Here is a 57,671-nt window from a genome sequence, read left to right on the forward strand (position 1 = left end):
AAAGATCAATGGTCATGACAGATCCAATTGCAGATTTTCTAACTCGTATCCGTAACGCAAACATGGTTAAACATGAGTCTTTAGAAGTTCCTGCATCAAAAATTAAACGTGACATCGCTGAAATCTTGAAACGTGAAGGTTTCGTTCGTGATGTTGAATATATCGAAGATGACAAACAAGGCGTGATCCGTGTTTTCCTAAAATTTGGTAAAAACGGCGAACGTGTTATCACAAACTTAAAACGTATCTCTAAACCAGGTTTGCGTGCTTATGTCAAAGCTGACGAAGTACCAAAAGTATTGAACGGTTTAGGTATCGCAATCATTTCGACTTCTGAAGGTGTTGTCACTGATAAAGAAGCTCGTGAAAAAAATATTGGCGGCGAAGTTATCGCTTACGTATGGTAATCAAGTAGAATCTACAAGGAGGTGTCTTTAAGTGAGCCGTATTGGAAATAAAGTCGTTGTGATCCCTGAAGGAGTAACTGTTACTCAAGATGGAAACAACGTTACAGTTAAAGGACCAAAAGGTGAATTAACACGTACTTTCTCTTCAGATATCACAATGAATATCGAAGGAAACGAAGTGACATTCACTCGTCCGAACGACAGTAAAGAAATGAAAACAATTCATGGAACAACTCGTGCCAACTTCAACAACATGGTTGTAGGTGTCAGCGAAGGATTCCAAAAAGCGTTAGAATTGATCGGGGTTGGGTACCGTGCACAATTACAAGGATCAAAACTTGTATTGAACGTTGGTTACTCACATCCAGTCGAAATCACACCACCAGCTGGAGTAACTGTTGAAGTACCAGCAAATACACAAGTAATTGTTAAAGGTGCGAACAAAGAAGAAGTTGGCGAATTAGCTGCGAACATTCGTGGAACTCGTCCTCCAGAACCTTATAAAGGTAAAGGTATTCGTTATGTTGGCGAATATGTACGCCGTAAAGAAGGTAAAACTGGTAAATAATAGTTTTGAAAATTGCATAGAAGCCAGCAGCAGGAAAAAAATATTTTGCAGAAGTTTTTCTTCGATCAAAAGAAATTTTGCTTGTGCCGCAGCTTCTATTTTTCGGGACTTTCAATTTATTGCTTGATCAAGCAATACAATAAAATTAAAGAGGTGACAATTGTGATTACAAAACCAGATAAGAACAAAACACGTCAAAAGAGACATCGTCGTGTACGTAACAATATCTCTGGTACTGCTGAGCGCCCACGCTTGAACGTTTTTCGTTCTAACAAAAACATCTACGCTCAAATTATTGATGACGTAGCGGGTGTAACGCTAGCAAGTGCCTCTACCTTGGATAAAGAAATTTCAGGTGGAACAAAAACAGAAGCAGCACAAGCTGTCGGTAAATTGGTTGCTGAACGCGCAACTGAAAAAGGCATTAAAGTAGTAGTCTTTGACCGTGGTGGATACCTTTACCATGGCCGTGTGCAAGCTTTAGCTGAAGCTGCTCGCGAAAATGGACTAGAATTTTAGAAGAAGGAGGAATACCATTCATGGTTTATATCGATCCAAAACATTTGGAATTAGAAGACCGCGTTGTTGCAATTAACCGTGTAACAAAAGTTGTTAAAGGTGGACGTCGTCTACGTTTTGCTGCTTTAGTTGTTGTCGGTGACAAAAACGGACACGTAGGATTTGGTACAGGTAAAGCACAAGAAGTACCTGAAGCAATCCGTAAAGCAATTGAAGATGCGAAGAAAAACTTAGTTGAAGTACCTATGGTTGGTTCAACAATCCCACACGAAGTAATCGGTGCTTTTAGTGGTGGTAGAATCCTAATGAAACCTGCTGTTGAAGGTTCTGGGGTTGCTGCTGGTGGACCAGTTCGTGCCGTATTAGAATTAGCTGGGGTAGCAGATATCACTTCTAAATCTTTAGGCTCAAATACACCAATCAACGTTGTTCGTGCAACTGTTGAAGGTTTGAAACAATTGAAACGTGCTGAAGAAGTTGCAGAACTTCGTGGCAAATCTGTTGAAGAATTAATCGGATAAGGAGGACAAACATAATGGCTGAATTAAAAGTTACTTTAAAACGCAGTATTATCGGACGTCCTCAAAACCAACGCGATACAGTCAAAGCGTTAGGTCTTACTAAGATTAACAGTTCAGTGGTTAAGCCTGCTAACGATGCTATCAAAGGCATGATCAATACTGTTTCTCATTTAGTGGACGTTGAAGAAGTCTAATTAAACTTAAATAATCTAAGAAATTAAGAACTAGAATATTAAGGAGGTGCCAAACCTATGAAACTTCATGAATTGAAACCTGCAGAAGGTTCACGCCAAGTACGCAATCGTGTTGGACGTGGTACTTCTTCTGGTAACGGAAAAACTGCTGGACGCGGTCAAAAAGGACAAAAAGCTCGTTCAGGCGGTGGTGTACGTCTAGGATTTGAAGGTGGACAAACGCCATTATTCCGTCGTTTACCAAAACGTGGATTCACAAACGTGAACCGTAAAGACTACGCAGTTGTTAACCTTGATGTCTTGAATCGCTTTGAAGACGGTGCTGAAGTAACACCAGTTGCTTTAGTAGAAGCTGGAATCGTGAAAAACGAAAAAGCTGGAATCAAAGTATTAGCTAACGGTGAATTAACTAAAAAATTAACTGTGAAGGCCGCAAAATTCTCTAAAGCAGCTGAAGAAGCAATCGTTGCTGCTGGTGGATCAATCGAGGTGATCTAATGCTTAAACTATTAAAAGATGCTTTTAAAGTAAAAGATATTAGATCAAAAATCCTATTCACAGTGTTTGTTCTATTTGTATTTCGTCTAGGCGCACATATTACTGTGCCTGGCGTAGATGCTAGTTCATTGCAAAATCTTTCTTCTTTGCCATTTTTCAATATGTTGAACTTAGTCAGTGGTAGTGCGATGCAAAACTTCTCTATCTTCTCAATGGGGGTTTCACCTTACATTACAGCGTCTATCGTCATCCAATTGCTACAAATGGATATCGTTCCACGTTTCGTGGAATGGTCAAAACAAGGGGAAGTTGGTCGTAAAAAGTTAAATCAAGCAACACGATACCTGACATTAGTATTGGCATTTATCCAATCAGTCGGTATCACTGCTGGGTTTAACCAATATGCCCAATTAGGTTTTGTCAATAACCCTAATGTGTCAACATATGTAACGATCGGTCTGATCTTGACTGCCGGTACAATGTTTGTCACTTGGTTAGGAGAACAAATCACCGAAAAAGGTATTGGTAATGGTGTGTCAATGATCATCTTTGCAGGGATCATTTCTAGACTACCTGAAAGTGTCAAAGAAATTTATGAAGATTACTTTATAAACATTGATCCTTCAGATATCTGGAAATCTGCAATTTTCGTTGCCATCTTACTTGTTGCGATTTTATTGATCGTAACGTTTGTCACATTTTTCCAACAAGCTGAACGCAAGATCCCGATCCAATATACGAAACGCGTAGCAGGCGCTCCAACAAGTAGTTATCTACCGTTGAAAGTGAATGCGGCTGGGGTTATCCCGGTTATCTTCGCCAGCTCGTTTATTGCTACTCCTAATGCGGTATTACAAGCATTGAGTGGTCGGTTTGGATCTGAAAATTGGTATAAGATAATGATGGAGATCTTTAACTATAACACGGCGCCAGGTGCGACGATTTATACGATACTGATCGTTGCATTTACGTTCTTCTATGCTTTTGTTCAAGTGAACCCTGAGAAATTAGCGGAAAACTTACAAAAACAAGGAAGTTATATACCAAGCGTACGCCCTGGTAAGGGGACTGAAGAGTATGTCTCAAGCTTATTGATGCGTTTAAGTACAGTCGGTGCAATTTTCCTTGGTTTGGTGGCTTTATTACCGATCATTGCTCAAATGGTCTGGAATTTGCCTCAATCTATCGGGTTAGGTGGTACCAGCTTACTGATCGTTATCGGTGTTGCTTTAGAAACTGCGAAACAGTTAGAAGGCTTAATGCTGAAACGTAAATATGTTGGATTTATTGAGTAAGAGTAAGAAAGCGTGTTGAGGTTTTTCCTCAACACACGTTCTCACATTTATTAGGAGGGTAAACAATGAACCTCATTTTAATGGGGCTACCAGGCGCGGGTAAAGGAACACAAGCAGAAAAAATCATTGATGCTTATCATATTCCGCATATCTCAACAGGAGACATGTTTCGTGCAGCAATGAAAAATGAAACAGCTCTTGGCTTGGAAGCAAAGTCTTATATTGATAAAGGTGCATTAGTTCCTGATGAAGTAACAAATGGAATCGTGAAAGAGCGTTTAGCTGAACCAGATACGGAGAAAGGCTTCTTATTAGATGGCTTTCCACGTACGATTGAGCAAGCAGAAGCTCTGGACGCAATGCTGAAAGATTTAAATAAAAAAATTGATGCTGTCATCGATATCCATGTTGGTGAAGAAGTATTGGTTGAGCGTTTAGCTGGCCGATTCATCTGCCGTAACTGTGGAGCAACTTACCATAAAATTTTCAACCCTACAAAAGTTGAAGACACATGTGATCGTTGTGGTGGGCATGAATTCTATCAAAGAGAAGATGATAAACCTGAGACGGTTAAAAATCGTCTGGCTATCAACATCAAAAATAGTGAACCAATCTTGGCTTATTATAAAGAACAAGGTTTGCTACACACTATCGATGGTGATCGTGAAATCGATGCTGTATTTACTGATGTACAAAAAATCATTGAAAAATAGCACGATTGCCCGTAGCCGACTTGCATTAAGCAGTTACTCTTGTCAAGTTCAATAAATTATGATAGAATATGTCAGTCCGACTTCTAGAGAAATCCTCTAGATGATCCATTTTGAGAATTTTGAGGTGGGAACTGCAGTTTCCGCCATTTTATCGTGTGAAAATGCGAAACAAGTACAAGGAGGTACTGTGCGTGGCAAAAGAAGATATGATTGAAGTCGAAGGTACAGTCGTCGAAACTTTGCCGAATGCAATGTTTAAAGTTGAACTAGAAAACGGACACCAAGTTCTTGCTACTGTTTCAGGTAAAATTCGTATGCATTACATCCGTATCTTACCTGGTGACAAAGTGACGGTTGAATTGTCTCCGTACGATTTAAACCGTGGCCGTATTACTTATCGCTTTAAATAATTGTACTCCGTAAAACTACAGGAGGTATTATCATGAAAGTAAGACCATCAGTAAAACCAATGTGCGAACATTGTAAAGTAATTCGTCGTAAAGGACGCGTTATGGTGATTTGCCCAGCAAATCCAAAACATAAACAACGTCAAGGATAATTGGAGGTGCAATAAATATGGCTCGTATTGCAGGAGTAGATATTCCTCGTGATAAACGTGTAGTAGTTTCACTTACTTATATCTATGGTATTGGTAACACTACTGCTAAAAAAATCTTAGCTGATGCTGGTGTATCTGAAGATGTTCGCGTTCGTGAATTAACGAATGAACAAACAGATGCTATCCGTGCGGAAGTAGATAAATTAAAAGTTGAAGGTGATCTTCGTCGTGAAGTGAACTTAAACATCAAACGCTTGATGGAAATCGGTTCATACCGAGGCATCCGTCATCGCCGTGGTTTGCCTGTTCGTGGACAAAACACGAAAAACAATGCACGTACTCGTAAAGGCCCAGCTCGCGCTATCGCTGGCAAGAAAAAATAATTCTTAAGTGAAGGAGGTTAAAACTTCATGGCAGCAAAAAAAGTGAATCGTAAACGCCGTGTGAAAAAGAATATAGAAGCAGGTATTGCACATATCCATTCTACATTCAACAACACTATCATCATGATCACTGATACTCACGGAAATGCATTAGCGTGGTCGTCAGCTGGTTCATTAGGCTTCAAAGGAAGCAAAAAATCAACTCCTTTTGCCGCTCAAATGGCAGCAGAAACAGCTACAAAAGCAGCAATGGAACACGGATTAAAGACTGTTGAAGTAACAGTTAAAGGACCTGGTTCTGGACGTGAAGCAGCAATTCGTTCATTACAAGCTACAGGTTTAGAAGTGACTGCAATTCGTGACGTGACTCCAGTTCCTCATAATGGTGCCCGCCCTCCAAAACGCCGTCGTGTTTAATGAGTGCCGCTCATTTTGAGTTCTATTAGTAACGTCATTGAACAAGACACTTTTCGTTTTGAAAGGGGTAAAGATAAGAATGATTGAGTTCGAAAAACCAAGAATCGCAAAAATTGATGAAGAAAAAGATTATGGCAAGTTCATCGTTGAACCTCTTGAAAGAGGCTATGGGACTACTTTAGGGAATTCCCTACGTCGTATTTTATTATCTTCTTTGCCAGGTGCTGCCATCACTAATATTCAAATCGATGGTGTACTGCATGAATTCTCTACCATTAAAGGTGTACGAGAAGACGTCACTCAAATCATCTTGAACATTAAAGGTTTAGCACTGAAAATGTATGGCCAAGAAGAAAAAACCCTTGAAATCGATATTACCGGACCTGCTACAGTAACTGCTGGCGATATTATCGTTGATAGTGAGGTAGAAATTCTTAACAAAGATATGTACATCTGTAGTGTCTCAGAAGGTGCTACGTTCCATGCTCGCTTAACAGTGAAACCAGGACGTGGTTATGTTCAAGCAGATGAAAACAAAAAAGAAGATATGCCGATCGGCGTACTTCCAGTCGATTCAATCTACACACCAGTTCGTCGTGTAAACTACCAAGTAGAAAACACTCGTGTTGGACACCGTGAAGATTTTGATAAATTGACGATGGAGATTTGGACAGATGGTTCAATCGAACCATTGGAAGCAATGAGTTTATCTGCAAAAATCATGACTGAACATTTAGATATTTTTGTTAACCTGACTGATGAAGCAAAAAATGCTGAAATCATGGTCGAAAAGGAAGAAACACAAAAAGAAAAAATGTTGGAAATGACAATTGAAGAATTAGACTTATCTGTTCGCTCTTACAATTGTTTAAAACGTGCAGGAATCAATACTGTACAAGAACTTACGAATAAATCTGAGCCAGAAATGATCAAAGTCCGTAACTTAGGACGTAAATCATTAGAAGAAGTGAAAGCAAAATTACACGACTTAGGTTTAGGTTTACGTAAAGAAGATTAAAACCTTTTACGAAGGAGGGAAACCAACGTGAGTTATCGTAAACTAGGACGCACATCTAGCCAACGTAAAGCGATGTTGCGTGATTTAACAACTGACTTATTAATTAACGAACGTATTGTGACTACTGAAGCTCGTGCGAAAGAAGTTCGCTCAACTACAGAAAAAATGATCACTTTAGGCAAACGTGGAGACTTGCATGCACGTCGTCAAGCTGCGGCTTTTGTACGTAATGAAGTTGCTAGCGTACGTGAAGAAAATGAGGATATCGTCATTGAATCAGCTTTGCAAAAACTATTCAACGATATTGCACCTCGTTATGCTGAACGTCAAGGTGGCTACACTCGTATCTTGAAGACAGAACCAAGACGCGGTGATGGTGCACCAATGGTTGTCTTAGAACTTGTCTAAAATCACACTAATAACATCACTTTATAGATGATTCTTTTAGAGTGTTATGATGTTGGAAGTTAACTCTTCCGAGTCTAGCTCAGCGCTACTCCTCAAGTCGGATCGATTTGAGGAGTATGCACTCATCATAAAGTGTTTTTTTGTACCTTCAATTAACTGTCTTGACATCTATTCGAAGGTACAAAAAAACACTTTAATTAAAACGGAAACAATTGAAAAATCAGGTATTTTTTGATAGTGTTAGTAGGAACTTTAGGATGGAGAAGGAGTAATTATGGAGCCAATTATTGAATTAGGAAAGATTAATTACAAATACCAACCAGATGACCCCCGTTTTGCGTTAAAAGATATTTCATTTACGATCAATCAAGGTGAATGGATCGCAATTATCGGGCACAATGGTTCAGGTAAATCAACACTCGCAAAGACGATCAACGGTCTGCTTTTGCCAGAATCAGGCACGGTAAAGGTAGGAAAGCAGTTACTAAATGAAGAAAACATCTGGGCTATACGTCGAATGGTCGGCATGGTTTTCCAAAATCCTGACAACCAGTTTGTCGGATCAACAGTGGAAGATGATGTTGCTTTTGGTCTTGAGAATCAGGGTATCCCACGTGAAGAAATGGTGGTTCGTGTAAAGGATGCACTTGAAAAAGTCCGTATGAGTGACTTTGCAAAAAGAGAACCTGCACGATTGTCTGGTGGACAAAAACAACGAGTTGCTATTGCAGGGGTTGTTGCGTTACGGCCAGATATCATCATTTTAGATGAAGCGACTAGCATGTTAGACCCCGAAGGACGAGAAGAAGTTATTTCGACGATCAAAAAGATCAAAGAAGAAAGCAACTTGACGGTCATATCTATCACACATGATATCGATGAAGCAGCGAATGCCAATCGGATATTTGTCATGAAACAAGGTGAGCTAGTTAATGAAGGGACACCAGAAGAAATTTTTTCTGCTGGTCCTGAACTGATCAATCTTGGGTTGGATCTTCCTTTTCCTGAAAAATTAAAGAGTGCATTAAAACAACGAGGTTTTGTCGTTCCAGAAGAGTACATGACTGAAGAAGGGATGGTGGACTGGTTATGGACATCCGTTTTGAAAAAGTAGATTTTACGTATCAGCCCAATACGCCATTTGAACAAAGAGCGCTATTTGATATTGATATGACGATTGAAGAAAATAGCTATACAGCTCTGGTCGGTCATACAGGTAGTGGTAAATCGACCCTACTTCAACATCTAAATGCATTGGTCAAGCCTACGAGTGGAATCGTACATATTGGCGATCGACAAATCAAACCTGATACGAACAATAAAAATTTAAAACCGATCCGTAAAAAAGTCGGGATCGTTTTTCAATTTCCTGAAGCACAATTATTTGAAGAAACAGTCGCTCGAGATATTGCATTTGGTCCTAAAAATTTTGGAGTCAGTGACGAAGATGCGCTTCAGTTAGCAAAAGAGATGCTTGGGCATGTTGGTTTAGATGAGACTTACTTAGAACGTTCGCCATTTGAATTGTCTGGTGGACAAATGCGACGAGTGGCTATTGCTGGGGTCTTAGCAATGAAACCAGAAGTACTCGTTTTAGATGAGCCAACAGCGGGACTTGACCCGCAGGGAAGAAAAGAAATGATGGATATGTTCTGGCGTCTGCATAAAGAGCAGAATATTACGATCGTACTAGTTACCCACTTGATGGACGATGTGGCGAACTACGCCGATTATGTCTATGTACTTGAAAAAGGGAAAATTGTCGAAAGTGGACGACCCCATCAAGTTTTTCAAAATCTTACCTGGTTGAAAGACAAGCAATTAGGTGTTCCTACTGCTACCGAGTTTGCAGAAAAATTAAACAATCGCGAGAAGCTATTTTCCGAGTTGCCGATCACTGCTGAAGAGTTGGCAGATAAGATTGTTGAATTAGCAGGAGGAAATGCACATGATGAATAAATTGATTTTTGGTCGGTATATGCCAGGGAATTCCTTGATTCACCGATTAGATCCTCGTGCAAAATTATTAGCCAGCTTCTATTTTATCGGTATCATTTTTTTAGCAAATAATTGGCAGACTTACGCACTATTAGCTGTTTTCACATTGCTTGCTGTTTTTCTTTCGAAAGTCGATATCAAATTCTTCATTCGTGGTATTCGACCGTTGATCTGGTTGATCTTATTCACCGTAGCTTTACAAGTCTTATTTACAAGCGGTGGCGCGACTTATTGGAGTTGGGGGATCTTTAACATCACTGAATTTGGTGTGATGAACGGACTTTTCATTTTTTGCCGTTTCGTATTGATCATCTTTATGTCGACATTATTGACATTGACCACGCCTCCTTTAGAATTGTCTGATGCAATTGAATATCTGTTAAGACCACTAAAAGCTGTGCGTTTTCCAGTACACGAAATCTCCTTGATGTTGTCGATCGCCTTACGTTTTGTTCCTACTTTGATGGATGAAACAGAAAAAATCATGAATGCGCAACGCGCACGTGGCGTCGATTTTGGAGAAGGTAGCTTAGTTCAAAAAATGAAAGCTGTCATTCCCTTGTTGATCCCGTTATTTGTAAGCAGTTTTAATCGTGCAGAAGATTTGGCGACAGCTATGGAAGCAAGAGGCTATCAAGGTGGTGAAGGACGAACGAAATATCGTATCCTTCATTGGCACAACCGTGACACGTTCGTCATTCTTGCATTTGTATTATTGACGATCGCGTTGATTTTTTTAAGAAGCTGATTTAGTAGAAAAGGTGAATGTATGACACGCTACAAAGCAATTATTGCATATGATGGAACGAACTTTAATGGATTTCAAAAACAGCCAAATGGTCGTACCGTACAAGAAGAAATAGAAAAAACATTAACAAAGATGGCGAATGGTAAAGAAATCACTGTTTTTGGGTCTGGTCGTACAGATGCAGGAGTACATGCAATGGGGCAAGTGATCCATTTTGATTACCCCGAAGAGCGTCCGTTAGAACGCATGCGTTTTGCTTTAGATACGCAGTCACCAGAAGATATTGCAGTGAAAGAAGTAGCAATTGTTTCAGAAGATTTCCATGCTCGTTATCTTGTAAAAGAAAAAACGTATCAATTTCGAGTGGATATAGGCAAACCGCGTAGTCCATTTCTACGCCATTATGCCAGTTATTTTCCTTATCCAATAGATGTGGAAAAGATCCAACGAGCGCTTCCTGATTTATTAGGAACACATGATTTCACTTCTTTTTGTGCTTCTGGTAGCTCTATCGAAGACAAAGTTCGAACGATCTATGAAGCGAAAATGGAAGTGAATGAAACCGGCGATGAGCTTTTGTTTACTTTCCGCGGCAATGGTTTTCTTTACAAAATGATCCGTATCTTAGTTGGAACATTGCTTAAAATTGGGAATGGACGTTTGGCAGAGGATAGTATTCCTGAAATCATAGCGAAAAAAGATCGTAATGCTGCTGGACCGACTGCTCATCCAGAAGGGCTATATCTTTACGAAGTCAAATATGAATGAAAAAACTCCTTTAGTATCTGATGATGATCAGACGACTAAAGGAGTTTTTTTATTTTCTTCTACGATGTGAGGTCCTTTGCGGAGCTGGTTGTTCGATTTCAGTAACTCGTTTAAATGAACTATTACGCTTTAGATACCAGACGTAGAGAATGAACAGGGCAAGACAGAGAACGAATAAGATGGCACCGATCATAAATCCCTGAGGTAAATAACTAAACGTGACAGTGTGCTTACCTGCTGGAACTTTGATCATCAAGAAGGCATCTTTAAAGTTTTCTACCTCTACTGACTTGCCATCAACTTTGGCTTTCCAACCTGCATCATAAGGAATCGTTGTGACAAGCATCTTATCTTCAGGAGTATTGACTGTTCCTGTAGCGGTACGTCCTGTAGTGTCCATCTCAACACCGTTGTCCTTGATCTGGTTCATGGCAGCTTGATAAGCTACAACATCTAAGCCGATGACTTTGGGTGCCATAAAACTAACTTCTTTTGTGCCATAAAAACTAGCAGTAAAGGTGACTGTCGTTTCTTGCGGATAATAACCAAGATCGTAATATTGCCCAGAGATATTGATTTGGGTCTTGCGTGACATCCCATTGACTGTAATGGTAGCAGTTGAACTTTCTAATTGTGCATAATTCGTTGGGAAAAGGCTCAAGTAAGCTTGTGTATTTGCTGGTACTTTCACTTCCCAAGTTAAGACTTTTGGCTGATTTTCAGCTGTTTCGCCATAAGTCACACCTGTTGATGTATTGCTGACTGTGACATTTTGCTGGCTTTTTAATGTTGGTGTATAGAATGTATAATACTGTTCGTTCAAACCAGACAGTTGGTTGATTAAATTTGTTTGACTAGTCAAATTATCTGTCAGTGGCTGTTCTACATCATTGATCGACAAAGGAGCAGTAAAGGCTAAAGGTAAAGCATTGATATTTTTATAGAGCGTGTAATCACCGCTTTGATCTTCTCGAATAAAGCCGTATTTACTAAAGCTGCTGTCGTTTTTCGCGATATTGTATTTGATTCCTGTAAAACCATCCATCAACAAAGTATTATTCGCATAGCGAATGTTCAAATTCGTTCCGCGAGAACGAAACCCTAATGTATCCAGATAAGAAGAAGAGTTTCGGTTTCTGATAGAAGAAAACAAACTAATCCCGCTATAACCATAATTGATCGAATCATTCGGTGAGACGGGGTCAAGGTTTTCTAAACGATAAAATGTATCTGATTCTTTTTTTGTTTTGTCAACTAATGCTTTCAATGAGGGCGCAGGATCAGTATACAAACTTCGCGATGCGTAATTCCAATCATCTAAAATACCATGGATCATGCTGTTCGTATTGACACTTGCTTCTGCAGTCATGAGCAACAATAACAATAGACTGAGGTATTTAACTGACTGTTTGTGATGGTGGAAAAAACCGATCGTCAAAGCATAGAGCCCTAAGAAAACAACAGTCAAAACAAAGGAAGTCGTTGTGACATAAGAATAACTATCTGCTGGTTTCAGTCCCCAAGCAGTGGTGAAGACCGCTGCAAGAAGAATGATGATCCCGACTAGTAATCCCTGATCTTCTTTCGTCAGTACTTCCCAAGCTTTGGCAGCTAGTAAAATAACTAAGAAAGAAAACAGATACGCATAACGGAATAAGAACATGTTCGGTGCGTGCATCCCATGCCAGAATAGATTCAAAGGAACGATATAAAAACTAGCAATCAACAGTGCAAACAAACTACCAAATAAAAGTTTGTTTTTGACAGTGATTTTTCGGCTGATAAAATAAAACAGGCACAGTACTAATGGAAACAATCCGGCGTAAATAAAAGGAATCGAACCATATTTGGTTGTATCATAAACGCCCACCATATTTTTCATGATCAGATCCAAGTAGGAAGTGGCCTCTGTTTTGAACGTCGTGATCTGAGTCAGTGCTTCTCCATTAGAGCGCAGATCAAGGATAGCCGGCAAAATAATGATCATTGAAGCACCACCAGCTAGTAAAGAGGTAATGCCGTAAGAAAGAATCGTTTTTTTATATACCGACCAATTACTTAGAAGTCTAACAACAAAGTAAAGGAAGGAAAAGACACCGATCATGAATCCCATATAAAAACTCGATAGAAAGAGTAAGAGATAGCTGACAAATAGGACGATCGGTTTTTTTAAATCCATTACTCGATGAATCCCTAGAATGATCAAGGGAAGGTAAATAAAGGCATCTAACCACATGATGATTTCTGAGTGTGCAGTGATGAAAGAAATCGATGCATAGCTAACACTTAGCGCAACATGGCCCCAACGAGGTATCTTGTATGTTCTTGCAAGAAACCAAAAAGATAATCCTGCACAGCCGACTTTTAAGATCGTAAGAAAATAAAGGGCATCAGGCATCATCTGATTAGGGAACAACACCACAAGTGGTGTGAAGATCCCGCCTAGATAGTACGAGATCAAAGAAAGGTAATTCAAACCGAGAGAGGCATTCCATGTATAGAAAATACTTTGCTTTCCAAGTAACATATTCCGAAAGCTTGCATGAAAGTTAGAAAATTGTGAAAAGGCATCACTCGCAAGAATGCTGCGGTCACTTCCAGGATAGATACCGATACTTAGATAAACAAGTGTGAGTATCAGTAAAGGAATCAGGAAGCTAGCTAATGCGTAGCGACCATTCTCTTTAAGAAAAAGTTTTAATTTTGTTTTCATATTCAAACCACCAATTTCTATGATAATGAAGATACTTCTAGTTTATCACATTCATCTTTTTCTCCACCTTAAAAGACTTTACATTTCATAAAAAAATAAAAAAACAAAATAAATAATACAAAATCGTCAAATATTATAGGAAACATAACGAAATAATTGAATTTATCTAGACGAAATCCTAGCTAAATAAACTATCAATAGAAGATTATACCTACGTTTCATAAACAGTTGAGCAATCATAAAAAGACAAATACCCGATACTTTTAAGTGGTATGAAAAAATACCTAAAGCAAGAACTCAATGAAGAGTCTACTTTAGGTATTTTTACTTGTTATATGTAAATAAAAACCGTTCAACAATGAACGGTTCAAACTTTATTCAATTAAACGCGTTCAACTTTTCCTGATTTCAAAGCACGAGTTGACACCCAAACTTTTTTAGGTGTTCCGTCGATCATTACGCGAACTTTTTGTAAGTTAGGTTTAACAGTACGTTTTGTTGAGTTCATAGCGTGTGAACGGTTGTTTCCACTTTTTGTCTTGCGACCTGTAAAGTAACAAACTTTTGCCATGTAAATTTCCTCCTTTGCCTTGATTTGGAGCAATAGAATAATTCAGCTCATACCAGACTAACATATCATATAGAATAGTAATTTGCAAGCACATTTTCACTGATAGAATTGACATTTGTCAAGAATAATTGTAAATTATACAAGGTTATTTCTAAAAAATTCGTGGGTTTTTGAGTACTTTAGGGTAACTACCTTTTATTTCAGGTTGCGCTATGATAAAATATGATAGAAGAAAAATGGGAGTATTTTACCCGTTAAGGAGGCTCATTCATGGCTGTAAAAATTCAAACGTCAGCTGGAACCATTGAAATTACCAATGATGTGATTGCAACAGTTGTTGGTGGCGCCGCGACAGATGTGTTCGGTGTTGTAGGAATGGCCAGCAAAAATCAAATCAAAGATAATATCACTGAGATTTTACGTAAAGAAAATTATGCTAGAGGTGTAGTCGTTCGTCAAGAAGATAACGGTATCGCGGTGGACGTTTATACGATTATTAGCTATGGTACAAAAATTTCGGAAGTTTCACGTAATGTTCAAGAAAAAGTAAAATACAACTTGGAGGCATTATTAGGTGTAACAGCCAATTCTGTTAATGTCTTTGTCCAAGGTGTTCGTGTACTGCCAGACTAGGCAGGAGGCTTGCTGATTCATTCAGCAGTCGATCTGAAGGAGGATTATCTAGGTGAGTTTAACAGAAATCAGTGCAAGCCAATTCCAGGAAATGGTTCAGGCGGGCGCGAATCGTCTGCAAATAAATGCAGAATATGTCAATTCGTTAAATGTATTTCCAGTTCCTGATGGAGATACTGGTACAAATATGAATTTATCCATGACTAGCGGAGCAAAAGCAGTAGTTGACTCTACTTCTGAAAAAGTAGGAGATCTAGCAACGATGCTATCTAAAGGATTATTGATGGGAGCTCGAGGAAATTCAGGCGTTATCTTGTCTCAATTATTTCGCGGTTTTTCCAAACAAATTCCAGATGTAACAGTATTAAATGCTACCGATCTAGCGGCGGCTTTTACACATGGTGTTGAAACAGCTTATAAAGCGGTCATGAAACCAGTGGAAGGAACGATCCTGACAGTAGCGAGAGAAGCTGCTAAAGCTGGCGAAAAGAAAGCGAAATCAACCGATGATGTAATAGAAGTGATGACTGCCGTTGTCAAAGGCGGAAAACGTGCTTTAGCTAAAACACCTGACTTATTGCCAGTATTAAAAGAAGTAGGTGTAGTCGATAGTGGTGGACAAGGGCTACTGTTTGTCTATGAAGGTTTTTTGAGCGCTTTGAACGGTGAATTCCAAGCAGATGAAGTCTATGAACCATCTCCAGCAGAAATGGATGACATGGTCAATGCGGAACATCATCGTAGTGTCCAAGGACAATTAGCTACAGAAGATATCCACTATGGCTACTGTACAGAAATCATGGTGAAAATCGGCGAAGGACCAACCGTTGATAGCCAATTTGATTATGAAGAGTTCCGCAATTACTTAGACGGATTAGGCGATTCATTATTAGTAGTCAATGATGAAGAAATCATCAAAGTACATGTTCACACAGAAAATCCAGGTGAAGTATTGAACTATGGACAAAAATTTGGTTCATTAGTGAAAATAAAAGTGGATAATATGCGTTTGCAACATGAAACGATTTTAGAGCATGACGAAGATGTCAATGCGTTTGCACAACAAAAACCGACACGTACACCTTATGGTATCGTAGCAATCGCTGCTGGCGAAGGGATCCAAGAGTTATTTAAAAGCTTAGGTGCAAATTACGTGATCAGTGGTGGTCAAACAATGAATCCAAGTACAGAGGACATTGTCAAAGCCATTCAAGAGGTCAATGCAGACAAAGTTATCGTGTTGCCAAACAACAAAAATATTTTCATGGCTGCTGACCAAGCAGCTGAAGTTGCTGAAATCCCAGTAGCAGTCGTGCCATCAAAGACGATCTCTCAAGGATTGACAGCGATGCTATCATTCAATGATCAACTATCATTAGATGAAAATAAACAAACAATGACAGAAATGCTTTCAAGTGTAGTGAGCGGTCAAGTGACACATGCTATTCGTGACACAACGATTGATGGCGTAAAAATCACTGAAGGTGACTTTTTAGGAATGATCGATGGAAAAATCGTGATCTCTAATCCAGATATCGTGGAAACTTCATTAGATACTCTAGAAAAAATGATCACTGAAGACACAGAAATCGTAACGATCTTAGCTGGTGAAGGCGGCTCAGTTGAGCAAGCAGAAGCTTTGACAGCTAAGTTAGTCGAACGTTATCCAGATTTGGAATTCGAGATCCATCAAGGAGACCAACCTGTTTATCCATATCTATTCTCAGCAGAATAAGAACGTAGCAAAGAATGATCGAATTAGTAAGGGCTGTGCCAGAGAAATGGTACAGCCCTCTTTCTAAGGAATGGCTGAAACAGAATAAGACAGCCAGTTGGGAAATGACGAAGAGGAGGAAATGACCATGCGATCTTTGAATGATCCAGTTACGGTGTTGGCTGGTGTGGGAGAGAAAAGAGCCGTGAGTCTTGCCAGTTTAGGCATACATACGATTGAAGATTTACTGACCTATTATCCTTTTCGCTATGAAGATATCCAAGAAAGAAATTTAAATGAGATCCAAGACCAAGAGAAAGTAACCTTAAAAGGACTTGTGGTTTCTCCACCTGTCATGAGCCGATTTGGATACAAAAAAAGTCGATTACAGTTTCGAATGATGCAAGATCATGCAGTGTTCAATGTTTCTTTTTTCAATCAACCTTATTTAAAAGATAAAATCATTTTATCAGAAGAAATCGCCGTCTATGGAAAATGGGATGCAAAACGAAAAGCGTTAAATGGAATGAAAATCTTGGGTTCTCAAACATTAGATGATTTTTCTCCTATCTATCATGTCAATAAATCGATACGCCAAACGACCTTAGTTGATCTGATAAAAAAAGGATTTGAAGAATACGGACAATTACTTGAAGAAAATCTGCCGATCTACTTAGTCGAGAAGTATCGTTTATTGGATCGACCAACAGCTGTTCGAAGTATGCATTTTCCCAAAAATCATGAAGAAAATCATCAGGCGAAGCGACGAATCGTTTTTGAGGAATTCTTTTTGTTCCAAATGCGACTTCAAGGACTAAAAAAAGCCGAAAAAGCAGAAAAAAATGGACTGGAGATCTTATACGATATCCAACGATTAAAAGAGTTTACCAAGAAATTGCCCTTTGAATTAACGAATGCACAAAAACGCGTAACGAATGAAATTTGTCGTGACCTGAGAAGCCCGCAGCATATGCAACGTCTTTTACAAGGGGATGTAGGAAGTGGGAAAACGATTGTAGCTGCTATTGCTTTGTATGCTACGATCACAGCGGGATTCCAAGGCGCATTGATGGTACCCACTGAAATTTTGGCACAACAGCATATGGAAAGTTTACAGCAATTGTTTGATCCAACAGAAGTAAAGCTTGCTCTTTTAACTGGTTCAACGAAAGCCAAAGAACGAAAGGAACTAATGGAACAGCTAGAAACCGGAGAAATAGACATTATAATAGGTACACATGCGTTGATCCAAGAAGGCGTGGAGTTTCAAAATCTGGGGTTAGTGATCACAGACGAGCAGCATCGCTTTGGAGTCAATCAACGAAAAGTGCTTCGGGAGAAAGGTTGGCGGCCAGATGTGTTGTTTATGACTGCAACGCCGATTCCTCGTACGTTAGCAATTACCGCGTATGGAGAGATGGATGTTTCGATCATCGATGAGCTGCCAGCCGGGCGGATCCCCATAGAAACACGTTGGGTGAGAACGCCGCAATTAGACAGTGTATTGGATTGGACACATAAAGAATTAGCTAAGGGACATCAGATGTATGTGATTTGTCCATTGATCGAAGAATCCGAAGCACTGGATGTGAAAAATGCGGTAGAAATCTATGAGAAATTAAGTGAGCTGTTTGCACCTCAGTATGAAGTGGGATTATTACATGGTAAAATGAAGAATCAAGAAAAAGATGCGATCATGGAAACCTTTAAAGAAAATAAGATGCAAATCTTAGTTTCGACGACCGTTATCGAAGTCGGAGTAAATGTTCCAAATGCCACAGTCATGCTGATCATGGATGCGGATCGTTTTGGACTAGCACAGTTGCATCAATTGCGTGGCCGAGTTGGTCGCGGTAGTGATGCTTCCTATTGTGTGTTAGTCGCTAATCCTAAGAATGAATTGGGCGTTGAACGGATGAAAATCATGACAGAAACAAATAATGGCTTTGTATTAAGTGAAAAAGACTTAGAATTACGTGGTCCTGGAGAAGTCTTTGGCTTTCGCCAATCAGGGCTGCCTCAATTTGCGATTGCCGATCTTGTGGCTGATGGCAATGTGTTGGAAGTCGCCCGTGAAGAAGCGCAGAATGTTTGGCAAATTAAAAATTGGCAGGTACTACCAGAATATCGGCCTTTGGTAGATAGTCTAGAGGTAGAAAATCAAGATAATCATTATTTTGATTAGCAGACTATGCTATACTTTATAGTGATGATAAAAAAGGAGTGGAAATAATGAGAATCGCCGTAGATGCAATGGGTGGCGACCACGCACCACAAGCAATTGTGGAAGGTGTGGCTTTAGCACAACAAGATTTCCCAGATGTGGAATTTATCCTTTATGGTAAGGAAGCAGAAATCAAAAAATATTTGACAAATGAAAAAAATATCACGATCGTGCATACAGACGAAAAAATAAGCAGTGATGATGAACCAGTTAAAGCGATCCGTCGTAAAAAGACCGCTTCGATGGTTTTAGCGGCGCAAGCAGTGAAAAACGGAGAGGCAGACGCTATTTTCTCAGCCGGAAATACAGGAGCATTATTAGCTGCAGGATTATTTATCGTTGGCAGGATCAAAAACATCGAACGTCCTGGATTAATGTCCACATTGCCTGTTATTGGCAAACCTGATGCTGGTTTTGATATGTTGGATTTAGGTGCAAATGCTGAAAACAAAGCGGAGCATCTTCTACAATATGGTATACTTGGTTCGTTTTATGCACGAAAAGTTCGTGGTATTGGTCGCCCTCGGGTTGCACTATTGAACAACGGAACAGAAGAAACCAAAGGAAGCGAACTTACGAAAAAGGCTTTTGAATTACTACACAATGAAACGAGTTTGAATTTCATTGGTAATGTAGAAGCAAGAGAATTGCTAAATGGTGTTGCTGACGTGGTCGTCACTGATGGATTCACTGGGAACGCTGTGTTGAAATCAATCGAAGGTACTGCAATGAATATGATGGATCTTTTGAAATCAGCCATTTTAAATGAAGGTTTTAAAGGGAAAATGGGGGCTGTACTACTAAAAAACGGCCTGCGTTCATTAAAATCTGAAATGGATTACTCTAAACATGGCGGAGCTGTGCTCTTTGGACTGAAAGCGCCAGTGATCAAAACTCATGGTGCAACGGGTCCAGATGCGGTAAGATATACGATCCGCCAAATCCATACGATGCTTGAAACAAATGTAGTCGGCCAATTGGTTGAACAATTTGAAAAAAGCGCAGAGTGACTTTTTTTATCCGAATGAGAAAAAGTCGGTGGAAAAAAAGGTGGACATTCTTAAAAAATGCCAGTAGAATTAGCGTTGGCGAAAGAAAGTCGACAATTTCGATAATTGTTGGAGGTGAAAACATTGGCACGTGAAGAAATATTTAACAAAGTAGCGAAAATTATTTCAAATCATTTTGAAATTGATACAGATAAAGTAACTGATGAATTAAATATCAAAGATGACCTAAAAGCTGACTCAATTAGCATCATGGAATTTGTTTTGGAGCTTGAAGACGAGTTTGGAACAGAGATCTCTGATGAAGACGCAGAACAAATTGAAACAGTTGGCGGCGCGGTAGATTATATCAGCAGTCATCTTAACTAATTTTCGATAGAGAGAAGTGAGTAAAGACTATTTTTGGTCTTTACTCACTTTTTTTTAATCTTTTCTGAAAATGAAAAGGGTTTTAAATAGATTTTTCTGACAATTCTGGCAACACTTCGAAATAATCTTGCATTATAAAACGATTTTCTATATAATTATTAATAATCTATTACACGAAGCTTAAAATAATGCTTGTTATAAAACGTTTTACTCTGTGTAATATTATTTTTTATTAATAAAACTTCCGTCGTGGGAGCAGAGAGGGGTATTCGATTGTCAGATAATCAACTATTAGATGTTCAAAACCTACATACAGGCTTCCGTCTTAAAGATGAATATTACGATGCAGTAGATGACGTTTCTTTTACGTTAGATAAAAACGAGATCTTAGCAATCGTGGGCGAATCTGGGTGCGGGAAAAGTACATTAGCTACTACTATCATGGGGTTACTTGATCCAAACAATACAAAGATCACAGGTGAAATTTTATATAATGATTTAAACTTGATCGAATTAAACGAAACTTTATATAACAAGATTCGTGGAAATGATATTGGCATGATTTTCCAGGATCCATTATCTGCATTAAACCCTTTGATGAAAATTGAAGACCAAATAAAAGAAGGTTTGTCTTACCATACAAAAATGAACGCAGAACAAAGACAAGCACGTGCTTTAGAATTATTAGAACAAGTTGGTATCCCTAACCCTGAACGAGTAGGACGACAATATCCTCATGAATTATCAGGTGGGATGAGACAACGTGTGATCATCGCCATTGCTATTGCCTGCAAGCCACCGATCATCATCGCTGATGAACCAACTACTGCTTTAGATGTAACGATCCAAGCACAGATCCTTGATTTATTAAAAGATTTACAAGAAGAAACAAAAGCAGGAATCATCCTCATCACGCACGATTTAGGTGTCGTTGCTGAAATGGCGGATCGTGTAGCCGTTATGTATGGCGGTCAGTTCGTCGAAGTAGCGAGTGTGAAGGAATTGTTTGAAAATCCACAACATCCATATACACGTTCTTTATTGAACTCTATTCCTCAAGAAGGAAATCATGATGCGGAACTACATGTGATTGAAGGGGTTGTTCCATCTTTAAAAAACATGCCGCGTGAAGGTTGCCGTTTTGCTCCTCGGATTCCTTGGATCCCTGCGAGTGATCATGAAGAAAATCCAATTCTTCATGAAATTGCTCCGAATCATTTGGTTCGTTGCTCATGCTACAAACATTTCCACTTTAGAGACGAAAAAGGAGAGGTGTAGATGTCAGAATTAATCACAATCAACGATTTGAAAGTTCACTATCCGATTCGTAGTGGTTTCTTTAATCGAGTAACGGATCATGTTTACGCAGTAGATGGCGTAGATTTTATCATTGAAAAAGGAAAAACTTATGGGTTGGTCGGTGAATCTGGCTCAGGAAAATCGACAACCGGAAAAGCGGTTGTTGGGTTGGAAAAAGTTACATCTGGTCAGATCATTTACGAAGGCAAAGATGTGACTCAGCGAAGCAACCGAAAAAAAATCGGCTATAACAAAGATGTCCAAATGATCTTCCAAGATTCGATGTCCAGTTTAAATCCTAAAAAACGAGTATTAGATATCATTGCTGAACCTATTCGTAATTTCGAACGCCTGAGCGATCAGGAAGAAAAGAAAAAAGTAAAAGGATTGCTAGATATCGTAGGAATGCCTGAAGATGCATTGTACAAATACCCTCATGAATTTTCGGGTGGTCAACGTCAACGTCTCGGTGTTGCTCGAGCAGTAGCAACGAATCCAAAATTAATTGTAGCAGATGAACCAGTATCTGCCTTAGATTTATCTGTACAAGCGCAAGTACTAAACTTCATGAAGCGAATCCAACAAGAATTTGGCCTCAGCTATTTATTTATTTCTCATGACCTAGGAGTCGTAAAGCATATGTGTGACAACATTGCTATTATGTATAAAGGACGCTTTGTTGAGATTGGTACTCGTGAAGATATCTATAATGACCCACGTCACATCTACACCAAACGTTTGCTTTCGGCTATTCCTCAGATTGATGTGGAAAATCGAGAACTTCATAAAGAGAATCGTCGGAAAGTGGAAAAAGAGTATATTCAAAACCAAAATGAGTATTACGATCAGACGGGACGAGTATACGATTTACGTACGATTACAGCAACGCATGAAGTAGCGTTGAAAGACGGAGGTGCTAGTTAATGTGGAAAACGATTCTAAGACGTGTGCTACTGATGATCCCGCAAGTGATCATACTTAGTGTATTGATCTTCATGTTGGCAAAAGCGATGCCGGGAGATCCATTTACCGGATTGATCAATCCAAACCAAGATCCAGCTGTTATTGAACGAATGAGACAAGCCGCAGGGTTGAATGATCCGTGGTATGAGCAATATTTCCGTTGGATAGGCAACGCACTGCATGGAGATTTGGGACAAAGTTTCTTATATAAACGTACAGTTGCTGATTTGATCGGTGAACGAATCATCAATACACTCTATCTATCAGTTTTGACAGTTATTATTACGTATTTGATTGCTGTACCGTTAGGAATGTTAGCAGGTAGATATCAAAATTCGATTTTAGATAAAGTTGTCGTGATTTATAACTTCTTCAGTTTTGCTGTACCATTGTTCATTTTTGGTCTGATCATGCTGTTTATTTTTGGTTATCGCTTAGGCTGGTTTCCAACGAGCGGTTCACAGACCTTGGGCTTACAGGGTGGATTTATTACGCAGCTGTTTGACCGAATGAAATATATCATTTTACCATCGATTACCCAAGCCTTCTTAGCAACAGCTGTCACGATCCAGTATTTAAGAAGTGAAGTCATTGATTCTAAGTCTCTGGATTTTGTACGGACAGCCCGTTCAAAAGGTGTACCAACGAAAAAAGTATTTAGTCGTCACATTTTCCGTAACGCGGCATTGCCGATGGCTTCGCAGATGGGATATGAAATCACTTCCTTGATTGCAGGGTCAGTAGTTATTGAAAAAATCTTTGGTTACCCTGGGGTCGGGAAATTGTTTATCGATGCGATTGGTCAACGAGACTATACGGTTATTACATCCTTAGTATTGATTTTAGGAATTGCAACGTTGATCGGAACCTTGCTATCAGATATCATCATGAGCATTGTCGATCCACGTATTCGTATCCAATAAAATCAATCTGAAAGGAGCAAAAGCAAATGAGCGATAAAAAGAAAGAAGTTACGCAAGAAAGCATCCCACCAATGGGTTTGCGAATGATTGCGCGTGAATTTAAAAAAGATAAAATAGCCATTTTTTCATTAGGCTTACTAGTGGTTTTATTGTTAGTCATTTTTATTGGTGCGCTATTCACTGACCAAGACAAAGTGATGTACGTAAGTATCTTTGACAAGTATGCAGCTCCGGGTGCTATTTCCGCTGAAGGTACAAAATTTATTTTAGGTGCAGATGAAGGTGGCCGTGATGTCCTTGGACAATTAATTATTGGTGCCAGAAACTCTGTGACGATTGGCTTTGCGATCACAGTGATTACGTCCATCATTGGTGTAGGCTTAGGGATCATCTCTGGTTACTACGGTGGGATCGTTGATAATATTTTGATGCGTATCGTTGATTTTATCATGATTCTACCGATCATGTTGATCATCATCGTGTTTGTATCGATTATTGCGAATTACAACGTATGGTCATTTATTTTCATCATGAGTGCTTTTTATTGGGTGGCAAAAGCCCGGTTATTCAGAAGTAAAACATTATCTGAAGCAAGACGTGATTACGTGAGTGCTTCGAAGACGATGGGAACAGGCGATTTTAAAATCATGTTCCGTGAAATCATGCCGAACTTAAGTTCATTGATCATCACCAACTTAACGATGAACTTTGCGGCAAATATTGGGATCGAAACCACTTTGACTTTCTTAGGGTTTGGGTTGCCAGCGAATGTTCCAAGTTTAGGGACATTGATTGGCTATGCCAGCAGTGGAGAAGTTTTAGTGAATCGACAATGGATCTGGTTACCTGCGTCAATTCTAATTTTAGTTTTGATGTTAAGTATCAACTATGTCGGTCAAGCATTCAAGCGTTCTGCTGATGCCCGACAACGACTAGGATAGAAAGAAAAGGGGGATATAGGATATGAAAAAAACGGTTTTAGGATTTGCAACACTGCTTACAGTAGTAGCACTAGCTGCTTGCGGTAGTGGCGGGAGTACTGATTCTTCAGGAAGCAATTCCGCAGATAAAGGGGACAGTAAAAAAGAGTTAACGTTTCCTTTAGCAACAAAAAATGATAAAGATTCAGTGAAAGACGGCGAACTAGAGGCTGCGGTAGCAACAGACAGCCAGTTCAAAGGACTTTTCCAATGGGAATTCTATCAAGATGCTTATGATGCTGCATTCATGGCACCTTCTCATGAAGCATTGTTTGCTAATGACGCTAGTTTCAAAATCAATGATAAAGGGGCTGCAACGTTAGATTTAGACCAAGATGCGAAAAAAGCAACAATCAAAATCAAAGATAACGTAAAATGGTCTGATGGCAAAGCTGTAACGGCAGATGATGTTATTTTCCCTTATGAAATCATCGGTAACAAAGATTACACAGGTATTCGCTATGACGATACTTTCCAAAATATCGTAGGTATGGAAGAGTATCATGATGGAAAAGCAGATACAATTTCTGGTATCAAAAAAGTAGACGATTCAACTGTTGAAATCCAATATAAAAAAGTAGAACCAAGTATGCTACAAGCTGGCGGCGGAGTTTGGGCCTATGCTGCACCAAAACATACGCTTGAAGGCGTTGCAATCAAAGATATGGAATCAAGCGATCAAGTACGTAAACATCCAGTTACTTTTGGTCCTTACTACATGAGTAATATCGTCTCTGGTGAATCTGTAGAATATTTACCAAATGAATACTACTGGGGCGGCAAACCTAAATTGAAAAAAATCACTATGAAATCAGTGCCAATTGCAAGTGCAACAGAAGCAGTGACTTCAAAATTGTATGACATGGTTTTCCAAATGCCTACAGATACGTATGACACATACAAAGATGTAGAAGGCTACACAAACTTAGGTCGTCAACAAACATCTTATACTTACCTAGGCTTCAAGCTAGGCACATGGGATGCTGCTAAGAATACTGTAAACTATGACAAAAATTCAAAAATGGCAGACAAATCATTGCGACAAGCAATGGGCTATGCATTAGATAATAATGCAGTAGGTGAACGTTTCTACGCTGGTTTGAGAAGCAATGCAACATCATTGATTCCTCCAGTATTTGAAGGTTACCATGACAAAGACCAAAAAGGCTATACTCAAGATATGGATAAAGCGAAGAAATTGTTAGATGATGCTGGTTACAAAGATGTAGATGACGATGGTCTAAGAGAAGATAAAGATGGTAAGAAATTGACAATCAACTTTGCATCAATGGCAGGTGGCGAAACAGCTCAACCATTAGCTGACTACTATGTTCAACAATGGAAAAAAATCGGTTTGAATGTAAAATATACAACTGGTCGTCTGATCGAATTCAACTCATTCTATGACAAATTAGAAAATGATGATCCTGAAATCGATGTATACCAAGCAGCTTGGAATACTGGTACTGATCCAAATCCAAACGGCTTGTGGGGCAAAAATGCAGCATTCAACTACACACGCTTTGCTTCAGATGAAAATACGAAATTGATTGATGATATCGGCTCTGATAAATCATTCGATGCGGATTACCAAAAAGAAGCTTATAAGAAATGGCAAAAATATGCTTTCGATGAAGCTTTTGCAATCCCAACATTATTCCGTAATGAAGTATTGCCAGTCAACGATCGCGTAAAAGATTGGAACTGGGCATACGATGAACCAAATCCATGGGCTAAAGTTTCTGTAACAGCAGATTCACGTTCATAAAAAAATCAGAAAAAACCACAAAACAGTTGATCTGTTTTGTGGTTTTTTTGTTTATTTTAAGATGCGGTTGATTATGAATGTTTTTTAATTTGAAATGACAAGCTATCATTTGTACATAACATTGTTATTGCTTACTATTTAAGAGAGGGACAAAGTCAGAAATCCATATCTTAAAAATCGTTATTTAATAATGACAGACTAATCGAATATCCAGCGATGATCTAGAGCGAATGCTCTTCATCATAAATTAAGAAAGGAGGCAAAACGACTCGGTGTTGGAAACATCAAAAATCGCTCGTTGGGACTTAAAGTAAAACTGAAAAGGAGAATGATGATGAGAAGAATCAAAAAGAATATGACATGTATCATTGGGCTTTTTTCTATGGTTGTTTTATTTACCCCGCTTTCTCAAGTCAGTGCAACACAAACGATTGAACCTTTAGTGGTGACCACAGAACCAACGATCTTGGATCTAGATGAAACAAACAGTTTACTTCCAAGACAAACAAGAATCACAACAAATACGTTTTATGGGGGTGTGACAGGAATTCCCGGATTTGGCACAGTATGGGGAGAGTTTTACCCTACGCAAAGAGAAGTAGCGGTACAAGCTAAAGGGAAACAGGTAGTATATGGACCTCCCGGTAGAACGGCTAAAGCAACGGCTCCACGTGCATTTACTGGAAATACTTCCGGATGGTGGTGGAGATAAAGAAGAGAAGCTAGGATAAAACATTAGAACGAAATACCCGAACTTAGTTATTGCTTTTACATCAAGTAGGACCTTGTCGCAGTTCATGAGGTTTCATGTATTGAAAATAGTTCGGGTATTATTTTAGAGTAGGTTTTATTCGAGTATTCTTTTTTTTTAAATAATGAAAAAAATATATTCTTTTTTCTTTTTATTTACTGTCGTTAGTTTTTTCTATAGTATGTCCTTTATTGGCACAGAAGTAATCAAATCAGCAATTCCAAGTGTCCACTCAAGCATTATGATGGAAACAGTAGACGGACAGAAAAACAATCAAGAAATATTCCAAAAAATCGCCCACTATGCTCGCGAAAAACAGGTATCTATACATAAATTGATTTTTAGAATTGGCGAAGATGGTCAGACAAAAAAGGAGATCTATACGTTTGATAAAATAAAAAATTCTACATATAGTTATCCAGTGATTCCTTCAGACTATCCGACATTTTTTTATGATTATTCCGAATTAACAAATGAAGAAGTACTTGGCTTATATTTGATAACCGAAGCACCTCCTAAAGACATGAAAGAGGAATTATATAAGAATGGAATCGGGGTCGAAATTGAACAGACTCAGTGGTTTTTCTATTTTGCTTCGATGTTGTTCGGTAGTATCGGACAATTATTCTTTATTCTTTTCTTATGCTTGATTGTAGCATTAGGATTCTATAAATCCTCGATCCGTAAAAAAATAGGAATCAGAGAGATGCTAGGCTGTCCAAACTATCGCCTTATTTTAAGAGATATTGGTTGTGACGTCGGGTTGTTTGCAGGAATCTTAGGAGCTTTTCTTTTTTTCTACCCTCATATGCAGTTTCTTTATGGCCCGATTCTTATTTTTGGAATCATATGTATTGGTCTTCTTCATGTATCGAGTAGCTACTTTTTTGCTTTAGGTACTATTACTAGAAAAATCAAAGGAGAAAAACCATACACGTGGCTAGCGAACACCAATCTCTTACTTAAAGCAATGATCATGGTGTGCATGATTCTCAATGTGGCAATGCTCTCGGCAAAAATGACTGAGAATAAAATCCTGCAGGAACAACTAAATTACTGGACACAGATTCCAGATTACTACCATCTGCAATTTAGCAATAGTACTCAATTACTACCAAATTTTAAACAAAGCAAGGAGCAACAAAAAGAAAACTCCAGCCAAATAAATCAGTTATTATTACCTCTGATAGAAAAAGGGGAGCAATCAGGCGGTGTTTTTCTAAGTGATCTAGAGTTGATGGCACAGCATCCACTTTATAATTATGTTGATAAAAATGCTCTCTGGGTTGCTAACCAGAATGCCGTTCGAGAGCTAAATGTAAAGGATAGGAGCGGAAATGTAATCCAGAGGTTAGATGAACATTCTTTCCATCTATTGGTTCCTGAAAATAAGAGAAGGCATACCAGTATTATTATGAAAGAAATAGAGAAGGATCTAAATTTTTATCAACATCCATTTGACTACGAAAGCACTGTATATCAAGGAGAATTAAACATACTGTATACACAATCAAATCAAGTACTTTTTAATTATAATCATCAATTATGGGAAAACATGTATGCTTTTGATCCTGTGATTGTAGTGATTTCGCTACCGTTGATCGAACCAAATATCGATAGTTGGATAGCTGATATTTCGAATGGGACGTATCTATTTCGTGAAGCAACAGAAGTTCAGCACTTTATCCAAGAGCATCAACTACAGAAAGAATTTTTTGGTTTGATTGCTGTGAAAGACCAGATCAATGAGACTATTGTAAAAAATTGGTTTGAATACTATACAGCAGTGATAACTTGGTTTTTCTTGATTACTAGTTTTGTGGCAATAGAAGGCTATTCAAGTATGGTTTATATTCAAATGAACAGTAAACGTCTTTTTCTTCAATATATCTTTGGAAAAACTTTGTGGCAGCGCCATCGAGATTATTACCTTAAAATGAGTGTCAGTTCTTTTGTCGTATTAAGTAGTTTATCTTTCTGGAGAGCAGAGTGGTTAGCGAGCTCGATAGCAGTAGCTATCTTTGAAATGAGTTTACTTTTAGTTATGACTTACATTGCTGAAAAAAAACAACGACTTGAGGTGATTAAAAATGATTGAAGTGAGAGGCATCTCAAAAAAATTTAATGAAAAAGTGGTTTTCGAAGAGTTATCTTTTACTGTAGATAGCGGTTCGATGATAGCGATCATTGGAGAAAGTGGTTCTGGTAAAACAACACTATTAAATTGTTTGGGACAACTTGAGGAAGTAGATAAAGGTGAGATCTTCATAAATGGGGAAAAAATCTTGCGAAAACACAAACGGAAATTTTTTCAAGAACAGGCGGGTTTTCTATTTCAAAATTTTGCTTTGATCGACAATGAAACGGTGAAAAAAAATTTGCAATTGGCAACAAAAGATCAATCAAAAATAGTTGCCGCATTGGAAAAATTTCAAGTAGAACAGTTGTTAAACCAAAAAATATTTCGTTTGAGCGGTGGAGAGCAGCAACGTGTGGCGTTAGCACGTCTATTCTTGAAGGACCCACCATTAATTTTTGCTGATGAACCAACAGCTTCATTAGATCAGAAAAATAAAGAAATCGTGATCCAAACTCTGCAAGAATTGAACCGACAGGGAAAGACAGTTATAGTTGTGACGCACGATTTAGAATTAGCCAAGCGGTTAGGCCGAGTCATCGATCTTACTGAGTTGAAAAAATCTGATTACTTGCTATCTTAAAATCGAAATAAATAGGTACAGTGAGCTGAAATATGAGCGTGGGACAAAAGTAAGAAACACTTTTGTCTCATTCTTTAAAAACGGATAAACGGTGGGAGCAGAAGCAACTCCTTCTTAAATAAGCCGAAATTCACAAAAATTTGAAAAGCAACTTTCGTGAACCTCTTCTTATTTCTTGGAGTTAAACACTTCTGTCCCAGCCTCGTATTTCGGCTTATTTGTGGTGTCTATAGCCTTCATTGCTTACTTTTTCTAGAATGGATAGCAAAAATCAAAATTTTTGGGGTGTTTATTAAGGCTTTGCTTACCTTTTATTTCAACCATTTCAAATTTATGAAAAAACCAGTATAATAAGGAAGTATTGAAAAAATATCCATAAAGGAATGTGGAAAATGGACAATCAGCTGACAAAAGAACTAAAAGAAAAGTATACTATCGTTTTTCACGATCTAAATCTACTTGAACAAGCTTTTACCCATTCATCCTATGTGAATGAGCATCGCAACCTTCAATTATCTGATAACGAACGATTGGAATTTCTAGGAGATGCCGTCTTAGAGTTGATGGTCTCTGAATATCTATATCGTTTATATCCAGATATTCCAGAAGGGAAATTGACGAAGACCCGTGCCGCAATCGTACGTGAAGATAGCTTATCAAAATTTGCAAAAGAATGTGGTTTTGATAAATACATCATGTTAGGCAAAGGGGAAGAAAATTCTGGAGGACGTACTAGACCAGCACTTCTTTGTGATCTGTTTGAAGCCTTCTTAGGCGCTTTGTATCTAGATCAAGGTTTTGAAGCAGCCCATGACTTTCTAAAAGCGGTCGTCTTTCCAAAAGTTAAAGCAGGTGCTTTTTCACATGAGATGGATCATAAAACGAAACTACAAGAAGTATTGCAAAAATCAGGGGACGTCTTCATTGAATATCGCTTGATCAAGGAAGAAGGACCCGCCCATGAACGTATTTTTTGGATCGAAGTATACGTTGACAACAAATTGATCGGGACAGGTCAAGGAAAATCGAAAAAATTAGCAGAACAAGCTGCTGCTGAAAATGCACTAGCAGCATTGTAAAAAGTGAGTGAGGGAATGCTTAGTGTATTTAAAACGAATTGAAATAGCTGGGTTTAAATCCTTTGCGGATAAAACAGTGATTGATTTCGAAAACAGTGTAACAGCAGTTGTTGGGCCAAACGGAAGCGGAAAAAGCAATATTACGGAAGCCATCCGTTGGGTCTTAGGCGAGCAGTCAGCTAAAAGTCTTCGTGGCGGAAAAATGCCTGATATTATTTTTGCTGGTTCAGATACGAGAAAACAACTAAATGTAGCGGAAGTCACAGTTACTTTGGATAATACGGACCATTATCTTCCATTAGATTACAACGAGATCAGCGTGACTAGACGGTATCGCAGAACAGGCGAAAGCGAGTTTTATATCAATAAACAAGCTTGTCGATTGAAAGATATCCAAGAATTATTTATGGACTCTGGGCTAGGTAAAGAATCATTTTCGATTATTTCGCAAGGAAAAGTCGAAGCAATCTTTAGCAGTAAACCAGAAGACCGCCGTGGAATCTTTGAGGAAGCAGCAGGGGTCTTGAAATATAAGCAACGTAAGAAAAAAGCAGAACAAAAATTGTTCGAAACAGAAGATAACCTTAGCCGTGTGCAAGATATTATCCACGAATTGGCAGAACAATTGGCGCCTTTATCTGTTCAAAGTGAAACAGCTAAAAAATTCTTACGCCTAAAAGAAGACTTGACGCAAACAGATATTGCTTTGATGATCGCAGAGATCAAAGCAGCGAAAAAAGATTGGGAAGAGAAACAAGCAAGACTTGTTCAATTCAATCAAGAATTGTCTTCTTTGACCACACAGATCCAAGCGCAAGAAGAAGTCTTGGCAGACAAACGCAAACAAAATATGCAGGCAGATCGCCAGATCGAAAAGGGGCAACAAACATTACTTGCTTTGTCCGAGAGTTTAAAACAAGCAGAAGGTCAAAAAGATGTGTTGCTTGAGCGGACAAAACATACACAAAAAAGTTCTGCAGAGTATCAAACCTCTTTAGCGGAAGCGCAGAAGAAAGTCAGACACTTCGAAAAGATGCAAGAAAACTTGACTAAAGAAGTGAATGAAAAAGAAATAGAGATCCAACAAGCGCAAACTCAGTTGATGAAGACCCAACAAGAATTAGAGAAATACCAAAAATCAACCAAAGAATTGTTGGCTGAATTACGCGATCAATATGTTGATTTGATGCAAGAACAGGCAAATGTGGGGAATGAACTGAAATATCTAGAACGCCAATATTTGCAAGAAACATCAAAAAGCAAACAGGCGTTGGCAAAACAATCAGAAGTGGAAGCTTCCGTGCTAGAGTTGACAGCCAAACGTCAGGAGTTGTCAAAGAAACAAGAACATCTCCAAACAGGATTAGCAGCAAATAAAAATGAACTGGAAAAAATCCAACTAAATGGAAAAAAATACCAGGATCAATTAGCACAAGAACAACCAAAAATGTATCAGTTGATGAATCAGGTGCAACAATTGCGCGCACGCCAAAAAAGTTTACAGGAGATCCAAGAAAATTATTTTGGTTTTTATCAAGGGGTACGTTTGGTTTTACAACACAAACAACAACTGTCAGGGATCATCGGAGCTGTAGCTGAATTGATCGATGTGCCATCTTCTTTCACTTTGGCGATTGAAACAGCTTTAGGTGGGGCGGCTCAACATGTCATCGTGGAAAATGAACGCGATGCGCGTCAGGCAATCACTTATTTGAAACAGCAAAGAGGTGGCCGTGCAACTTTCTTACCTCTGACAACGATCAAACCTCGACAATTGCCAGCTCATATTCTTTCACAAGCTGAAGCTGTAGACGGCTTTTTAGGCATTGCGAGTGAACAAGTGACTTTTCCTGATAAGATCCAAACAGTTGTCCATAATTTGTTAGGAACGATTCTATTAGCTAAGGATCTCGAGAGTGTTAATGCCATCGCCCAAACCATTCGCTATCAGTACCGAGTTGTTTCATTGGAAGGTGATGTGATGAACGCCGGCGGTTCGATGACCGGTGGGGCGAATAAACGTGGAAATCAAGGAAGTTTATTCTCACAAAACCAAGAATTAAAACAATTGACAGTAGCGTTTGAAGAAGCAGATCAACAACTGCAACTTCAAGAAAAGAAAGTACAAGAATTACAGCAAGAAGTAACGATTTTGGCTGAAAAACAAGAAGTTTTGCGTACGCAAGGAGAACAGTTGCGACTTGAAGAGCAAGAAGTAACGAACCACTTGCAAAACATCATGAATGATTTAGCTCGTTTTGAAAAAGAAAAGCAAGTATCGAATTTTGAAACACGTGAACTACAGCAATTTATTGAAACGTATCAGAAGCAGCAATCAGAGCTTACAGCAAGACAGAGCGAAATCGAGTTGCAACGCCAACAGATTGATGAAGAAATCAAATCACTTAGTCAAGAAAGTGATCAGATGGAAGCAAAAAGAGCCCAAGTCCAAGCTGAAAAAGCGCAAGAACAAGCAGATCTGGCTGTTTTAAAAGAACAATTCAATCATTTACAGATTCAATTGCGAGGAGCACGTGTCCAAAAAAATGAAGCATTGGAACGTCAAGAAAGTTTGGAAAAGCAGCTAGCAAATTTAACAGCTGATTTTACAGACCATGAGATGACAGAAGAAAGTTTAGAGAAAAAAATCGGCGAGCTATCAGCGAAACGTGAAGCATTACAAATAGAATTAACAACAACTAAGGCACAGCGTGAGAATATCCAGAAAGAAATCGACCAGCTTGAAATCGTGTTGGCAGAACAAAATCGCCAACAAAAAATCCAACTGACAGAACAATCGAAACTGGAAGTGCAAAAAGACCGGGCAGAAGTACTTCTTGATACTCATTTAGGTTACTTACAAACGGAATATCAAATCAGTTTTGAAAAAGCAATCGTTGACTATGAAGAAACAGAAGATGTAGCAGCGAGTCGTGTTGAAGTTGCGTCATTGAAAGAACAGATCGAGGACTTAGGCCCCGTCAACTTGAGTGCTATCGAACAATTTGAACAAGTCAATGAGCGACATACATTTTTAGCGACTCAACGGGATGATTTGTTGTCTGCGAAAAATCAGCTTTTTGAAACGATGGAAGAGATGGATGACGAAGTACGTACACGATTCAAAGAAGTCTTTGAGGCAATTCGTCAAGAATTCAAAGTGGTATTTCCGAATATGTTTGGTGGCGGACGTGCGGAGTTAGTGCTGACAGATCCAACAGATCTTTTGAAAACAGGGATTGAGATTGAAGTTCAACCACCAGGAAAAAAATTACAAAGTTTGAGTTTGCTTTCAGGTGGAGAAAGAGCGTTGACAGCTATTGCTTTGCTGTTTTCGATCATTCGAGTCTGTCCAGTTCCATTCTGTATTTTAGATGAGGTTGAAGCTGCATTAGATGAAGCAAACGTGAAACGCTTTGGACGCTATTTAAGTGACTTCCAAGATGGCACACAATTCATCGTGGTCACACACCGTAAAGGAACGATGGTTGCTGCCGATGTTTTATACGGCGTGACGATGCAGGAATCGGGAGTTTCAAAAATCGTTTCGGTTCGTATGGAGGATATCAACGAAGAAGGAAAAATGGAAACGAAAGTGTAGGAAAATAAATGATCAAATTAATTGCGATTGATTTAGATGGTACATTGTTAGATGAAGAGAAAAAAATCTCAAATGAGAATAAGCGTGTGTTGGCCGAAGCCAAAGCAAAAGGGGTCAAGATCGTGTTATGTACAGGGCGCCCATTAGCAGCGATGGCTCACTATCTGCAAGAACTAGGTTTAGTAGATGAAGGCGATTTTAGCATTACTTTCAATGGAGGTCTGGTCCAAAAAAATGACACAGGCGAAATCATGGAAAAGAAAGTGATGACAGTCGCAGATATCCATCGATTGTATGATTTAGCCCAACAGTTGGATTTGCCGCTAGATGTTTTATCAGATAATCGGGTGTTGCAGTTGCCAAGTGCGCCCAAGAAGCAATCACTATATAATGTGTTGAATAAATTGCTGCAATTTCAACCAGCAACATTGGCAGATATTACAGATGAATTTGTATTGAATAAAGCAGTCATTGCTTACCCACAAGAAGAATTAGATCCAAAAATCAAAAAGATACCAGCTACATTCCATGAAAGATATGAAATCATCAAAACACGAAGCATGCTTTTAGAATTCATGCCTAAGGGTGTCACAAAAGCTTATGGAATCTCTCTATTAGCGAAAGATCTAGGATTAGAACCGGCAGAAATTATGGCAATCGGGGATGAAGAAAATGATTTACCGATGATCGAATATGCTGGATTAGGTGTAGCGATGGAAAATGCGGTGCCAGCTGTGAAAGAATCAGCAGATTACATTACTTCAAGCAATGTTGAAAATGGTGTGGCAAAAGTCATTCAAAAATTTGTTTTAGATTAGGAGGGAACTTATGGGATTCTTTGATAAGATCAAACGTGCGTTTACTGGAGAAGAACAACCAGAAGAAGTCGAAGTACAAGAAAAGTACGACAAAGGACTAGAAAAAACCCGAAAAACATTTGGGGAACGCATGAATGAGTTATTTGCAAATTTCCGAACAGTAGATGAAGATTTCTTTGAAGAATTAGAAGAAACGCTGATTGGCGCAGATGTGGGCTTTGAAACAGCGATCCAGATTACGGAAGCGCTCCGGCAAGAAGTAAAACTCCGGAATGCGAAAAAACCAGCAGAGATCCAAAATGCAATCATTGAAAAATTAGTTGATCTGTATGAAGAAGAGGGAATCAACGAAGTCAATGAATTGAACATTCAAGAAGATGGCTTGACAGTCATCTTGTTTGTCGGCGTGAACGGAGTTGGAAAAACCACAAGCATCGGGAAACTTGCGCATCAGTATAAAAACGAAGGCAAGAAAGTCTTGCTGGCTGCCGCTGATACTTTCCGTGCAGGTGCGATCGACCAACTAGTTGTGTGGGGCGAACGTGCTGGGGTAGAAGTAGTTCGTGGAAATGCCGGAGGCGACCCTGCGGCTGTTGTCTATGATGCAATGGAACGAGCGAAAAATGACCAAGTGGATGTTTTATTGGTGGACACAGCAGGCCGTTTGCAAAATAAAGTCAATTTAATGAATGAATTGGAAAAAATCAAACGTGTCATCCAACGGGAATTACCAGAAGCACCCCATGAAACTTTACTTGTCCTTGATGCGACAACTGGTCAAAACGCAATGGTCCAAGCGAAACAATTCAAAGAAACGACGGATGTTACTGGGTTAGTATTGACGAAACTAGATGGTACGGCAAAAGGCGGGATCGTATTAGCCATCCGTAATGAATTGCATCTACCAGTCAAACTAGTCGGTCTTGGCGAAGGTATCGATGATTTGGAACCATTCGAGCCAAACGATTTTGTTGTGGGCTTGTTCAAAGGATTGTTAAAAGAAGAATAAAATCTGTTATGACTGTTCTTTGAAAGAAAGTACCTGATTTAGGGGAAAAACTACTATGATCAACTGAATAATTGATCACACAAACGTAGCTAAAGAAAAAGCTGGAGTACCATGAGAATATGAAAATATTTTCTGGTTCTTCAGCTTCTTTTTTAGAATGAGAAGAGGACATAAGAAAGTAAGATGGGGCTCTACATAAAAGTAGATTAAAGTTGATTTTTTCTTTTTTCTCATTTTAAAACAATTTCGTTCTTTTTCTAGAGGTTTTTTACTATAATTAGAGGCATATGAACTGGAGGACAATGAATAATGAATTATAAATATTTACTCTTGCATCCTAACTCACGTCCGTTTATCGATCAAGCACGTTTTGGCGTTGAACGTGAAGGACAACGAGTGGATCTGACAGGAGCTTTAGCACGAACCGATCACCCTGAAGTATTTGGTGATCGAGCATTCCATCCCTATATCCAAACAGATTTTAGCGAAACACAAATTGAATTGATCACACCCGTCACTGATTCAGTGGAGGAACTATTCCAATATTTAGCGGCTATTTATGATGTCGCTTCTCGGTCGATCTCTGATGAGGAAATGATCTGGCCGTTAAGTATGCCTCCTGCACTACCGACGAAAGACGAAGAAATCATGATCGCAAAATTAGCGAATTTCGAAGATGTACTTTATCGCCGCTATCTAGCCAAAGAGTATGGAAAAAGAAAACAGATGGTGAGCGGTATCCATTTCAATTTTGAATTTGGCGATGATTTATTACGATCATTGTTTGCGCAACAAACGGAATTTCCTGATTTTACATCATTTAAAACAGAACTTTATCTAAAAACGGCGCGAAATTTCTTGCATTACCGTTGGTTGATCACTTATCTATATGGTGCTTCTCCTTTGAGTGAAGCAAATTATTTCGTCGATAAACCTGCACCAAGTGAGCCGATTCGAAGTATTCGTAACAGTTCATTTGGCTATACGAATCATCCAAATGTCAAAGTATCTTATTCATCAATGGAACGCTATTTATCCGATATCGAACAGATGGTGGAAGAAGGAAAATTGTCAGAAGAAAAAGAATTTTACACACCTATACGCTTCCGTGGCGGGAAACGAGTAGCGGATCTGACGACAACTGGAGTACGATACATCGAGTTGCGAAACATTGACCTGAATCCCTATGCACGTCTCGGGATCAATCCAGAACAAGTGGAATTTTTGCAACTATTTTTGACGTACATGTTGTGGGTAGAAGAAGAACAAGAACCAGATGCTTGGGTAAAAGAAGGTACGGATAAAAATGAAGTAGTTTCTCTTGAACACCCATTGAAGCAAACCGCTTTTCTTGAAGAAGGGCTTAAGGTATTGAATGGGATGAAAGAAATGTTGATCGAGTTAGAACAGCCAACAGCGATCCCTTTGATTGAGAAAATGATCGAGAAAATGCTACAACCAGCAGAGACTTTAGCAGGAAAAATCTATCAAGAAGCAAAGGAAAAAAGTCAGCACGAATTTGCCCTGAACCTAGGTAAAAAATATGATGAAGAAGCACATGCACGTCCTTATCAATTAGCAGGTTTTAGAGATATGGAACTTTCTACACAACTCTTTTTATTTGATGCGATCCAAAAAGGAGTAGAAGTGAAAGTAATTGATGAAGCTGATCAATTTTTACGATTACAACATCAGGAACATATCGAATATGTGAAAAATGCAAATATGACAAGTAAAGATAGCTATATCGTTCCTTTGATCATGGAGAATAAGACAGTCACGAAGAAAATTTTAAAAGAAGCAGGATTCCGTGTACCAAATGGTGCAGAATTTACATCAATGGAAGAAGCGATAAAAGCATATCCGCGATTTGCCAAGCAAGCATTTGTGATCAAACCGAAGTCTACGAATTATGGGCTAGGAATCACTATCTTCAAAGATGGAGCAAGCTTAGAAGATTATCAAGCGGGATTAGCTATCGCATTTAGTGAGGATGTTTCTGTTTTAGTCGAGGAATTTATGCCGGGAACGGAGTACCGTTTCTTTGTGATCAACGGTGAGGTCCAAGCTATCTTGCTTCGAGTTCCTGCAAATGTCGTAGGGGACGGTGTGCGAACAGTAGAGGAGTTAGTTGCTGAAAAGAACCTTGATCCGTTACGAGGAACGAACCATCGCGCGCCATTGGAACTGATCCAACTGGGAGAGTTAGAACAATTGATGTTGAAGGAACAGGGATTAACGGTATCTTCTGTACCCGCTAAAGACAAAATCGTTTATTTGAGGGAAAATTCAAACATCAGTACTGGAGGCGACTCCATTGATGTGACGGATGAATTTTCTGAAGAATATAAACAAATTGCAGTTTCAGCGGTGGAAGCATTAGGTGCGAAAATCAGTGGAATCGATTTGATCATTCCAGATAAAGAAGTAGACCCTGAGAAAAATCCAACTGCCTATGGAATCATTGAAGCGAACTTTAATCCAGCGATGCATATGCATGTCTATCCATTTGCAGGAAAAGGCAGAAGACTGACAATGAATGTTTTACAATTGTTATATCCAGAAATTTTTGAAAAGTAACAGAGCGAAAAAAACATATTTATCTCTTCTGCTAGACCAAAATAATTGGGACAAATCTAAAAATCAGTTTTGCTACAGACTCTGATTCCGAATAAAACGACCGCCAAAAGTTAGGATTCCTGACTTTTGGCGGTCGTTTCAGTTGGGAAAATACTTATTTGAATTAAAACAAGCGATCCCACAAACTTTTCTTTTTGTTTTTTTCTTCGGGTTCTGCTTGTTCTTCTTTGGGATATTTTTCTTCTATGTCAATGACTGGTTCATTCACCGCTTGTTTCGCAGCTAAGAGTAACCCAATGCTGTCTGGAGCGTCGGAGACAAAGTCATTGACGACTGTAAAACGGATATTGTTCTTCGTTGCAAGCTGGATGTATTGATTTTGGATCGCAATTGGGGTTTCACCATTCAAGAGAATCGTTGCATCAGGTTGCTTTTCAATTTCTTCAATGAATTTCTCCTTGTTTAGCGGATCTTTCATCTCAGCGATCGTCATACTCAAATAACAACGTTCACGAAAAGTACCTAAATATTTGTGTTGTTCCTCGGGATTTACTAATGGGGTACCATACATTCCTTTGTCTAAATGGCTTTGTACATCGTCTTTTGACATCGGATTATCCTCCTTCTCAGTTCTTCTAATAGGATTATAACATAGAAGATGAAAATGCTTAAAAAAGAAAAAAGCGGTTGCTTTTGTTCAAACCTTCACTTAGAATAAGAATGAGAATCATTATCAATTAGAAACGAGGAGGATTTTATGCGGTACTTTTGGTTAATTGCTGCCTTGATTGGACTAGGCTGCTGTTCCTTATTTATCGGTGTATCAAATGTGCAGTTTTCTGACCTGATTCACTTAAGGGGACAAAGTACCCAACTTTTTTTAGCGACTCGCTTCCCTCGAACGATTTGTTTGATCTTAGTTGGAGCGACAAGTAGTATTTGTGGACTGATCATGCAGCACTTGACTCAAAATAAATTTGTTTCACCAACGACTGCGGGGACGATGGATAGTGCAAGATTGGGAATCTTAGTCGTTATGTTATTTTTACCTCAGGCACCTTTACTTTTACGTTCTCTGACAGCTTTTTTCTTTGCTTTCGTAGGAACACTTTTATTTTTATCTTTTGCACGGTTATTTCCGCAAAAAAATCAGCTTATGCTCCCGTTAGTCGGAGTAATGTTGGGGAATATCATTGGTTCTGTAGCGTCTTTTTTTGCTTACCAATTTCAATTGGTACAAAACATGTCTTCATGGCTACAAGGAAATTTTGCGACGATCATACGTGGTGAGTATGAATTATTGTATGTAACGGTTCCTTTATTGGTGGTTATTTACATCTTTGCGTACCGCTTTACCATTGTTGGCTTAGGTGAATCTTTTGCAGTCAACCTAGGGATTAATTATAAAAAAATGCAATTATTAGGAATAGGACTTGTTTCTTTTGCGAGTGCAATCGTATTGATCATGGTTGGAACGATTCCATTTCTTGGTGTGATCATTCCCAATATCACTGCTAAGCTATATGGGGATCAGGTACATAAAACGTTGGGATTCACTGCACTATTGGGGAGTGTCTTCTTACTTGCTTGTGACATCATCGCTCGAGTTGTTATTTATCCCTATGAAGTACCGGTCAGCGTGGTGGTGGGGATCATTGGCGGTATTATTTTCCTTTATTTGCTGGTTAGGAGGAAAAAGAATGCATAGAAAAAGGATACGATTTACCCTTTTGGTTATCCTTACCCTAGGAGTGATCGCCAGCTATTTGATGATCAATACCTATGGGAATTGGCAATTCGCCTGGGCACTTCGCAGTAAAAAAATTTTTGCATTTCTTTTGGTTTCTCTCGCTACAAGCAGTGCAACGATCAGTTTCCAAACGATCACACAAAATCAATTTTTGACCCCATCTGTTTTAGGATTGGATTCATTGTATGTATTGGTACAGACAATTCTCTTCTTTTTCTTTGGTGGAGTGACGATGCTGCAACAGGTAGGAACAGGGATGTTTTTACTGAATATTGGATTGATGGTGGGGTTGAGTCAGCTCTTATTCTTCTTTTTATTGAAGAAAGGTCAGACGAATGTCTTTCTTCTTTTAATGACTGGGATGATCTTAGGTACCTTGTTTAGCAGTATCAGCACTTTTTTACAAGTTGTCATGGATCCAAATGAATATGATCTTTTACAAGGAAAGCTCTTTGCTAGTTTTGGGAATATTCCAAATCAGTATTTATTGCCAGCTACGATCATCATTAGTTTGTCTTGGTTCTTCTTATTTTATAAAAGACACTATCTTGATGTGTTCCATCTTGGAAAAGAACAAGCAATCAATTTAGGGATTGATACAGATCATTTCCAGTTTTTGGTATTATGCTGTGTCAGTCTTCTGACGGGTACTGCTACTGCATTGGTGGGACCGATCACTTTTCTAGGGTTTATTGTAGCGAATATCAGTTATCGTTTCTTTGCTACTTATCGACATGGGGAATTGTTTCTAGGGAGTTTTTTGATTTCCGTCCTCTTTTTAGTGGGTGGGCAATTGCTCGTAGAACAGCTTTTTGGTTGGAACACGACTGTTAGTATTGTGGTGGAATTTTTAGGTGGCGTTTATTTTATTACAAAATTGATTCGTGAAAGGAAGACGATCACATGATCGACTTAAAAGAAGTTAGTAAGAACTATCATGAAAAAGCGGTGGTGAAAGGAGTCAATCTGACTATCAAGGAACAGCAATTGACGGCATTTATTGGACCGAATGGAGCAGGAAAATCGACAGTTCTGTCAATGATCAGTCGGCTGATTGCTAAGGATACGGGTGAAATTTATTTGGATCACAACGAGGTGAAGGCTTGGCGCTCAAAGGAACTAGCCAAAAAGCTATCCATTTTACGACAAACCAATACGATCAGTATGCAGATCACCGTCAAAGAATTAGTTGAATTTGGTCGTTTTCCTTATACAAAAGGGAAACTAACTACACACGATCAACAAATCGTCAAGGAATCGATGGAACATCTAGGTTTAGACGCATTAGCTGATCAAACGATCGATACACTTTCTGGTGGTCAGTTACAGCGAGCTTACATTGCGATGGTACTTGCCCAAGATACAGATTATATTTTGTTGGATGAACCGTTGAATAATCTGGATATGAATTTTGCTGTACAAATCATGCAGATTTTAAAAAAATTAGTGAACGAATTAGGAAAAACGATCATCATCGTTCTCCATGATATCAATTTTGCAGCGAGTTATGCAGATGAAATCATTGCCATGAAAGATGGAGAGTTATTTGTTCAAGGCACAACGAACGAAATTATCAAAAAAGAAGTTTTAGATGATTTGTATGAAATGGACATCCGAATTTGCGAAATTGAAGGACGCAGATTCTGTCTTTATTTCTAAAAAAATTAAAGGAGAAAAGAGATGAAAAGATTAGTACTTAGTGTTTTATTGATGGCAACATTTGGATTGGCGGCATGTGGGAATACTGGAAACAGTAGTACGGTGTCTACCCAAACAAGTAATACAACCGAACAAACGACCGTATCTATTAAAGACAGCAATGGAGATCGTGTGGAAGTACAAAAAAATCCACAAAAAGTCGTTGTTTTTGATAACGGGTCTTTAGATACATTAGATGCATTGGGCGTTGGGGATAGAGTGATCGGAGCAGCAACTAAAAATTTACCTAGTTATTTAGATAAGTATAAAGATGTAGAATCGGCTGGTGGGATCAAAGAGCCTGATTTAGAAAAAATCAATCAGTTGCAGCCTGATTTGATCATTATTTCTGGTAGACAAAGTGATTACAAAGAAGAACTAGCTAAGATTGCGCCAACCCTTTACTTAGCGGTCGATACAAAGGAACCGTGGGAATCTGTACAGCAGAATGTAAATGCGTTAGCTGAGATTTTTGGTAAAGAAGACAAAGCAAAAGAAGAACTAGCTACATTAACGAAAGAAATTGAGGAAACAAAAGAAAAAGCAAGCAAGCTTGAACAAACAGCTTTAGTTACGCTAGTGAACGAAGGACAGCTTTCAGCTTATGGTTCAGGTTCACGCTTTGGCCTTGTCCATGATGTATTTGGATTCAAACAAGCGGATGATCAAATTGAAGCTTCTACGCATGGACAAAGTGTTTCCTATGAGTATATCTTAGAAAAAAATCCAGGAATCCTTTTTGTTGTCGATCGTACGAAAGCAATTGGCGGAGATGACAGTAAAGATAACGTGTCGGCAAATGAATTAGTTGCGCAGACAGATGCTGGAAAAAATGATCAAGTCATTTCTTTACAACCAGATGTATGGTATTTAAGTGGCGGTGGCTTAGAATCAATGAAGTTGATGATAGAAGACGTCAATCAAGTATTCAACTAAAAAAAGACTAGAACAAAACGGAAAACGGCACGAAAACGAGGTCGAGACAAAAGTCGTTTAGGTTTGAGAAATTGAATAAAAAAACGAACAATACGCTTTTTGTATTGCTCGTTTTTTTTTTGAAATTCCCGAAAATCTGACTTTTAAACGCCGTTTATTTGAGAGAGGTTGGGACAGAAGTGTTTAACTCCGAGAAATAAGAAGAATGGATCGATATGGTCTTTTAGTTGGATCTTGAAGGGGTCAGATTTTTGTCTCTGCTAGTGCTCGGTAATTCAAAATATTCATTCTTCGATAGAAGTCAGCAGGAAGCTTTGTCCAATGTTTTAATAACTGATAAAAATAGCTTTCTTCTGCTTTGATCTTGTATTCACTCAGAATCAAACCAAATGAGCTTGATTTTTTTTGCGCTAATTTTTCAAAAATTGAAATTGCTTTTTGCTTATCATCATTGACAAACAAAGTTTTGACTTCAATGTAGGAACCTTCGATATTTTGTGTTTCTTCGATAAAGTAGATCGTTTTTGCGTATTCAGTCATAATGATTCCTCCAAGTTTTAATTAAATAAGATAACAATACTGAAAAAATGTTAACAAACCGTGAATAAAAGGTTATTCTTTTTCAAGTAATGTTTAAAGCTTTTTTATTTTCAAGCTTTTTTGATGGTACTTAAGGTTCATTTAAGAAAATATCAATGAAAATTCGTGAAACCCTTGATTCTGTCGCATATTTTCGATAAAGTAGTTAGAAATATATACGTAGGGGTGGGAAAGCCAATGGAATTACTGATTGATCGAAATTTAATTTTTGCCCAGCACCAAAGAATCGAAACAGAGCGTTTGATCTTGCGCCCAGTCACTTTAAAGGACACAGAGGATATGTACGAATATGGAAAAGATGAAGAAACAACGTATTATGTATTTCCTACGTACCAAACAATAGCTGATGCGAAACAGGGGATCGCTAATGTTTTCATGGCAGCTCCTCTAGGTAAATATGGTATCGAGTTGAAAAGCAATCATAAAATGATCGGTACCATCGATTTGAGAGTTAATGAAATACAGGATAATGCAGAACTTGGTTATGCATCAAATAAGGCGTATTGGGGAAACGGATATATGCCGGAAGCTGCCAGAGCATTATTGACACTTGGTTTTGAAGAATTAGCGCTTGTGAGGATCTTTGCGCAACATGACGTAGAGAATCCTAAATCTGGACGGGTCATGGAAAAAATCGGTATGAAGAAGGAAGGAATCATTCCTGATGCGAGACATTGGAAAGGGAAAATCGCTTCAACCGTTTTACGAGGCATCACAAAAAAAGAATGGCAGGAGCAACAGCACAAAAAAACAAGTTAGTTGCATCTAAAATATAAAATCAGTAAGCTATACTTGAGGTGATGACAATGGAACTATTGTTAACAGAGGAAGCAAAAGAAAAGATCCAATCTCAAGTCAATGCAGATGAACAATTATTATTAGATATTGAAGATGGTGATGGTCCATTCGCAGATACTCGGGTAACTTGCCAAATCGATACGTCCTTTCGTTTATTGATTGTCAAAAAGGATACGGACAAAGATTTGAGTTTATATTCAGAAACAGCGGAAACCACAGTTGGTCCGATCCGAATGAAAAAAAGTGCTTTGATGTATATGGATGACCCTACAACAATTGCAGTGGAACCAACGTATAATAGTCTTCAATTAAAGGGTCCAAGTGGTTTATTAAAAGGGAATTTACAAATGCTTCATAGAGACTAAGAAGAGAACAGAAGGTAGTCGTAAAATGGGAAAGTTAGCGATCATCAGTGATTTGCATGTTGACATCAACAAGTTTAGCGAAAATGAATTGCTGATCCTATGGCAAGTATTAAAAGAAAAAGAAATCACGCGCCTTCATTTGGCAGGTGATGTAGCGAACAAAGTAGATCGTTGTTTAGCTGTTGTGGAATATTTTGCAAAAAAAGGCTTGCCGACGACCTTTCATTTTGGCAACCATGAATTAGCTGATGTCAATGGCGAGGAAATGATGAATCATTTTCCAGATGCGCATTTTCTGAATGAACGCTATATTCCTCTTAATGAGAAACTAGTTTTAGTAGGAATGAACGGTTGGTATGATTATCGTTTTTCTGAATTGAAAGAGTTGGATGCCATCGTTCGAATGAAGAAACTTTACTGGTATGATCGGTTTATTCAGCGAGAAGGGACGGATCTTGAAGTGAATGATCGCTTGCTTCAAGAAACAAAAAATCTGTTGGATATCCTTTCTGCCAAACAGTTAAAGGTGATTTTTTCTACGCATTTTGTTCCTAAAAAAGACTTTATAGTGTATCAGTCAGCTCCCTATGAACGTTGGAATGATCTAAATGCTTTTTTAGGGTCAGAGTCATTGGGTGATTTAATGGATCAGTATGACAATATCACACATGTGGTCTTTGGACATACACATCGCAGGTTTGTCGACAAAGTCATTGGTGGCGCGACATATAGTTGCCGGCCATTTGGGTATTATTATGAATGGCAACTGACGAGAGACTTCGTTTTGATGAATCACTTGGTTGACAGCTACAATCCAATGAAATTGCGAACGTTATTGCGTGCGCATGATTCGGAGTTCAGCGCGTATCGTACGAAACATTTACATGAAGAATTTGAAAAAGCAATGACTGTTATTTTGTATTGATCCCATACAAAATAACAGTCATTTTTCAGTTGAAGTCAACGAGAAAGAGAATCCTTTTTTTTAGATTTTTGGATATAAGTCAATTTTGATGGCGATACTTTTGCGTATAGTTCTGCGATTGCCGTTTTTTGATAGTCTTCTTTTATAAGATTTTGAACTCTTGCTTTTGGAAGGCCATTTAAAGGGACAATAGAGAAATCGCGTTTCATCATATTGTTAAATCCATGATGAATGGTGTACTGTTTTTTTTGGATACTGGTTTTTTTCAGATGATAGATTAGCTTAAGAAGTGGATTTCTTGAATTTTTCCATGTTTTGTTAAGCTTTAAGAGTTTCTTTTTCATTTTTTTCCTTTCTTCATAATAAGAAAAAATACGATCTAATTTTTTATTTTCATTGTGATCATTGCCCTTTAAGGCATGGAGGAAGCGTCGACGCATCTGAAATGTAGCATTCTCTTTTACATTGTATTTTGGTGTAAGCTTTTCTTTACGCGTATCGATAGTTTGAAAAATATCTGTATGACAATGGTACAAAGCTGTTTTGAAAGCTGCATCGACACCAGCTATAATACAATTTCCTTCGATTTGTCTACTTAGGTTTATTTTTAAGTCTTTTGCTTGAGGCTCATTTGAAAGAGTAGTAAAGGCTTTTAAAATCCCATAATTCGACCACCTATCATAGCTAACAGTAGGGCTATTTCTGTAGATCTCATCAGAGTTTTTACTATCTAAAAGTAGTTCACTGAACTTTTCTATATTTTTCTCAGGGATCGTGAGATAGCTGCCAGTCCGTTGTTGAAAAAAACGTGCTTTGTCTAATATGGAAAGGACATACTGATCATTGTGTCTATGTATAAGTAATCCAGCCGCGTGTTTCTGTTCTCCTTCTGTCAAAAATTGGATGGGAAGGATCATGAAGGAGGTACGATCATCAGGCTTTAGGTTTTCCAGTAATTGTTTGATCTCGCCTTGTTTAGCAGATTGATAAAAATCAATGGTATTTTGTAAAGAGGTGAAGATAGCAGATTGCTGTTGTTTGGGTATAAAAAAATTTTGTTGATCTTGTGCAATCATTTTCTGATATGTCGTAAATAGTAACGTATAAAGTATCTTGCCATCCGAACCTGTCGAATGATACGAACCATTTTCTTTTAATGCAAGAAGTAAGGCTAAAAGTTCAGCTTTTCGTTCACTTTCAGTATAGTCAGTTATTGCCATGATAACGCTCCTTCGTTAATTTTTAGTGGTAGAGGGTAGTTGAAATGAGTGACTGCACCTTTCTTTGAGAATAAGTCGGAATCTTGGTTTCAATTGCTTCTTTTTTTCTTACTTTGTTACTGTATTATTCCATACTCAAAAGAGTAAACAGAATATATTTTTCCAAAAAAAAGAAAACTGGGTGCGAATTTTCGCATCCAGTTTTCTGCTTGACTTTGATTAAGCCATAAAGATGAATTTGTATAAGAAGACTGCAACAATACCGGCACAAATCGGTGCAACAACTGGCACCCAAGCGTAACCCCATTGTGATGAGCCTTTGTGTTTAAGTGGTAATAAAGCATGTACCAGACGTGGAGCAAAGTCACGGGCTGGGTTCAATCCAGGACCAGTAGGACCTCCAAGAGAAGCAACTAATGTCCAAACTAAGAAACCAAGTGCTAAATGAGCTGTACCAAGGTTATCTTGGAAGAATGGTGCTTTAGTGATACCTAGGGCACCAAAGAATAAAACGAATGAACCAAAGAATTCATTGACGAAACCATTGAATTTAGAACCAACACTATTGATAGTAGAGAATGTACCTAAAACATGGTTTACATCATCTGTTTGGTCATAGTATGGTTTGTAGCAAGCTACAACGATCAATTGACCAATTACGGCACCGACTAATTGAGCTGCAATATAAGGTAAAACTTCTGACCAAGGGAATAAGCCGTTTGATGCAAGAGCGATTGTGAATGCTGGGTTGATGTGGTTTCCGCTGATTCCGCCAAAGATCATTGCTGGGATCATAACCCCACAGCCATAACCTACAGCTATCAACATCCAGTCACTTCCGTAACCCTTCGTTCCTTTTAAATCTACGTTAGCTACAGCACCGTTTCCTAGAACGATCAATAAGGCTGTACCAATCATTTCCGCTGCTAGACGTGTCATAAGTGAGTAATCCATATATACCTCCAAAATATTATAAAAATGCAAAAAAAAAGAAACATCAACACAATAGGTGCAGTGTTTCGCCTGTCCTTTTCTTCCGTGGTCGCAATAAGTGCAGATTAAAAATGCGATTTCTATGTATGAAAGAAATCAGACCAACTTCCAAAAATCAACGTTCGAAACTTTCTCGCAAAACACCAACCTTAATTATAAATATACCAAAAAAAAACAAGTATTTTTTTCAAATGTTGTTGCTTAGAAACAGCATGTTTTGAAACTTTCAGAAAAAGTTTGTTAGTAAAATGAAAACAAGACATAAGGAGTGTTTCATATATGAAATTTTTTCAAGAGTTTTTTATCATTACATTTTTTTCTGTATTAGGAGAAGCGACACGAGTTTTTGCGCATCTACCTATTCCCGGAAGTATCCTTGGCATTTTATTCCTGTTTTTGGCATTTGAGATGCACTTGGTAAATCCTGAAAGATTAGGAGCAACAGGTGATTTTTTGTTGAATAACTTAACGATCCTTTTTGTACCTGCTGGAGTGGGCTTACTTGATTATTTTGACGATATTGCAACGATCTGGCCTATTTTGCTTGGTGCTGTTGTCGTTTGTTCCGTAGTGACAATGGTCGTAGCAGGAAAAACTGCAGAAGGTGTTGAAGCAATCGTCCGATATGTCACGAAGAAACGAAAAGCAAATGATCCAGAAATAGAGATGGAGGAACAACAAATTGACTGAATTTTTCCGTAATCCTTTGTTTGGTTTAAGTGTCACTTTAGGTGTGTATGTTCTATCCGATAAATTTTTGCGCAAATATAAATTACCAATCATCAATCCATTAGTTTTATCGATCCTCGTAATCATTTTATTTTTACATTTTTCTGGTATCGATTATCAAGACTACAATGTCGGTGGCAGCTTTTTGACGATGCTGATTACACCAGCGACAGTAGCATTAGCCATTCCGTTGTACAAGAACTTTCATTTATTGAAGGAAAATGTTTTTTCAGTCCTGGCAGCCATTATCGCCGGGATCGTTGCCAATTGTTTGGTCAGCGTAGGTATCGGCTATTTCTTTTCATTAAAGAAAGATATGGTTATTTCATTATTGCCAAAATCAGTAACTACAGCAATATCAGTGGATCTTTCTCATAGTATGGGCGGGGTAAATGCAGTCACACTTGCCATCGTTGTTTCAACAGGTATTTTTGGTTCATTGATTGCCACACATATTTTTCGAATATTCAATATTAAGAGTCCTGTCGCTCGTGGAGTTGCTTTAGGGAGTACTTCCCATGCAATCGGGACAGCTAAAGCAATTGAACTGGGCAAAATAGAAGGGATCGTTTCTGGTTTAGCAATCTGCGTCAATGGTATTCTAACAGTTTTCATCTTACCTTTATTGTTCCAACCATTTGCTGGCTTGTTTTAATGTCGAAGCAGTTGTTTTATGCTACAATGAAACCAACGTTCTAGCATAAAGGAGTGAGTGAAGTTGTATTTGTCATCTGAATATTTAAAGAGATTCGACAAAGATCTCTACTATAAAATCCTTCTGCTGGAAAGCTTTGAAGATCATGGATGGCATACAGCTGTGCAGCTTGCGCAAACAGTTCAATTAGATGCACGCAGTGTCTCGAAATATTTAAGTGAACTATCTAAAAATTATCAGCACTTTAGTGGGAAAGCACAACCTCTGTTTGTAAAGTCCCACCGTGCTGGTTATAATTTTCATGATTCCTTAGATTCGATCGAGCACGAGCGTTTTCTCATCTATCTTGTGCAAAATACGTTGAAATATCAATTATTGCATGATATTTTTTTTGAAGATTTCCACACGATGTATCAGTTTGCACAAAAACATTACATCAGTGAATCAACTGCTCACCGAAAAATCAATGAATGGAAACAACAATTAAAAGCCTATGGTATCTCTTTGCAACGTGGGGACTATGTGGCCCAGGGAGAAGAAGAAATCATTCGGCTCTATTTACATATGACTTTTTGGCAGTTGTTCCGTGGAAAGATCTGGCCGTTTGCGACGATTTCCCAAACAGATGTGAAAAAAATCGCAGAACAAATCATGGCTTTTTTTAATGTACGGTTGAATGAAATCAAAAAACGAAGGTTGGAATATATGTTGGGAGCCTTCTTTTTGCGTAAGTCTCAGAAACACTATGTGGACTTAAACAAGCGCAAACGGCGGTTGATTACAGATAATCCATTATTTAAACAATTTTGTCAGTGGATGCAACCGGTATTCCCAAACTATTTTCAAAACGAGGACGAGGTAGGCGCACTTTTTTTAGTGTTGATGACAAGAGAAGAATATTATACGGATGAAGAAATCCGTACCAGTATTTTTACGTTCCACCAAAAATATCAGACCCCGCCTTATACTGCACTTTATGAAGCGAAAGAAGCACTAGAATTCTACCAAACAGAACAAGGACTTCCAACAGAAACTTTATCTAAAGAAGCAGAAAACTATTTATTCAGTAGCCATTTATTTGCGTATCTTTTTCCGGAAGCAAAAGAAACGATTGATGGCAACGACAGTGATTTCATGAACCATCTAGTGATTGAAAACAAGGAATTAAAACATTGGCTCGATTTATTCTTTGAAGTAGAACGTAGAGAAGTCCGACATCCGGCTTTTCAAAATATTTCCTTTTTGATGGGGAGATATCTGACGGTTTTAAAAACAATGGGCGCATTCACTCAACAGTTGCCTCAGATAACGATTTTGCTAATGACAGATTTTCCGTTATTTGAAGAACAACTGATCGAAGAGGGGCTACGTAATTTTTTCCGCAATGACTATCAGTTGCTTTTTTTACCTACAGACTATCGTGGAAGAGATGTCGATTTGTTGCTTTCGACGAGCAAAGTTCACCGTAAGCCATGGGCAGACTTAGAATACTTTATCGTAACAGGCGAGTTACAATTGAAAGACTATATTGAACTTTTTGAAAAGATAAGACTGATCCAAGAAAAAAATAATCGCAGGAGATGAAGAAAATGACATTTGAAGAAATATTACCAGAAGTAAAAAAAGGAGCAAAAGTGATTCGTGAAGGCTGGAGTGGTTTTGAGCTTTACGTCGTTCTTGTATCAGGAGATGAATTTGACGGTTGTCCCGTTACTCCTTATTTTTTGATCAAAACTAGCGACGAAGGATTTTCTAGTTTTGCCCCAACTGTTTGCGATATCTTGGCAGATGACTGGGTCATTGTAAAATGAAAAACCACTATACAGATCTAGTTGAAAAAGTTGTTTTTGTGACTGGTGCAGCTTCGGGGATCGGACATGCACAAGCTAAAGCATTTTTAGAGCAAGGCGCCCAAGTTTTTGGACTGGATCAGCAAAATGGTGGGATGGGAGAACTTTCCACGAGTTATCCAGAATCTTTTATGTATTATTTGGGAGATATCACAAAAAAAGAAGTACTTTTAGAAGCGGTAGAAACCTGCCATCGTCACTTCGGTGAAGTAGAGATTTTATTGAATACGGCTGGGATACTTGATGCCTATCACCCGTTGTTAGAAACGGATGAAGCGTTGTGGGATCGGATATTTGCGGTCAATGTAAAAAGCATGTATCGTTTGACTCAATTGCTACTTCCAGAGATGCTTCAACGAACCTCTGGAACGATCATCAATATGGCTTCTATCGCTGGCTACGTGGCTGGTGGAGGCGGTGTTGCCTACACAAGTGCCAAGCACGCGATTATTGGGTTTACCAAACAATTAGCGCTCGACTATGCTTCCCAAGGTATTTGCGTAAAAGGAATCGCACCAGGAGCTATCCAAACGCCAATGAATGCGGCTGATTTTGCAGGAGATGGTGAAATGGCAGAATGGGTGGCAAATGAAACGCCAGTCAAACGCTGGGCCAAACCAGAAGAAGTGGCTGAATTGACGTTGTTTTTAGCAACACCTCAAGCCAGCTATATCCAAGGAGCAATCGTTCCGATCGATGGTGGTTGGCTCTTAAAATAGCTTTTTTGTTTGCTATTGTCAAACGAGCTATCGGTTATACGATCACTTATTCTTAAAGTATAGGCAGTATGACCAGAAAAAACTTACACTACGGCACTTCAGTTGGAAGAAAATTCCCATCCTTTGGTCGTAGTTATTACCAAGAATATTATCTTGCAAAGGAGAAAACAAATGGATCACAAAGAAGTAACCTCAAAAAATCGTTGGACGACAGCAGAAATTGCGCGAATGGCTTTGGTCACAGGTTTATATGTAGCAGTCACCCTTGTATTGTCTGTAATCAGTTTTGGTGCCATCCAAATACGGTTATCAGAAATGTTCAATTATCTGTCCCTCTATAATAAAAAATATATTTACGCTGTAACGCTAGGTGTAGCATTAGCTAACTTGGCTTCGCCACTTGGGTTGATCGATGTCGTTGTTGGCAGTGTCAGCACACTGATCGTCCTATTGCTCAATTATAGTGTGACGAAACGAGTAAAAAATATGAAACTGAAAATGGTGATTACAGCGCTTATTTTTGCATTCTCCATGTTTACAGTGGCAGGACAGTTAAAATTATTGTATCAAGCACCCTTTTTCTTTAATTGGGGAGTCATTGCTTTAGGCGAATTGGCTTCTATGATTGTGGGGGGCGTCATCATCTACTGGATCAGTAAAAAAATCGATTTGACTAAATAAAGTGTGAATTAAATGGTATAGCTTTGTGCATGAATGAACATGATAAAAATAAGTGGTGCACTACTGTCCCGCATTGATTGTCGAATAGTAGTGCACCGCTTATTTTTTTATTGTAATGGGGAAAATAGTTATTTTTTAGGTGAAGCAATAGTCGAGCGAGTAATCAGGTGCAGTCTTTTTCTCAATAAGATCCCTAGATAAGCCGCTGCAGTTCCTTTGATCAGTTCTGGGAGTAGGAAGGGAACGAACCCACTTAAAAATGCCGTTTGGATCGATAACCCGCCACTGATTTTCAACCAAAATGTGCCAAAAATCAAAGCAATCACAGAACCTAAGAGATTTGCAATAAAAGCTTGCGGATAATTTTCGCCCCATTTTTCAATCAGCCAACCAATCAGCAAGGTCTGAAAAATAAACCCAATCAAATATCCACCAGTAGGGCCAAATAGGACACCGATCCCACCAGTCATGCCAGAAAAAACAGGTAAGCCAATCAATCCTAGCAATAAGTAGATAAAGACGGCTACCGTTCCTGTTCGTTTACCAAGGAAGGTGGCGGTCAACCCGATTGCAAACGTTTGACCTGTTAAAGGAATGATACCTAAGGGGATGGTAAATTGAGAGAGGACAGCGATAATCGCTGCAAATTCAGCCGCAAGTATAAGTTCTTTCAAAGATTTTGTCATAAGCTCTCCTTTTCGTTAACTTTATATTTTTTATAGGTTAACGAAATTGTACGTGATATACATAGAATTGTAAAGAGAAAAAATGAAAATAAATTGATCATAACTAATGAGGCAGACTCAGAACTATTTAAACAAAAAAATAAGCCGAATACTCTGGAGAAAATGAACGTTTCCCCCAAATAGGAGCTTTTTAAGCAAACATTTTGGGGTGGGCTTCAAAAAACGACTCTCGGATTGTTCGGTTTATTTTTTAAGCTCGATTTAGGTGATAAGACAGAAATTTCCAAAATATGAAGAATTAATTTTGAAATTTCTGCTTTATTTGCTTAGAGTAAAACGCTTCTTTCACAACCTCTATCTACGGTGTTCAAAGAGCTGACCTTCGGCAATAAGTCAAAAAATCTCAAAACATGGAAAGCTGTTTCGAGATTTTCCTCCTTATTGCTCAGGCCAAAGCACTCTTTTCACAACCTCTATCTACGGTGTTCAAAGAGCTGACTTTCGGCATTAGCTCAAAAAAATAAAAAATATGGGGAGCTATTTTCTATTTTTCTTCTCTAATGCTCAAGCTAAAGCGCTCTTTTCACAACCTCTTCCACGGTGTTCAAAAGCCACCTCCTTGAAATAAGTCTGAATTTTTTAAAACATGAGAAGCTGTTTCAAAAAATCCATTCTTATTGTCGGCGGAGCTGAACGGGCTTTTTCACAACCTCTAAATAAAAAAGCCCAACTACCGATGTGGTAGTGGGCTTGTAAACCAAAACTTTTGAAATTATAGGCTTTGGTTGTAGTATTCAACGACAAGTGCTTCGTCGATTTCTGGATATAGTTCGTCACGTTCTGGTAAACGAGTTAATGAACCTTCCAATTTTTCAGCGTCAAAGCTTACAAATGCTGGGCGTCCAACAGTTGCTTCAACAGCTTCTTTAACTGTTACGATATTTTGTGATTTTTCACGAACTGAAATCACTTGACCCACTTCAACGTGGTATGAAGGGATATCAACGCGTTTGCCATCAACAGTGATGTGGCCATGGTTAACTAATTGACGTGCTTGACGACGAGTAGTTGCAAGACCTAAACGATAAACAACATTGTCTAAACGTTGTTCTAGTAAGATCATGAAGTTAACCCCGTGTTTACCTTCTTTGATTTTGCTAGCTTTAACGAACAAGTTACGGAATTGACGTTCGTTCATTCCGTACATATGACGTAGTTTTTGTTTTTCAGTTAATTGCATACCGTATTCTGATTGTTTGCCACGGCTGTTTGGTCCATGTTGACCTGGAGCGTAAGGGCGACGTGCTAATTCTTTTCCTGTGCCTGATAATGAAATACCTAGGCGACGAGAAATTTTCCATGATGGTCCTGTATAACGAGACATTAAAATTTCCTCCAATAAATAAATGTAGTTTTTGGAGTAAAATAATCCGATGAAAAATTCATAATCGTGTAGTCCGTTCTTCAATCTTCACCTTTGCAGCCGCGGTTACACAATTGAACCCGAATCGGGGCAACGAACTAGGGACGTATTATTATTCTTCTGCTGCATTATTTTACACAAATTCCAGTATAAAGGAAATCACTTGGTGATGTCAAGGGAAAAAGCTTCTAAAAACGCTTTACAAACGCTTCCGCACTCTATAAAATAAGGAGGTATATGCCAAAAGCATGAAAATAATTGAACAAATCAAAGGAGAAAAGAGATGAACCCAGTATCACCGTTGTTTGAAAAGATCGATGCCTCGATCGAAAAGAAAGTCGACTTGTTCGACAATAGTTTTGCACGTTATGCACTACGCGCCATATTTGCTTGTTTATTTTTAACATTAGGAACAGCTGTGGCTTTTGCAATCGCAATGAAAGGCGAAGCAATCGCTCACGGACTTGGGAAGATCCTTTACGCATTTATGTTTAGTTGGGGTTTGGTAATGATTTTGTACATGAATGCAGAGTTAGGGACTTCAAATATGCTTTATATGACAGTTGGTGTTTATCGTAAGCGCTTGAATCTATCGAAAGCACTAAAAATTTTATTTACTTGTATTTTGTTTAATCTGATCGGCGGCTTGTTGTTTGGATTTTTGGTTTCTGCTACTTCGCCATTTCAAAGTTTGGCATTGGACAATTATATGTTAGAATCAGTTGCAACGAAACTGACAAAGCCAACGATGACGATTTTGGTGGAAGCAATGTTTGCAAATATCCTAGTCAATACAGCTGTTTTGATCAGTATGCGTATGAAGGATGATGCAGGTAAAGTATTAACGGTTGTGTTCATTATTTTCATTTTCTCATTTTTAGGTTATGAACACGTGATTGCGAATTTCCCTGCTTTTACATTGGCTTTCTTTGCTTCAGGTGGACAAATGGATGCGATGACGCTAGGCAACATCGTACATAATTTATTGTTTGCCTTGCTTGGAAATTATATAGGAGGCGGACTAGTCATGGGGCTAGGGTACGCTTGGTTGAATCAGTCTAAATCGGCTTATGTGGACTGACCCCTTCAAAAGGAGGAGGGAAATTGGAGATGCTTGTTTTTCCAAAAAATGAAGAGAAAGCTAAACAGATGGAAGACTATATGCGTAATCAGTTTTTATTTGCCGGTGTGCCGAAACCAGAACGAGCAAATCTGCAAAAAAAATTGTTGCTTGATAGTAAATGCCTATCTGCTTCAGAAATTATTGCTTTGGCTGACTATTATTATGGTCAAATCGAAAGAGAGTATCAGTATTTAGCCATCGATTTAGTCCAACGTAACGTTCAACGTTTTACTTTTGATGAGTTGCGGGCATTGATAATGCTTGTAGAAAGAAAAGAATGGTGGGACAGTATTGATCTATGGCGGAAAGTTTACAGTACATGGTGCCTTCACCATCTAGAGCAACTGGAATCAGTTTTTGTTGTTTTTGCGCAACAAGATGATTTTTGGTTGCGGCGTATCGCTATTACGCTACAATTAGGTTTTAAAGAAAAAACGGAGACACAGCTACTTGCAAAAGCAATCGAAGCCGACCGTATGACCAATGAGTTTTTTATCCAAAAAGCAATTGGGTGGGCTTTAAGGGATTATAGTAAAACAGACGCAGATTGGGTAAGAGAACAATTAGCAAAAGACTTGAGTCCTTTGGCAACAAGAGAAGCAAGCAAGTATTTATAAGAAAGAGAGACGACAAAAAATGAAACGCAAACTATTTGCATTTGATATTGACGGAACATTGTTGGACACGAATAAACAAGCACTAGATAGCACGAGAGAAGCGCTCGATAAATTACGAAAAGCAGGTCATTTAGTGACGATTGCTACGGGACGTAGTCGTTTCCATGCACAGGAAGTGATCCGTGACTTAGATTTTACCAACTATATTTTATGTAATGGAGCCGCAGGTTTTTTAGATCATGAACAAGTCTACAAAAACCTTTTGGATCGTGAACAGTTAGACCGCTTTGTCGAAGAAGCACATAGTGAGAATATCGATACGGCATTTGTTAGTCTAGATAATATCAAGCGCTCTTCTTCGAATCATGTCGGAGTAATGGAAGAGGCAATGCATTCATTTGGCGCCGTTTTGCCTGAGTTGGATCAGTATTTTGTCGAGGAACAAGAGATTTACCAAGCTTTAGCCTTTTTTGATAAAACCTATGATGATCGTTTTGCTGATTATGATAAGATCCGTTTTGTACGTTGGCATGAAAATAGTGTAGACGTTGTTCCTCATGACGGTTCAAAAGCAGCGACGATCGTACATTTAGCTGATCAAGTCGGTATTACGCAAGAAGATATCATTAGTTTTGGTGACGGACAAAATGACCGAGAAATGTTGCGTATGTCAGGAATCGGAGTAGCAATGGGAAATGCTGCGCCGGAAGTCCAAGCAGAAGCAAAAATAGTCACAGATACAAATGACCAAGATGGTATTTGGAAAGCGTTGAAAGAATTGGCTTTTATTTAGTCTATTCCCACCGTTTATTCGTTTTTAGAGAATGAGACAAAAGTGTTTCTTACTTTTGTCTCATTCTCTTTTTTTTGATCTTTCCAAAAACCTGGCTTTTGTACGCTGCTTATTCGAGAGTCTGTGATAAAACTAATTTTTAGATTTGTCCCACATTCTTTCCACAATAAGAAAGGGGACCAAATAGATACTTTTGACTCAGGTTTTAAACAAGAATAAACGGTGACGGAAGAAGAAAATCGGCTTGATATCTCAGAGCAAAACACTTCTGGAACGACCTCAGTCATAGGGTTATAAGCTGGATTTCTTCGAGTATTTTTGGCAAGCTGATCGTTTAGTTTAAGCTTTTTTGCGTGTTGCTGTATGTTAACCGT

60 protein-coding genes are annotated in these 57,671 nt (G+C 38.5%); 52 read left to right on the top strand and 8 right to left on the bottom strand.

Annotation, left to right across the window (positions count from 1 at the left end; all coding sequences use genetic code 11):
* Positions 1-8 precede the first annotated feature (8 nt).
* From rpsH to truA, 18 genes are all read left to right on the top strand, one after another.
* A complete protein-coding gene (rpsH, locus tag CJZ72_RS05425) occupies positions 9-407 on the top strand; it encodes a 30S ribosomal protein S8 (protein ID WP_002288675.1) in 399 nt (132 codons plus the stop codon).
* Positions 408-438: 31 nt separating this feature from the next.
* Positions 439-975, top strand: a complete 537-nt coding sequence (rplF, locus tag CJZ72_RS05430) for a 50S ribosomal protein L6 (protein WP_005880749.1) — start codon at positions 439-441, stop codon at positions 973-975.
* 162 nt (positions 976-1,137) lie between these two features.
* Positions 1,138-1,494, top strand: coding sequence for a 50S ribosomal protein L18 (rplR, locus tag CJZ72_RS05435; protein ID WP_005880747.1), 357 nt, complete (start codon positions 1,138-1,140; stop codon positions 1,492-1,494).
* 20 nt (positions 1,495-1,514) lie between these two features.
* Entirely contained in the window at positions 1,515-2,015 is a 501-nt protein-coding gene (rpsE, locus tag CJZ72_RS05440) for a 30S ribosomal protein S5 (RefSeq protein WP_002288681.1), read from the top strand.
* Between the two features lie 14 nt (positions 2,016-2,029).
* Entirely contained in the window at positions 2,030-2,209 is a 180-nt protein-coding gene (rpmD, locus tag CJZ72_RS05445) for a 50S ribosomal protein L30 (RefSeq protein ID WP_005880745.1), read from the top strand.
* Between the two features lie 57 nt (positions 2,210-2,266).
* Positions 2,267-2,707 carry a 50S ribosomal protein L15 gene (gene rplO, locus CJZ72_RS05450; RefSeq protein ID WP_005880742.1) on the top strand — a complete coding sequence of 147 codons (441 nt, stop codon included), beginning with the start codon at positions 2,267-2,269 and terminating at the stop codon, positions 2,705-2,707.
* Complete coding sequence (secY, locus tag CJZ72_RS05455; protein ID WP_081133715.1) at positions 2,707-4,002, top strand: preprotein translocase subunit SecY; 1,296 nt, start codon at positions 2,707-2,709, stop codon at positions 4,000-4,002. The genes rplO and secY overlap by 1 nt, the downstream gene beginning before the upstream one ends.
* A gap of 65 nt (positions 4,003-4,067) precedes the next feature.
* Positions 4,068-4,715: an adenylate kinase gene (locus CJZ72_RS05460; protein ID WP_005880738.1), complete on the top strand. Its 648-nt coding sequence runs from the start codon at positions 4,068-4,070 to the stop codon at positions 4,713-4,715.
* Positions 4,716-4,906: 191 nt separating this feature from the next.
* Complete coding sequence (gene infA, locus CJZ72_RS05465) at positions 4,907-5,125, top strand: translation initiation factor IF-1 (RefSeq protein WP_002288695.1); 219 nt, start codon at positions 4,907-4,909, stop codon at positions 5,123-5,125.
* Between the two features lie 32 nt (positions 5,126-5,157).
* On the top strand, positions 5,158-5,274 hold the full coding sequence (gene rpmJ / locus CJZ72_RS05470) for a 50S ribosomal protein L36 (RefSeq protein ID WP_002288710.1): 117 nt from the start codon (positions 5,158-5,160) through the stop codon (positions 5,272-5,274).
* Between the two features lie 17 nt (positions 5,275-5,291).
* Positions 5,292-5,657: a 30S ribosomal protein S13 gene (gene rpsM / locus CJZ72_RS05475; RefSeq protein ID WP_002288713.1), complete on the top strand. Its 366-nt coding sequence runs from the start codon at positions 5,292-5,294 to the stop codon at positions 5,655-5,657.
* Between the two features lie 27 nt (positions 5,658-5,684).
* Positions 5,685-6,074, top strand: a complete 390-nt coding sequence (gene rpsK, locus CJZ72_RS05480; RefSeq protein ID WP_002288714.1) for a 30S ribosomal protein S11 — start codon at positions 5,685-5,687, stop codon at positions 6,072-6,074.
* Positions 6,075-6,153: 79 nt separating this feature from the next.
* Complete coding sequence (locus tag CJZ72_RS05485; RefSeq protein ID WP_005880735.1) at positions 6,154-7,092, top strand: DNA-directed RNA polymerase subunit alpha; 939 nt, start codon at positions 6,154-6,156, stop codon at positions 7,090-7,092.
* Positions 7,093-7,119: 27 nt separating this feature from the next.
* Positions 7,120-7,500 (top strand): 50S ribosomal protein L17, encoded by a 381-nt coding sequence (rplQ, locus tag CJZ72_RS05490; RefSeq protein ID WP_005880733.1) that lies wholly within the window; start codon positions 7,120-7,122, stop codon positions 7,498-7,500.
* Between the two features lie 274 nt (positions 7,501-7,774).
* A complete protein-coding gene (locus CJZ72_RS05495; RefSeq protein ID WP_081133716.1) occupies positions 7,775-8,614 on the top strand; it encodes an energy-coupling factor ABC transporter ATP-binding protein in 840 nt (279 codons plus the stop codon).
* Positions 8,590-9,459 carry an energy-coupling factor ABC transporter ATP-binding protein gene (locus CJZ72_RS05500; protein WP_081133717.1) on the top strand — a complete coding sequence of 290 codons (870 nt, stop codon included), beginning with the start codon at positions 8,590-8,592 and terminating at the stop codon, positions 9,457-9,459. The genes CJZ72_RS05495 and CJZ72_RS05500 overlap by 25 nt, the downstream gene beginning before the upstream one ends.
* Positions 9,449-10,246, top strand: a complete 798-nt coding sequence (locus tag CJZ72_RS05505; RefSeq protein WP_081133718.1) for an energy-coupling factor transporter transmembrane component T family protein — start codon at positions 9,449-9,451, stop codon at positions 10,244-10,246. The genes CJZ72_RS05500 and CJZ72_RS05505 overlap by 11 nt, the downstream gene beginning before the upstream one ends.
* A 21-nt stretch (positions 10,247-10,267) precedes the next feature.
* A complete protein-coding gene (gene truA, locus CJZ72_RS05510) occupies positions 10,268-11,014 on the top strand; it encodes a tRNA pseudouridine(38-40) synthase TruA (RefSeq protein ID WP_081133719.1) in 747 nt (248 codons plus the stop codon).
* A 49-nt stretch (positions 11,015-11,063) separates the two neighbouring features.
* Here truA and CJZ72_RS05515 read toward each other — a convergent pair whose 3' ends face one another.
* Together CJZ72_RS05515 and rpmB are read right to left on the bottom strand one after the other, a co-directional pair.
* Positions 11,064-13,727, bottom strand: coding sequence for a YfhO family protein (locus tag CJZ72_RS05515; RefSeq protein WP_081133720.1), 2,664 nt, complete (start codon positions 13,725-13,727; stop codon positions 11,064-11,066).
* A 382-nt stretch (positions 13,728-14,109) separates the two neighbouring features.
* Complete coding sequence (gene rpmB, locus CJZ72_RS05520; RefSeq protein ID WP_005880725.1) at positions 14,110-14,298, bottom strand: 50S ribosomal protein L28; 189 nt, start codon at positions 14,296-14,298, stop codon at positions 14,110-14,112.
* Between the two features lie 270 nt (positions 14,299-14,568).
* Here rpmB and CJZ72_RS05530 point away from each other — a divergent pair, with 270 nt between their 5' ends.
* From CJZ72_RS05530 to gshAB, 18 genes are all read left to right on the top strand, one after another.
* The gene (locus CJZ72_RS05530) at positions 14,569-14,931 is read left to right on the top strand and encodes an Asp23/Gls24 family envelope stress response protein (RefSeq protein ID WP_005880723.1); all 363 of its coding nucleotides are present in this window, start codon (positions 14,569-14,571) and stop codon (positions 14,929-14,931) included.
* Positions 14,932-14,983: 52 nt separating this feature from the next.
* Entirely contained in the window at positions 14,984-16,666 is a 1,683-nt protein-coding gene (locus CJZ72_RS05535; protein WP_081133721.1) for a DAK2 domain-containing protein, read from the top strand.
* Between the two features lie 121 nt (positions 16,667-16,787).
* Positions 16,788-18,830 (top strand): ATP-dependent DNA helicase RecG, encoded by a 2,043-nt coding sequence (gene recG / locus CJZ72_RS05540; protein ID WP_258547432.1) that lies wholly within the window; start codon positions 16,788-16,790, stop codon positions 18,828-18,830.
* 47 nt (positions 18,831-18,877) lie between these two features.
* Positions 18,878-19,879: a phosphate acyltransferase PlsX gene (gene plsX / locus CJZ72_RS05545; protein WP_005880717.1), complete on the top strand. Its 1,002-nt coding sequence runs from the start codon at positions 18,878-18,880 to the stop codon at positions 19,877-19,879.
* 123 nt (positions 19,880-20,002) lie between these two features.
* Positions 20,003-20,245, top strand: a complete 243-nt coding sequence (gene acpP, locus CJZ72_RS05550) for an acyl carrier protein (RefSeq protein ID WP_005880715.1) — start codon at positions 20,003-20,005, stop codon at positions 20,243-20,245.
* A gap of 273 nt (positions 20,246-20,518) precedes the next feature.
* The gene (locus CJZ72_RS05555; RefSeq protein WP_081133723.1) at positions 20,519-21,523 is read left to right on the top strand and encodes an ABC transporter ATP-binding protein; all 1,005 of its coding nucleotides are present in this window, start codon (positions 20,519-20,521) and stop codon (positions 21,521-21,523) included.
* Positions 21,524-22,468 carry an ABC transporter ATP-binding protein gene (locus tag CJZ72_RS05560; RefSeq protein ID WP_081133724.1) on the top strand — a complete coding sequence of 315 codons (945 nt, stop codon included), beginning with the start codon at positions 21,524-21,526 and terminating at the stop codon, positions 22,466-22,468. It abuts the gene before it with no gap.
* Positions 22,468-23,430 (top strand): oligopeptide ABC transporter permease, encoded by a 963-nt coding sequence (gene opp4B / locus CJZ72_RS05565; protein ID WP_005880710.1) that lies wholly within the window; start codon positions 22,468-22,470, stop codon positions 23,428-23,430. The genes CJZ72_RS05560 and opp4B overlap by 1 nt, the downstream gene beginning before the upstream one ends.
* Before the next feature lie 26 nt (positions 23,431-23,456).
* Positions 23,457-24,371 carry an ABC transporter permease gene (locus CJZ72_RS05570; protein WP_081133725.1) on the top strand — a complete coding sequence of 305 codons (915 nt, stop codon included), beginning with the start codon at positions 23,457-23,459 and terminating at the stop codon, positions 24,369-24,371.
* A gap of 22 nt (positions 24,372-24,393) precedes the next feature.
* The gene (locus tag CJZ72_RS05575; protein WP_095443676.1) at positions 24,394-26,178 is read left to right on the top strand and encodes an oligopeptide ABC transporter substrate-binding protein; all 1,785 of its coding nucleotides are present in this window, start codon (positions 24,394-24,396) and stop codon (positions 26,176-26,178) included.
* 334 nt (positions 26,179-26,512) lie between these two features.
* Positions 26,513-26,890 (top strand): hypothetical protein, encoded by a 378-nt coding sequence (locus CJZ72_RS05580; protein WP_095443677.1) that lies wholly within the window; start codon positions 26,513-26,515, stop codon positions 26,888-26,890.
* Between the two features lie 163 nt (positions 26,891-27,053).
* A complete protein-coding gene (locus CJZ72_RS05585) occupies positions 27,054-29,027 on the top strand; it encodes a hypothetical protein (RefSeq protein WP_198324545.1) in 1,974 nt (657 codons plus the stop codon).
* A complete protein-coding gene (locus tag CJZ72_RS05590) occupies positions 29,020-29,649 on the top strand; it encodes an ATP-binding cassette domain-containing protein (RefSeq protein ID WP_081133728.1) in 630 nt (209 codons plus the stop codon). Before CJZ72_RS05585 ends, CJZ72_RS05590 begins: the two co-directional genes overlap by 8 nt.
* 392 nt (positions 29,650-30,041) lie before the next feature.
* The gene (gene rnc / locus CJZ72_RS05595; protein WP_016177197.1) at positions 30,042-30,728 is read left to right on the top strand and encodes a ribonuclease III; all 687 of its coding nucleotides are present in this window, start codon (positions 30,042-30,044) and stop codon (positions 30,726-30,728) included.
* A gap of 22 nt (positions 30,729-30,750) precedes the next feature.
* Complete coding sequence (smc, locus tag CJZ72_RS05600) at positions 30,751-34,329, top strand: chromosome segregation protein SMC (RefSeq protein ID WP_095443679.1); 3,579 nt, start codon at positions 30,751-30,753, stop codon at positions 34,327-34,329.
* 8 nt (positions 34,330-34,337) lie between these two features.
* Positions 34,338-35,147, top strand: a complete 810-nt coding sequence (locus CJZ72_RS05605; protein WP_081133730.1) for a Cof-type HAD-IIB family hydrolase — start codon at positions 34,338-34,340, stop codon at positions 35,145-35,147.
* A gap of 10 nt (positions 35,148-35,157) precedes the next feature.
* A complete protein-coding gene (gene ftsY, locus CJZ72_RS05610) occupies positions 35,158-36,156 on the top strand; it encodes a signal recognition particle-docking protein FtsY (protein ID WP_081133731.1) in 999 nt (332 codons plus the stop codon).
* A gap of 306 nt (positions 36,157-36,462) precedes the next feature.
* Positions 36,463-38,736 carry a bifunctional glutamate--cysteine ligase GshA/glutathione synthetase GshB gene (gene gshAB / locus CJZ72_RS05615; protein WP_179135129.1) on the top strand — a complete coding sequence of 758 codons (2,274 nt, stop codon included), beginning with the start codon at positions 36,463-36,465 and terminating at the stop codon, positions 38,734-38,736.
* Between the two features lie 163 nt (positions 38,737-38,899).
* On the opposite strand, the gene CJZ72_RS05620 is transcribed toward gshAB, so the two are convergent.
* Positions 38,900-39,346 carry a YueI family protein gene (locus CJZ72_RS05620; RefSeq protein WP_081133733.1) on the bottom strand — a complete coding sequence of 149 codons (447 nt, stop codon included), beginning with the start codon at positions 39,344-39,346 and terminating at the stop codon, positions 38,900-38,902.
* A gap of 147 nt (positions 39,347-39,493) precedes the next feature.
* Here CJZ72_RS05620 and CJZ72_RS05625 point away from each other — a divergent pair, with 147 nt between their 5' ends.
* Genes CJZ72_RS05625 through CJZ72_RS05640 form a run of 4 tightly spaced genes read left to right on the top strand, consistent with a single transcriptional unit; the run spans position 39,494 to position 43,120 of the window.
* Entirely contained in the window at positions 39,494-40,444 is a 951-nt protein-coding gene (locus tag CJZ72_RS05625) for an ABC transporter permease (RefSeq protein ID WP_005880693.1), read from the top strand.
* Positions 40,437-41,393: an iron chelate uptake ABC transporter family permease subunit gene (locus tag CJZ72_RS05630; protein WP_081133734.1), complete on the top strand. Its 957-nt coding sequence runs from the start codon at positions 40,437-40,439 to the stop codon at positions 41,391-41,393. The genes CJZ72_RS05625 and CJZ72_RS05630 overlap by 8 nt, the downstream gene beginning before the upstream one ends.
* Positions 41,390-42,145, top strand: coding sequence for an iron ABC transporter ATP-binding protein (locus CJZ72_RS05635; RefSeq protein ID WP_095443680.1), 756 nt, complete (start codon positions 41,390-41,392; stop codon positions 42,143-42,145). Before CJZ72_RS05630 ends, CJZ72_RS05635 begins: the two co-directional genes overlap by 4 nt.
* 21 nt (positions 42,146-42,166) lie before the next feature.
* On the top strand, positions 42,167-43,120 hold the full coding sequence (locus CJZ72_RS05640; protein ID WP_081133736.1) for a siderophore ABC transporter substrate-binding protein: 954 nt from the start codon (positions 42,167-42,169) through the stop codon (positions 43,118-43,120).
* 243 nt (positions 43,121-43,363) lie between these two features.
* Here CJZ72_RS05640 and CJZ72_RS05645 read toward each other — a convergent pair whose 3' ends face one another.
* Entirely contained in the window at positions 43,364-43,660 is a 297-nt protein-coding gene (locus tag CJZ72_RS05645; protein ID WP_081133737.1) for a hypothetical protein, read from the bottom strand.
* A 237-nt stretch (positions 43,661-43,897) separates the two neighbouring features.
* On the opposite strand from CJZ72_RS05645, the gene CJZ72_RS05650 reads away from it, so the two are divergent.
* The 3 genes from CJZ72_RS05650 to CJZ72_RS05660 are packed head-to-tail and all read left to right on the top strand — an operon-like array spanning position 43,898 to position 45,808.
* Positions 43,898-44,479, top strand: coding sequence for a GNAT family N-acetyltransferase (locus CJZ72_RS05650; RefSeq protein ID WP_081133738.1), 582 nt, complete (start codon positions 43,898-43,900; stop codon positions 44,477-44,479).
* A gap of 47 nt (positions 44,480-44,526) precedes the next feature.
* Positions 44,527-44,883: an iron-sulfur cluster biosynthesis family protein gene (locus CJZ72_RS05655; RefSeq protein ID WP_005880681.1), complete on the top strand. Its 357-nt coding sequence runs from the start codon at positions 44,527-44,529 to the stop codon at positions 44,881-44,883.
* 25 nt (positions 44,884-44,908) lie between these two features.
* Complete coding sequence (locus CJZ72_RS05660) at positions 44,909-45,808, top strand: metallophosphoesterase (protein ID WP_081133739.1); 900 nt, start codon at positions 44,909-44,911, stop codon at positions 45,806-45,808.
* A gap of 35 nt (positions 45,809-45,843) precedes the next feature.
* On the opposite strand, the gene CJZ72_RS05670 is transcribed toward CJZ72_RS05660, so the two are convergent.
* Positions 45,844-47,028, bottom strand: a complete 1,185-nt coding sequence (locus CJZ72_RS05670; RefSeq protein WP_232509786.1) for a hypothetical protein — start codon at positions 47,026-47,028, stop codon at positions 45,844-45,846.
* Between the two features lie 219 nt (positions 47,029-47,247).
* Positions 47,248-47,982, bottom strand: coding sequence for an MIP/aquaporin family protein (locus tag CJZ72_RS05675; RefSeq protein WP_005880675.1), 735 nt, complete (start codon positions 47,980-47,982; stop codon positions 47,248-47,250).
* Between the two features lie 318 nt (positions 47,983-48,300).
* Here CJZ72_RS05675 and CJZ72_RS05680 point away from each other — a divergent pair, with 318 nt between their 5' ends.
* The 6 genes from CJZ72_RS05680 to CJZ72_RS05705 all read left to right on the top strand — a co-directional run bounded on the left by CJZ72_RS05680 (position 48,301) and on the right by CJZ72_RS05705 (position 52,655).
* Positions 48,301-48,711 (top strand): CidA/LrgA family protein, encoded by a 411-nt coding sequence (locus tag CJZ72_RS05680; protein WP_005880673.1) that lies wholly within the window; start codon positions 48,301-48,303, stop codon positions 48,709-48,711.
* On the top strand, positions 48,704-49,405 hold the full coding sequence (locus CJZ72_RS05685) for an LrgB family protein (RefSeq protein WP_005880671.1): 702 nt from the start codon (positions 48,704-48,706) through the stop codon (positions 49,403-49,405). The genes CJZ72_RS05680 and CJZ72_RS05685 overlap by 8 nt, the downstream gene beginning before the upstream one ends.
* A 63-nt stretch (positions 49,406-49,468) precedes the next feature.
* The gene (locus CJZ72_RS05690) at positions 49,469-50,989 is read left to right on the top strand and encodes a helix-turn-helix domain-containing protein (RefSeq protein WP_081133740.1); all 1,521 of its coding nucleotides are present in this window, start codon (positions 49,469-49,471) and stop codon (positions 50,987-50,989) included.
* 5 nt (positions 50,990-50,994) lie between these two features.
* Positions 50,995-51,216 carry a DUF2829 domain-containing protein gene (locus CJZ72_RS05695; protein WP_005880667.1) on the top strand — a complete coding sequence of 74 codons (222 nt, stop codon included), beginning with the start codon at positions 50,995-50,997 and terminating at the stop codon, positions 51,214-51,216.
* Complete coding sequence (locus CJZ72_RS05700) at positions 51,213-51,974, top strand: 3-oxoacyl-ACP reductase (protein WP_081133741.1); 762 nt, start codon at positions 51,213-51,215, stop codon at positions 51,972-51,974. The genes CJZ72_RS05695 and CJZ72_RS05700 overlap by 4 nt, the downstream gene beginning before the upstream one ends.
* 171 nt (positions 51,975-52,145) lie before the next feature.
* Positions 52,146-52,655, top strand: a complete 510-nt coding sequence (locus CJZ72_RS05705) for a QueT transporter family protein (RefSeq protein ID WP_081133742.1) — start codon at positions 52,146-52,148, stop codon at positions 52,653-52,655.
* Positions 52,656-52,783: 128 nt separating this feature from the next.
* On the opposite strand, the gene CJZ72_RS05710 is transcribed toward CJZ72_RS05705, so the two are convergent.
* Positions 52,784-53,341 (bottom strand): biotin transporter BioY, encoded by a 558-nt coding sequence (locus CJZ72_RS05710; RefSeq protein ID WP_081133743.1) that lies wholly within the window; start codon positions 53,339-53,341, stop codon positions 52,784-52,786.
* A 772-nt stretch (positions 53,342-54,113) separates the two neighbouring features.
* On the bottom strand, positions 54,114-54,725 hold the full coding sequence (rpsD, locus tag CJZ72_RS05715; RefSeq protein ID WP_005880660.1) for a 30S ribosomal protein S4: 612 nt from the start codon (positions 54,723-54,725) through the stop codon (positions 54,114-54,116).
* Between the two features lie 322 nt (positions 54,726-55,047).
* Here rpsD and CJZ72_RS05720 point away from each other — a divergent pair, with 322 nt between their 5' ends.
* From CJZ72_RS05720 to CJZ72_RS05730, 3 genes are read left to right on the top strand one after another with little or no spacing between them, the layout of a single operon-like run.
* Positions 55,048-55,845, top strand: a complete 798-nt coding sequence (locus CJZ72_RS05720; protein WP_005880658.1) for a formate/nitrite transporter family protein — start codon at positions 55,048-55,050, stop codon at positions 55,843-55,845.
* A 23-nt stretch (positions 55,846-55,868) separates the two neighbouring features.
* Positions 55,869-56,504 (top strand): DNA alkylation repair protein, encoded by a 636-nt coding sequence (locus CJZ72_RS05725; protein ID WP_081133744.1) that lies wholly within the window; start codon positions 55,869-55,871, stop codon positions 56,502-56,504.
* Positions 56,505-56,523: 19 nt separating this feature from the next.
* The gene (locus CJZ72_RS05730) at positions 56,524-57,297 is read left to right on the top strand and encodes a Cof-type HAD-IIB family hydrolase (RefSeq protein ID WP_081133745.1); all 774 of its coding nucleotides are present in this window, start codon (positions 56,524-56,526) and stop codon (positions 57,295-57,297) included.
* Positions 57,298-57,671: the final 374 nt, after the last annotated feature.

The sequence above is a fragment of the Enterococcus durans genome (assembly GCF_002277935.1).
GTDB lineage: Bacteria > Bacillota > Bacilli > Lactobacillales > Enterococcaceae > Enterococcus_B > Enterococcus_B durans.

Bases quoted from the DNA above. Each gene is read 5' to 3' on its own strand.
- CJZ72_RS05640 (WP_081133736.1), top strand. From the start codon at position 42,167: ATGAAAAGATTAGTACTTAGTGTTTTATTGATGGCAACATTTGGATTG.
- CJZ72_RS05515 (WP_081133720.1), bottom strand. From the start codon at position 13,727: ATGAAAACAAAATTAAAACTTTTTCTTAAAGAGAATGGTCGCTACGCA.
- rpsM (WP_002288713.1), top strand. From the start codon at position 5,292: ATGGCTCGTATTGCAGGAGTAGATATTCCTCGTGATAAACGTGTAGTA.
- rpsK (WP_002288714.1), top strand. From the start codon at position 5,685: ATGGCAGCAAAAAAAGTGAATCGTAAACGCCGTGTGAAAAAGAATATA.
- CJZ72_RS05655 (WP_005880681.1), top strand. From the start codon at position 44,527: ATGGAACTATTGTTAACAGAGGAAGCAAAAGAAAAGATCCAATCTCAA.
- ftsY (WP_081133731.1), top strand. From the start codon at position 35,158: ATGGGATTCTTTGATAAGATCAAACGTGCGTTTACTGGAGAAGAACAA.
- CJZ72_RS05605 (WP_081133730.1), top strand. From the start codon at position 34,338: ATGATCAAATTAATTGCGATTGATTTAGATGGTACATTGTTAGATGAA.
- CJZ72_RS05625 (WP_005880693.1), top strand. From the start codon at position 39,494: ATGCGGTACTTTTGGTTAATTGCTGCCTTGATTGGACTAGGCTGCTGT.
- CJZ72_RS05500 (WP_081133717.1), top strand. From the start codon at position 8,590: ATGGACATCCGTTTTGAAAAAGTAGATTTTACGTATCAGCCCAATACG.
- CJZ72_RS05620 (WP_081133733.1), bottom strand. From the start codon at position 39,346: ATGTCAAAAGACGATGTACAAAGCCATTTAGACAAAGGAATGTATGGT.
- rpmD (WP_005880745.1), top strand. From the start codon at position 2,030: ATGGCTGAATTAAAAGTTACTTTAAAACGCAGTATTATCGGACGTCCT.
- truA (WP_081133719.1), top strand. From the start codon at position 10,268: ATGACACGCTACAAAGCAATTATTGCATATGATGGAACGAACTTTAAT.
- CJZ72_RS05700 (WP_081133741.1), top strand. From the start codon at position 51,213: ATGAAAAACCACTATACAGATCTAGTTGAAAAAGTTGTTTTTGTGACT.
- CJZ72_RS05695 (WP_005880667.1), top strand. From the start codon at position 50,995: ATGACATTTGAAGAAATATTACCAGAAGTAAAAAAAGGAGCAAAAGTG.
- secY (WP_081133715.1), top strand. From the start codon at position 2,707: ATGCTTAAACTATTAAAAGATGCTTTTAAAGTAAAAGATATTAGATCA.
- CJZ72_RS05560 (WP_081133724.1), top strand. From the start codon at position 21,524: ATGTCAGAATTAATCACAATCAACGATTTGAAAGTTCACTATCCGATT.
- CJZ72_RS05485 (WP_005880735.1), top strand. From the start codon at position 6,154: ATGATTGAGTTCGAAAAACCAAGAATCGCAAAAATTGATGAAGAAAAA.
- rpsE (WP_002288681.1), top strand. From the start codon at position 1,515: ATGGTTTATATCGATCCAAAACATTTGGAATTAGAAGACCGCGTTGTT.
- CJZ72_RS05645 (WP_081133737.1), bottom strand. From the start codon at position 43,660: ATGACTGAATACGCAAAAACGATCTACTTTATCGAAGAAACACAAAAT.
- CJZ72_RS05530 (WP_005880723.1), top strand. From the start codon at position 14,569: ATGGCTGTAAAAATTCAAACGTCAGCTGGAACCATTGAAATTACCAAT.
- CJZ72_RS05650 (WP_081133738.1), top strand. From the start codon at position 43,898: ATGGAATTACTGATTGATCGAAATTTAATTTTTGCCCAGCACCAAAGA.
- CJZ72_RS05730 (WP_081133745.1), top strand. From the start codon at position 56,524: ATGAAACGCAAACTATTTGCATTTGATATTGACGGAACATTGTTGGAC.
- CJZ72_RS05680 (WP_005880673.1), top strand. From the start codon at position 48,301: ATGAAATTTTTTCAAGAGTTTTTTATCATTACATTTTTTTCTGTATTA.
- plsX (WP_005880717.1), top strand. From the start codon at position 18,878: ATGAGAATCGCCGTAGATGCAATGGGTGGCGACCACGCACCACAAGCA.
- CJZ72_RS05580 (WP_095443677.1), top strand. From the start codon at position 26,513: ATGAGAAGAATCAAAAAGAATATGACATGTATCATTGGGCTTTTTTCT.
- recG (WP_258547432.1), top strand. From the start codon at position 16,788: ATGACCATGCGATCTTTGAATGATCCAGTTACGGTGTTGGCTGGTGTG.
- CJZ72_RS05705 (WP_081133742.1), top strand. From the start codon at position 52,146: ATGGATCACAAAGAAGTAACCTCAAAAAATCGTTGGACGACAGCAGAA.
- CJZ72_RS05670 (WP_232509786.1), bottom strand. From the start codon at position 47,028: ATGGCAATAACTGACTATACTGAAAGTGAACGAAAAGCTGAACTTTTA.
- CJZ72_RS05570 (WP_081133725.1), top strand. From the start codon at position 23,457: ATGAGCGATAAAAAGAAAGAAGTTACGCAAGAAAGCATCCCACCAATG.
- CJZ72_RS05505 (WP_081133718.1), top strand. From the start codon at position 9,449: ATGATGAATAAATTGATTTTTGGTCGGTATATGCCAGGGAATTCCTTG.
- CJZ72_RS05675 (WP_005880675.1), bottom strand. From the start codon at position 47,982: ATGGATTACTCACTTATGACACGTCTAGCAGCGGAAATGATTGGTACA.
- rplO (WP_005880742.1), top strand. From the start codon at position 2,267: ATGAAACTTCATGAATTGAAACCTGCAGAAGGTTCACGCCAAGTACGC.
- rpsD (WP_005880660.1), bottom strand. From the start codon at position 54,725: ATGTCTCGTTATACAGGACCATCATGGAAAATTTCTCGTCGCCTAGGT.
- rpsH (WP_002288675.1), top strand. From the start codon at position 9: ATGGTCATGACAGATCCAATTGCAGATTTTCTAACTCGTATCCGTAAC.
- CJZ72_RS05630 (WP_081133734.1), top strand. From the start codon at position 40,437: ATGCATAGAAAAAGGATACGATTTACCCTTTTGGTTATCCTTACCCTA.
- CJZ72_RS05720 (WP_005880658.1), top strand. From the start codon at position 55,048: ATGAACCCAGTATCACCGTTGTTTGAAAAGATCGATGCCTCGATCGAA.
- CJZ72_RS05495 (WP_081133716.1), top strand. From the start codon at position 7,775: ATGGAGCCAATTATTGAATTAGGAAAGATTAATTACAAATACCAACCA.
- CJZ72_RS05710 (WP_081133743.1), bottom strand. From the start codon at position 53,341: ATGACAAAATCTTTGAAAGAACTTATACTTGCGGCTGAATTTGCAGCG.
- rnc (WP_016177197.1), top strand. From the start codon at position 30,042: ATGGACAATCAGCTGACAAAAGAACTAAAAGAAAAGTATACTATCGTT.
- CJZ72_RS05635 (WP_095443680.1), top strand. From the start codon at position 41,390: ATGATCGACTTAAAAGAAGTTAGTAAGAACTATCATGAAAAAGCGGTG.
- CJZ72_RS05590 (WP_081133728.1), top strand. From the start codon at position 29,020: ATGATTGAAGTGAGAGGCATCTCAAAAAAATTTAATGAAAAAGTGGTT.
- CJZ72_RS05575 (WP_095443676.1), top strand. From the start codon at position 24,394: ATGAAAAAAACGGTTTTAGGATTTGCAACACTGCTTACAGTAGTAGCA.
- CJZ72_RS05660 (WP_081133739.1), top strand. From the start codon at position 44,909: ATGGGAAAGTTAGCGATCATCAGTGATTTGCATGTTGACATCAACAAG.
- CJZ72_RS05585 (WP_198324545.1), top strand. From the start codon at position 27,054: ATGAAAAAAATATATTCTTTTTTCTTTTTATTTACTGTCGTTAGTTTT.
- opp4B (WP_005880710.1), top strand. From the start codon at position 22,468: ATGTGGAAAACGATTCTAAGACGTGTGCTACTGATGATCCCGCAAGTG.
- rpmJ (WP_002288710.1), top strand. From the start codon at position 5,158: ATGAAAGTAAGACCATCAGTAAAACCAATGTGCGAACATTGTAAAGTA.
- CJZ72_RS05460 (WP_005880738.1), top strand. From the start codon at position 4,068: ATGAACCTCATTTTAATGGGGCTACCAGGCGCGGGTAAAGGAACACAA.
- rpmB (WP_005880725.1), bottom strand. From the start codon at position 14,298: ATGGCAAAAGTTTGTTACTTTACAGGTCGCAAGACAAAAAGTGGAAAC.